Raw genomic sequence first — 53873 nt, 5'->3', positions numbered from 1 at the left:
CCGCGCGACCCTCGACTACACCGACTTCGGAAAGCCCATCGGCTCCACGACCCTGATCCTCCACACGCTCACCCTCTGAGCGCGTGCGCGGGCCGACCCTAAGCGGGCCGGCCCGCACGAGGGGGAGAACCCCCTCGACCCCCCGTCGAGAGCCCGCGTCCTGCCTGTGCTCTCACCGGTGGCTAGGCTACGGACGCGAAAACCGCAGTGATGGCAGAGGGGCACCCTTCGTGACGACCGGACCGAAAGTGTCGATCGGAGCCGGAGTCGCTGGGCTCCTGGTCTTGTTCTTCGAGCTCTACGGCCAGGTCAGAAACGGCACCGAGACCTGTTACGCCTGGTATGGCGTTCTCTTTCCCGGCGTGGAAACGGAGACCCTGGCAGGCGCTTCATTGTGGCCGCTCGGCCTCAGGTGCACTTATGAGCGATTGGGCTCCGGTGACGTACTCGCCGTAATCAACCCGAGCTGGTTCCTCACAGCGCTGCTGATCGTGTCGTTGGGGCTGATCATCGGCGGCCTCGTCTATGCCATCCGCTCTCACACCGCTCCGGCCAGATCTGACGCGTAACGCCCCGGCCCCGACCGGGCCGGCCCACAGGGGAGGGAGAATCCCCTCGACCCCAGGGCCTCGAACCACAGCAGCACAGCCAGTGTCATGGCCGGATGCGACGATGGACGCGCTCGCACCCGTCGCGACCGCCGGTCGTCGCGCCTCATCAGACAGGACACCCACGATGAAGCTCTACCCCGACGTGATCAGCACCCTCCGCGCCCAGGAAATCGACCCTGACGAATGGGCGCGCGAGCACGGCTCGCCCTCCGCCGCGGAGTGGGCCGGCGACGAATGCGGCTGCGCCGACGACCGCTGCATCGGCCACCACCACGACGAGCACGAGGACTGCGGCTGCTTCCCCGCGATGCTCGAGCAGCACTTCGCCCAGGAAGACGCTCGCGGCCACCGGACCCTCAAATGGCGCACCACTCCCGTCAGCGTCGTCGTCTCAGCAGAATCCGACCTGGAGGACTTCGGGCTCCTCGCCCTCGCCGATCAAGACCAGATCGACCTCTTCGCCAGCACCGACGTCGACACGGCGGCGATGACGCAAGAACACACCACCGCCGAAGAGACAGCCCGGATCGCAGCGTTCGCCGCCGAAATGTCCACCGCCGGCTCCCTGAGCACCGAGCAGTACGAGCAGCTCGGAGAGATCCACCACGCGGTCCTCAACCGCGCCAAGGACGCAGGCGACCCCCGGTACGACCTGTACCGCGCGACGGAACGGCTCTCCCGCGCCATCACCGAGGTTTGGGACCGCGACGTCGCCGCGTACCAAGACGCCTACCTCACCGTCGTCCGCGACACCCTCACCACCCGAGGACTCACGACCGGCATCAAGATCGTGGACTTCGCTGACCGCGACACCGGAATCTACGACGAAGACCTCGCGCACGACCTGCGCAACGTCGCCCTGCGCACCACGCCCCTGCCCGTCATCGGAGCCCCCAGGGAGGAGCGCAAGATGACGGTCGACGCGCTACGCGCCGCCGGCCTCAGCTACATCGAGCGCGCCCGCACCGTAGTGTCCGGCGAGGCTGCGACCGAGTAGCGATCAGCGGCGAGGGCGCGGCTTGTACTTCTTCCCCGCCCGGATGTTCCGATTCTCGATCACTCCGACGATGGCCAGACCGATCGCCACCGCGACGAGCAGGAACCAGCCGAGCACGTTGAACCACTCACCGGTGAACGCCGCGTAAGTCTGCTCACCGGCGATCGCGAAGAGCATGAACGACAGCCCGAACCACACCATGCCGTTGCTGATCAGCGCAGCACGCGCGAGCTTGGTCCGAGGCTTCGACATGCGCCCACCCTCCCACCGGACCCTGGACGTGTCCACGGGGCCGAGGCGGTTCTAGGGTGAGCGCATGAGCACCCCGACGCCCCGCGAGCTGCTGGCCGTTCACGTAGCCGCCGAGCCCTCCGGGATCACCGCGACCTTCACCCTGGGCGATCCGCTCGAGCTGCCACAGTCGGTGGGATGGTTCACCTACGGCATCGAGCTCACCGGCGCCGACGGCGCCACGGTGAAGCACTTCGGCGTCCGCCTCTCCGACGAGGAGACGAAGGCGTTCGTCTTCGAGTTCGAGAACGCCACCCAAACCAACTACGACGCCACCCACGTCACCGACCGCGGCGCCTCCCTCGTCGCCCGGTTCCCGGACTCCTCACTCGGCGTCGACACGATCCGCTCCGTCACGGGTTTCGCCACCATCGAGGGGGAGGACGTCGCCGCCGGTGTCCCCGTCCAGCTGCTCCGCTAGCGGGGTCGAAAAGGTAGACTGACCCCGGATGGAACAGCCATGCCTGCCGGCCCTCGTGCCGGCTTTCGCGCTTCCTAGGCCAGTTGCGATCGAACGCCTAAGCTGAGTCCGAATCGGAAGAACTCTGCCCGCGCCTGTCGCGTAAACTGAACCCGCCTTCCAGTTCTCTGCCCGCCGGCCCTCGTGCCGGCTTTTTTCATGCCCGGATTGAGCAGACCCCGCTCTCCTGGCCCCCTCCTTCCTTGCACCCCTCTTGGCGGTGCAGGGATCGTCGCGCCCCCAGCGCGACCACAACAGAGCGCGCCCGCGCGCTCGCACCCAGTGGAGGTCCTTGTGATTGACCTGAACCTGCTGCTCGGGTGGCTGAAGAAGGACAAGCCCGCCGCCGCGGCGCTCATCCGTGCCGGAGTCTTCGTGATCCTGGTCGTGACCGTGCTCTGCGCGGTCCTGATCTACATCACGCTCCTCGGCCCGAGCGATGCGCCCGCAGACCGGCTGACCTCCATCCTTCACGGCCCGGCGAAGTAGTCGCCGGCCCAGCCGCTAGCCCGAAAAAGCACAGACCTGCTGGGTGCAGGAGAGCTCTGTCCGCCATCGTCCCGTATGAGGTACCTCTTGCGGGCGTACTGCCCACAGACAGTTGCCGCGCGGCTTGGATCGACTATCCGAACAGCGGGTCGACTGTCCATACCAGAGGAATGATGTTCGCGGCTCCTCCGGCCACGACAGCAGAACCGAGAATGAGCACGTCCCGCCATGCGATCGCAGGGCCCGACGTCGCCGCTCTCTTCACGGAGTCGAGGAGGGCGTCAGCGCCGCGCAGCTCCTGAATCAGCTCGATGGGAAAAAACTCAGACACTGCAGCGGGGTCAACCGGATCGTTGGCCTCCAGATCGATCCGGCGCGCCTCCTTCTGCGCGCCTACGGCGAGTCGTATCAGCCCCCAGACGCTCGCCCCTACGGCGTACACGTTGAGTGCGATGAGCCAGCCGGTCATGACGGACGGCTCGCATTCGACAGGTCGCTGACTTGCTGAGGGAGCGGGTCGAGTAGGTGCGGTCCGTTGTTGCGGACGCTGTTCACGTCGCGGGACACCTCGTAGTGCTCGAGGTCGTGCGCGACCGCGAACGACTCCCGGTCAAGGAGCTGCATCGGCGCGTCGACGTCGAGGTGCCCGCCGAGCCAGTCGTCGTAACCGTCCGGCGTGATGCACGCCGGCATCCGGTCGTGAACCTCACCCGGCGCCACATGCGAGTCGCGGGTGATGATCGCCGTCGACAGCCGCCACTTCTCCGGATCGTCCTCCGCATTCGACGGGTCCGGCCAGGCCGAGACAATGCCCGCCATCGCGAGGGCCGCGTCGGGCTCGTAGATGAAGTGAGGCTGCTTCCCCGTCTCGGTGACCGTCCACTCGTAGTAGCCGGCCGCCGGGATCAGCACCCGCGACGTCGCGAACGCCTTCCGGAACATGGGCGAGCTCGCGACCGTCTCGATCCGCGCGTTGATCGGCTGCGGCCGCTGCTTCTGGAAGTCCTTCGCCCACACCGGCACGAACCCCCAATGCACGGTCGGTGCCGACCGCTCTCCGTCGCGCTCACGCACGACGGTCACCGGCGACGTCGGCGCCACGTTGTAGTTCGGGCGCAGACCCCCGAAGTTGGCCGAGACGAGATCCGGCAGCAGGGCCGCCGTGGAGTCCTTGACGACGAACCGACCGCACATGCGCTCAGCCTACGAAGAGGAGGGCGACGCCGTGGGGGTGACGCCGCGGCGGTCCTCCGAGAAGGTGACGCCGGCGCGCTGCTCCACTTCGCGAATCACGGCCGACGTCTCGACGTCGCCTCGAGCCCACAGCGTGAGAACGGACATGGCCTCGCCCACCATGTTCTCTATCCCGCGTCGAGGCTGCTGCACCATCGCGAAGATCGCCATGAGCACATCAAGGATCGGTTGTTCGTCTGGAGTCAGTCGCACGGTGAGCTCGTTGAGAGCGTTCGAGAACCTCGCCTGCGCGGCACCGGGAGCGCCGGGATCCGCGGCGGCTGCTGCCCGTGACCCGCTTGCCTGTCGGTATTCGACAAGCGCGGAAAGGGCAGCCATGAGCCACTGTCGGCGCTCCGCTGCGGTCCGCTCGCGCGTCGATCGACGCCTGTCCAGCTCGTCGCGGATCCACGGCACCACCACTGAGGCCACAAGGGAGGTCACGGCGCCGATGATGACGCCGGTCAGACCGATCGTTGCGCTGTTCACACCTCGACCGTAGCGACGTCTTCGAGAGCGTCGTGCAGTTCCTAGCTGTCGCCGCGTCGCGCCTCACGGCGCATGAGGACCACGAATCCGACGATGACGAAGAGGACGACGAACGCCACGGAGATGATCGGCCAGTAGGTCACGAAGAACCAGATGATGGCTAAGGGCACCAGGATGATCACGCTGGGATCAGGCATCCGGCGCTCCGTTGCGCTCCGTCGGCCGAAGGGTCGGGTCGAGTGGATGCTGCCCGTTCTTGCGGGAACTGCTTGTATCGCGGGACACCTCGTAGGGGAGCGCGACGCGTGTGCTCTCCATTCGAAGGCCGGTGCCGGTGCCTGGCGATGCCTGCCGTTCGCGGCGCTGCGGCGTCACTGTCCCGTACTGGAGGGCGAGACCCGGGCAGCTGCGAGGTTTCGGACGCCAGGATCACCGACGCCCAAGATCAGAATGCTCTCGATACTGCCGATCGTTTCGGGATCCGTGATCTGCAGTTCCTGGTCGGCATCCGCTGTCAGTGACCCGACCTCGCTTCCGACGTCCGAAGGGAACCTCAGCTCGCCGTCGTTGTCCTCGAGCGGAGCGCTCGTGAAAAGGACCCGCGGTTCCACTGCTCCGGTCAGGCTCAGTCCGCTGAGGGACAGCCACACCGTCCCGTCCTCTCGCTCCTCGATCAGCAGATCGCCGGTCGCATCGTCGGACACGCTCTCGAATGACGTGCGGATTGGCAGCTGCTCCAGAAGCGACTGGGCGGCGGGAGAGTCCGTCGCGTCAGAACCGTCCGTGGGAGTGCTCGTAGGAAGGCTGGGAGCGGCGGACGTCGCCGAGGGGCTGGCGACGGCGGTTCCATCGAGGGGTGCCGTGCACCCAGCCAGGGCCAGAACGAGCCCGGTCGCAGCGGCCACGGCCGAGAGTCGACCGATCGCGTTCGTGTCTGTCATGGTTTGTGCTGCTCCGTCCGTCGAACTGTCGCTCAGCCTACGCAGGGCGCGATTCTCAGCACCCTGCCGAGGGGTCGCTTCGGGACCAGTGGTGTAAACGCCTCCCCGATCGGATCGTCGTTCGAGCAACGACCGGGCGTCAGTCGCGCTCCGCCTCTGCCCCTCCTGGCATCGTGAGCCAGAGGATGAGGGTGAAGAGGAGGCCGAGGATGCCGCTGACGAGCAGCGCAGCGACGGCGAAGGCGGAAGCGCCGAACGAGCCCTGAGCATCGTTGCTCATATCCACGGGCATGAACCAGTAGATGACGGCTCCGCCGACGAACAGCAGGCTGACGACGAGGGCGCCGATGCAGGTGTCTCGCCGCACCTTTTCTTCGGACCCGTCGCCTGAGAGATTGACGAGCCAGAGGATCCCGATCACGGCGGGAGCGCCGGCGAGGAACGCTAGAAACACGGGTTCTCCTAGTTGGTAACGGGTCGCGACGGTATTTGCACTCGGGGCAGGCGCTGCATGAGGTGGTCGACGGTACGACGGGTGTCTATGCGCGCAGATCCCGTTCGAAGGCGAGGCGGAGCCGGCGCTCGTATTCGTCCTGCTCCATCGGCACCACCGCGGCGAGCAACTCCTCCAGTCGCTCCTGGTCCGCGCCTGCCACGGAGACCACGGCGTTGTCGATGAGTCGGGCGAGCATCGGGGAGCCGTCCACCTCGAGCACCCAGACGCCGTCGTCCCGACGGTCGCAGGTGTTCCCCGCTGTCCCCGCCAGCTCGGGATTCGTGTACAGGCTGCAGACCTGGCTCTCGAGCGAGAACTCCGGGTTGAAGCGGCTCGTGAGGATCGTGATGTCGCCCGGGTCGGAAAGGTGGTCGGTGTCCTGTCGCGCGAGAAGATCCTCCGACGCCCGGATGGAGGACTCGTACTGCCCGATGACGACGGCCGTCGTCGTGAGCCGATCGGACTCGAACGGCACGACGGACGAATCGAGCCGCGCTTCGTACTCCGCCTCCTGTGAAGCGCGCGCGGCAGCGGACCGCCCGAGCACCGTCTGCACCACGGGCGATGCCACTGTCGCGAGGAGGGCTACGGTCGCCACGGCTCCAACGATTCGGGCGCGACCCGGATGGACGACGAGCGACCCGAATGCCGCCACGGCGCCGAGCAGCAGCGGAAGGGTGGCGAGGAGGGGAGCCGGGAGCGGCGGGGCATCGGTCACGAGCGGTGTGACCACGGCGGCGAGTGTCGCAAGAGTCAGCAGCGCACCGAGCACGAGATTTGCGCCGGCATGCAGGCGACCCGTGACGGCCCGAGACACGATCAGCAGGAGCGCAGTGGCGATGAGCGGCAGGAGGACGAACGCGGCCAGACCGGCGTATCCGGCGTACAGCAACGGCACGGCGAGGAGCGATCCGGCGAAGGCGACGGCGCCGACTGCGATACCCGCCAAGCCTGCGTGCGCGATCGCCGAGGCAGGATCGGGCGCAGTTGCCATCGGGCCCCCTCCCTGCCGTTGCCCCGAGTGTAGAGAGTGACCGGTTTTCCTGCCCAGCGCGCAGGACCCGCCTTGCTCGGCTGCGCGAGCACGCAGCGTATGCCAGTGAAGCGCATAGTCACGGGAGCGGGGTGCGCCATCGCTAAACCCTGCTCTTCCGCATCGCCACCTCGGGTCGACTCCTCAGGCCGTCCCGTTAGAGGATCGGTCATCGGACACGAGAGTTGATGGATTCGATAGGACGCCCCGCCGACGACCATCGGGCCGATGGCGGAGCGCCGTCGGCCGCTTCTTGGTCACGGCGTGATCACGCGCAGCGGGCGCCGGACTGCCGCTGGTTGTGGCGCGCTACCCGTTGATGCCGACCTGCCATTCGGCGTCGAGCTGGCCGAACTCTCCGTCGTAGCAGCGCTTCTCGTCTCCTGAGTCGATGTTGTCGGTGAGGTTCGAGTAGCTGATGATCGGTCCGGACTCGTCCACGCGGAAGAGTTTCAACCCGGCGTCTTCCATGCAGGCTCGATAACGGGCGAATCCGTCGCGGTACTCGCTCTCAGTCACGACACCGTCTGCGAGTGCCTCCGTGAGGGCGGCGGAGGGCTCGGGATCCTCGGCCGGCTTGATCCACGAGGCCCAGAAGGTGTACCGAGTCCGTCCGTCCGCGACCACCGTGATCGTGTGTTCTCCGTCGCCGAAGACCGGCAGGAACGCGCCGCCGTTCGTGGTGCTGCGGGTGTCGCCGTCGCAGTTGATTCCCGGCTTGGCTTCTCCGTCGACTTCCAGATCGAAGCGGCCGCGGTCGACGCAGACGAAGGCGGTCGCGATCTTTGCGGAGGGGTCCGGTGCCGGGCCGAGCTGCACTTCGGTCCGACCCTGCCCGTTGATGACAACGGGCGTTCCGTAGAACGTGGCGTCTCCTTCGGTGAGCGCCTGGGTGACCTCTGCGATGTTCACGGTCGAATCCGGTGCATCACTCTCGAGTGCTGCTGCCGACACGGCGCCGGAAAGGATCCCGGCTGCCACGAACGCGGTGACGGAGACGGCGAGAGTGCGCCGGCTGCGAGGAGCGCGCACCGGCGTGGCGGTGGGTGTTGCGACGAGCATCCGTCGCAGCTCGTGGTCGCGGTCCGACAGACCCGGTTCAGACTTCATGGGTGATTCCTTTCGCAGAGAGAGCGGTGGTGGTGTCGAGTTGCTCGCGCAATCGACTCTTCGCGCGGGAGAGGCGCGACTTGACGGTTCCGACCCGGACGCCCAGCACGTGGGCTGCCTCCTGGTCAGTGAGGTCTTCGAGCACGCAGAGCGTCACTACCTGGCGGTCGAGGAGGGAGAGGCCGCGCAGCGCGGAGGTAGCTTCGCCCTCGTCGGACATATCAGCGGGGTCCTCGTGTGGCTCGGGCGCGGGTAGTCGGCTCAGGGCCGCCTGGTACCGCTTGGACGCCCGGGCGAGGTTGTTCAGCGCGTAGGTGCAGGTACGCAGCAGCCAGGGCAGCATCGAGCCGTCCACGAAGCGAATCGCCTCTCGCCGGCGCCACGCCTCGAAGAAGGAGACCGCCACAGCGTCATCCGCGTCGGTCCCACCTGGCGCCAAGGCGTGCGCGTGGCGGTAGAGACGTCCACGGTGACGGTCGAAGAGGATCCCGTAGGCATCACCGTCGCCCCCCACGGCTCGGGCCCAGACCTCTTCATCGCTTTGCTCACTCACACTAGGAAGTGTCCGCGACCGCGTAAAACGTTCCCTCGCCGCCGAAAGTTCCTCCGACACCTTCGCCTAGGGCTACGGATGCAGACGCAGCAACCGTCCCGTTGAGGGATCGTTGAGCGGTCACCCGAACGCGGATCCGTAGACCGATGCACGCCGCATTGCTACGGCGAGACGATAGAACCCCTGAGAGTCACCGTCTGTCACCATTCGTCGCCCAGCTTGCGGAGACCGTTGTCTTCCGGCAGGGTCTGGCGCGAGTAGTCGTGCAGAACGTCGGGCGACGCAGTTTCGCGTCCGTCACGTTCAGCTTGGCGGATGGCCGCGATGACGACGCATGTCACAGCCACGATCAACGCCGCAGCAGTCGTCAACGTTATCCATATCGGCTGAACGGTTGACCCATCCGAGCACAGCGGGTTCCAGAGGAACCCCTCTCCCGTCAGGCTGCCTCCGCCGCGGGTCCTGCACGTCTCGCTCGGGTCCCACATGTAGATGGAGGCTACGGCTCCCACGGCGGCTGCAAGCCCACCGAAAACCAAGGCGAGAACGATGGGCGTCGCTGCACTCGGTCGCGGGGGCTCTCCAACGTTCATCGGGACATCATGCACCGCGCTCCACCAGATTGATCAAGAGCCGGAACGTCAGGCCCGGTATCGAGTGGCCCGCGTGGAGGTCATCGCGCCGCGACGGTGAGGTTCAATTCTTCGCCGACGCGCAGAATTTCGTCGGAAGGGAAGCGGAACGGGTTGAGGTAGAACAGGTCATCGGCCGTCATGTCGAATCGTGCCGCGACGTCCTCTGCGAGGTCGTTGCGAGCGACCGTGTACGACGTCGGCATTCCGTCCGTCGATGTCGTTTCGCCACGCGCTGCTGCACGCGGCCCGGCGTCCTGGGCGACGAGATCACTGCGTTGAGGCTTCACGCTCCATTGGACGTCAGCGACAGCAATGATCCTCATCGAGCAGTCGGAATCGTTCTGCGGTTTGGTGGTGATGACGAGCTGATCGATCGCTGTCGGGTCGCCGTGGAACTCTGCGAGGTTCCGCCAGGCCTTGTAGGGCTTCCCTGGCTCCGCATCCGCGAGACCCATTGGGAAAGCAATGTCGAAACAGGTGGCGCCCTCATCGATCGGGTCCAGCGCTGCCATGACCGCAACGGAACCTGAGGAAGATGCGGTCGCGGCGGGAATCTCTAGCTCGTCTGATGCCAGAGCCAGCCGGCCATCAGCCGCACTCAAACGGATGCTGCCGGCCGTCCCATCGCTCCCCGTGAACGTTGCCACGCCAAGGTCACCGGTCAGTGCGGCGTCGGAGCTGCTGTCTGTGGACACCGGAGGCGGAGCCGGCGGTTCAGGCTGCGGCGTGCATCCCGTGACGACGATCAGGCATGCTGCGATCACGACCGCGCTTCGCGCCTTCGAGAATGTCCCCACCAGCTCAGGGTAAGCGACGTCCCCGCTCTTCCCTTGGCCGTGCGGTTGGGGCGACCGGATGGAGTGCTCGCGGTTCCCTCCGCTGAGGCCAGCTAGGGGCTACAGCAGCTTGCTAGTGTCCGGGCCTATGGATGAGCCCCGAAAGCGCGGACGCCCTTTCGTCATCGCGGGAACGACGATCGCGGCTGCAGCCGCCCTCTGTGCTCTCGTGCACTACGCCGGTCTGGCCGTATTCAGGACCGAGGGGGACGTGCCGGCGGCTTCGGCCGTCGACCTTCCAGACGGGAGCGAGCTCGTCAGTGAGACTGTCGAGTGCGCCTCCGGTGGGTGCTGGCGGCTGCTCTCGGTGCGCCCGCCCGACGCGATGACTCCCGAGCAGCTGTCGAGCGAGCTCGGAACGACGCCGCAAGCGCGCATCGCAGGAACACTCTGGGACCCGCGCACCATCACGGTGAGTTCCGCTATCGACGGACCCCTCCTAGAGGTCCGGGCCGATTACTGGTCACAGGAGTACGCGCCCTAGGCGCGCGAGTGACGCGTTCTCGAGTCGACAGCATTGGCGCCCCCCGACTGTTTCGCTGGGGGATCGCTTACCAGATGTCCTGCTCCTCACGCTGCGTCAGGGGCGACGGTGGCGGAGATCCGCCGCGTCCGTTCGATGATCAGGATGTCGGTGACTCGGATGCCGAGTGCGGTGAAGAAGCCAGCCACCGCATTCCAGTAGAGAGTCCAGAGGATGAGGCCGCCAACTTCGTTCTGGTCGTCCCGGGGTGGAGCCCAGTCGGCGTTCGCGGCGTGGACCTGCCAGATCACAGCGAGGGCGATGCACAGCAGGCACGCTCCGAGGCCGAAGGCGAAAAGGATCTTGCTCCCGGAGTTCGTGCAGCCGAATCTCCACAGCACGTTCCTGAGGACGATGAGCGACACGGGGATCGCTCCGAGCGAGAACGTCCATTGCTCCCACGTCACGAGAATGCCCCCGGCTCGCAGCGAGCCGGATCGTCGGCAGGTGCCGTCGTCACTCTTCGGAGAGCGGGGGAGTGGTCGCGATCATTTCAGGAGAAGGTGTCTCGTAACCGCCGATGATGAGCGTGCTGGTGTCGGTCCAGCTCGGCTCGGAGTAGGCAACCGGCTCGGGGTTTCCCGCGGCAGGCTTCTCGCTGGTGATCCCGGTAGCCACCGCACCCACAGCAAGGAAGCCGGCGACGATCCCTGCGACCGTCACGGTAAACACGGTGTTGCGAAGCGTCTGCATCGTGCTGCCCCTCGAGTAGGTCGAATGGTGGGGAGCATACCAGCGCAGGTGCTCGCGACGCCGTGCCACTGGTCCCGTATGGGGATCGTCTACCGGGCGGGTTGGTTGAAGGATTCTCTGGGATTGGATACTTGTTCTGGTCGACCCCTTCGGTGATCTGCCCTTGTTTCGGACGCTTGACACAAACCCTCGCCCCTTTGTATCGTCTACTCAACACAAAGGGGACGGTCATGGGTAACTGGGGCTTCGCGGAGATCACGTTGGTCGTGATCGGTGTGCTCGTCGTGGCGAGCGTCGTCGCGGGAGGAGTGTCGCTGCTGACTCAACGTCGACAGCCGCCTGCCGTAGTGCGCGCTCATCGCGTCGGCGTCGTGCGGATGGTCACCTCGGTCGCCGCCGCGCTCGTCGCTTTCGCGGTCGCGGTGCTGATTCACATAGCGAATCCGCGCTTGGAGTCGGTCCCGTTCCTGCTCGGGCTGCTGCTCGCAGCGGCTGTAGGGCTCGGCGTGTTCAGTGTGATGCCCGTGCCCTCCATCGATGGAGCGATGAGGCGACGCACGGCGAGCGTGATGCCGAGACGCCTTTCGGATTACTCCACGGTTCGACAACGCGCGACCTTCGCCACGATCGCCTCGATGACTGCGCTCATCGCACTCCTGAGTGGTCTGCTGTCGAAGCCGGCGGACGATGGTCGCTGGATCTGTCCGGTGATGTTCTCGGACCCCTGCCTCGCTGGAGGGCCGTTCCTGTTCCCGGGATGGCTCTTCGCAGCGCCGGCTCTTCCCCTGATCGGTCTGCTCGTCGTTGCCGTTCGGCACGCTCTGCGCCGCGTCGTCACCTCTCCCGCTACCGCTTGGCCCGAGCTCAGCGAAACAGATACCGCGTTGCGGCGCGGCGCGGTGCGGCTCGTTCTTCGTGTTGCCAACGCCTCACTCCTACTCACGAGCACGGTCTTCCTGGGCTCGGCGGCGCTTCCGCTGATGAACGCACCTGTTCTCGAGACGGGCATGACGCCCGATTCGGCACAGCTCGCGGGGATCGTTGGACTGGTGCTCTTGGGTGTGGCCGGCGTCGTGTTCCTCGTCGGCATGGTGATGGCGGTACTGGCCGCCACGTCTCTGGCGCGCCTTCCTCGGGGTGCCGCTGACGTGTCGACGGTGATGGCGTGATGAGCATCGAGGTCGACGCTGACGATCCTCGACCGCCCTACGAGCAGATCCGCGCAGCGTTGGCGGCAGAAATCACGTCTGGCCGGTTGCAGGCAGGCCAGCGCCTCCCGACCGTTCGACAGATTGCGGGTGACCTCAGAGTGGCGGTCGGTACGGCAGCGCGCGCCTATCGGGAACTGGAAGAAGCGGGCCACGTCGAAACACGACGCTCCCAGGGCACCACAGTCAGACCCGGGCGAATCATCGCCATCGACGTCACCGCAGCTGCAGAAGCATTCGTTCGGGACGTGCGGCGAGATGACGTCGAGCTAGCGGACGTGCTCGCCGCCATAGAGAAGGCGTGGTCGACGAAGCGGTAACCACCAGGGGGCGGTCGTTCACCGTTCCGTATGGGGATGGGTCAGCGGTCGCGGGCAAGCCGTTCAGCTCGAGAGAGGGCGTCCGGCGTCAGTCGTCGTCGGACCCGGCCCGAACATGGAGCCAAAACGCCGCTTCCCACGCCGCAGGATCACGGTCGTAACGCTCCGCCTCAGTGACGTACTTGTCATGTGCGCGCTGCGCGGACTCGTGGTTCCACTCCCTGATCGCGACGTCGTTGAGAAGCTGCCCACCGAAGTGCACGATCTCGTCTCGGTAGTCACCCATCGCCTCGTTCATCCACTCTCCGTGGTCGGCGGCCTGCGTGTGAGTGGCGAGATACGCGTTCCATCGCGCGTCCAGCTGAGCCCGAAACGGGTCCGGGTCGCGGTCGGGGGATGAAGACTGCTCCATGACCGGAACCCTACGACTCGGTCTTCGGCCGCATCGTTCTCGTCCCCGTGGCGAGCGAGAGGCGGAGGAGGACCGCCCAATTCCACAGGGGTGCTTCAGCAGGTGGACGAGGGCGGTCCTAAGATTCGGGGGTGGGCATCACCATTCCTCGCATGGCCGCGACGATCGAGCGGCGTCTTCTCGTCAACTTCCGGGTGGACCCCGTCGTGATTGAGTCTCTGCTGCCCGAGGGGCTCCGTCCGCAGATCGTCGACGGGAGCGCGGTGGCGGGCGTCTGCCTGATCCGGCTGGGAAGTTTCCGGCCGATGTGGGTCGCACCGAGGATCGGCCACCGGAGTGAGAGTGCGGCCCATCGAGTGGCAGTCGAGTGGGACGGGCCCGACGGGATCCGGACCGGAGTGTTCATCCCGCGCCGGCACAGCGCTTCGCGTCTCGCCCAAGTCGCGGGTGGGCGGGTGTTCCCGGGCGTCCATGAACGCGCTCGGGTGAGATCCGTCGAATCGGACGACGACCTGAGTGTGACCGTCGACGCCGCCGATCTTCGTGTCGCTGTCGACGCCCACGTTGTCCCGCCCGAGACGTTCACGAGTTCACTGTTCGCCGACCTGTCCGCGGCGTCCGATTTCTTCCGGAAGGACGCTGTCGGCTGGTCGCCGACGCGAGCGGGGCGGCTCGAGCCGCTTCGGCTGGACACCCACGCCTGGCGCGTGGAAGCGGCTCGTACGACGCGTGTCCAATCGAGCTTCTTCGACGCGCTCCCCACCGGCTCCGCTTCGTTCGACCACGTACTGGTCATGCGGGATGTCCCGGTGGTGTGGAGCAGTCTTGGAGAGGCTGCGCCTGCCGCTCGGCCTTGACCGGCGGGTGCGGAGCATGCGGTCACCCATCCTCCGCGGAACGGTCGGCGGACGGGTGCGGAGGGGTCACCGTTCGGCGCCGCGCTGTACTTGGTGCGCCTCATCACCGGCGGCCGCGCTTGGGGTGTTGCCGCGGGCGCGCTGACGGCCGCAGTCGCCTTCGCATCGAAGCTCCGGCGAGCAAGGCGGACGAGCGCGATCTGGCGTCCCGTAAGGGGATGGTTGGCCGGGCGCCTAGACGTCTGCGGGCAGCGGTATCGTCCCGCGAAGCCTGTGGCGGTGAAGCTCGCACCGTCGATCATTACTCCGACGTTCGGGCCGGAGGACATCAGCGCGGGATGTTCCTACTGCGCTCGGAACTGGCGCTGGTCGCTGCAGTAGCAGTGATGGCCGCGAGCGGCTGTCCTGCGGAACGCTGCCGCCCGCGCCCGCGCGCGGCGCATCCCGCGCGCCGGGCTGGTGCGGGGAACGGCCCTCCCGCAGACGCCAACTTGCAGCTCGCTGCCACGAACACTGTCCCACTGATGATCTTCGAAGGGCATGCGTGTCCCGCTGCCAAGCCCGGGTGCCGGCAACACCCAGGGTTGTATTGCCGAGCTATGCGGAGTAGACCTAGACGTGCACGACGACCGCTCACAAGGGGTGAGCGCGGGGACTTGGATGAAGGTCGTAATAGTCGTGCACACCTCACGAAATCGGTCCGCTGGCAAAATCGCCACGGTGTTCGTTGCGCTCGTCCTGGGTACGGTTGTCGCACCTGCCGCTCAGGCTGACGTACCAGGACTGAACACTCATTCCTGCGACGGACAGACGTACGACCACTCGCTCGGCAGCTACAGCAACGACCAGGGGGACTTGCCGCTGCGTTGCGGAAATTCCCGGTTCGGACTGAATCACATCATCGCTCGCGGCCACTTTGACGCGGACACCAACTTCGATATTCAGCAGACACTCAGCTACGGCCTCTACGCACCCGGGAGCTCAGGCTCTAAGACGCTCTACGACGCGAACTGCACACCCGTCTACTTCGTTCTCTTCGGATATAACGCCTACAACGGCTCCGATCCCCTCGCTAACCCCATCGGCATCGTCAACGCCTACAAAATCGACAGCACCATAAACACCCGATCTACCAGCAGCACCACCGCCGCACCCATCATCCAACCGCCCTACGGGACCGGATGCCCCGTCTACACCCCGATCGAGAACGATTGACCGACACCCGCGACCTCGCCGACGTCGTGGGGTGGATGCGCCGCCACTACTCCACCCCGTACGACGTCATCGCGGCTACCGCAACCCACAGCTCAAACGGATGGAGCGTTGACACAACCATTCGAGCTACACCCACCTCCACTGACGAGGTAGTGAATCTCGACCAGTGGGACCCTGCCGCAATCGATTCCCTGACCACCGGAGGCGACCTTGCAGTCGAAGCCTTCGCGCTAATCTTGCACGCCAACCTCATCGAATGGTGGGATACGGAACGACCGAAAACGTCGACGCGATACTGAACCACTAAACAATGTGACGAATCAAGCATAAGATCCGAGCAGACACCCCCTGCGAGGCGACGGACGGAAAGCAGCTGATTGCTCCGTTGAGCGGCTCTTCACCGGCACGCCGACAGCATCACGGGCCGCCGACCGACTCGACCCTTCCCTCGGCAGCTCCCAGAACCGCGCCACCCCGGGCACGCTGCTTCAACTTCGATCCCATCGCCAACACTCCGACTCACGGTGGTATTGCAACGACCGGCTGAACCCAAGTCCCCCTAACGGACACCTCCGGAGTAGATGAGGACAGCCGCTCCGGCGTCGAGGAGCCTCTCCGGCCCCTGTTCGATGCGCGAGGATTTGGACATGCGTACCGATAGGGAATCGCTCTCCGCGTCGAGCGGGAGCCTCGCGCCCGCAGCGCGAGGCTCCTCTGACCCGGCCCGGCTCGAACGGGCTGCCACCCTCACCGTGCTGCGGGCAGGACACCCCCTTACTGGATTAGGGGAGCCTTGGGCGGGCGCATTCGACGGTAGTGCGGCGCGAGCCTCGGAGGGCTAGTGCGTCGATGCGTCCGGCGTCCGATGAGGGGTCGTTCACCGCACCACTGCGGCGAGCCGGATGCGCTGTGCATGGGTGCGGGCGGCAGTGTCCCGTAAGGCCGGCCCGATGGAATGTCCAGTGAGGGGGTGGCTATCGGGACACTGGGGCGGTGATTCAGAAGGCGATGCTGCGCACTCGAGCCGAGGCGCTCGACGACCTCGAGCGGCAGATGCGTTCCGAGGCTGACTTCGCGGGGGAGCGGATCGTGCGGACGGGGGAACGGCTTCCGGTTGCAGGAGACGAAGACCTTCACGGTCCAGGTGTGGAAGATGCTGTCTAACTGGCGTCTCGTGGTGATGCTGCCGCACCTGCAAATCGAGGGACCCACGGGTACTGCTACTTCGGCGCCGGTCCTGAGAGCGTGGTGTGCGCGGTCGCCGCTGGTCTGCAGTGGGCGGATCCGATGAACACGGCTCCGGCGTGGTTCGACAAGCAGGCGTTCTGCTTGTCGGTTCGGTCCTTGCGGGGTGGACGGACAAGCGAACGGCTGCTGCAGCGCGTGCTGCAACAGCCGTTCGGACTTCTCCGCGGATCTACGGAGCGAGGATGTAGCTCATGCCGGGCACGTCCTTGACCTGGCGGGTGCCCCACTGGCCGGGGCCGGCGACACCGTTGAGCTCGGTGATGTTGATGTAGAGCCCGTCGGGGTGCTGTTCGATGGAGTCGACCCAGGCGACGTGGCCGTACGTCGCATCTGACCCTTGGACTCCGGGCTGGAAGACGACGATGCTACGCGCCTGCGCATCGAGGACGGTCGTCCAACCGGTTGCCGCTGCGGTGTCGGTCCATTCATAGGCGTTGCCCTTGAAGGCCGGGTAGAGGCCCGTCGCCTCGTGGAACTTCTCCTTAGCCCCGTAGGTGCACTGAGTGGGGTCCGGGACGGTGTTGGTCGCTTCAGTAGTGCCGACGGTGCGGCCGCTGTCGGCAGTGACGGCTGCTGTCGCGACGGTGTCGGCTTGCGCGGGGGCGGCGGCGAGCGTCGGGACGCCGAGGGCGAGGGTGACGGCGACGATGCCGCCGAGAATCTTGCTGCGCTGGAACGACCGGCCGTGCTGAGTCGTCTAGCTGGCCGTGGTCTTCGTGGTGTCCATGATGTTTCTCCTTCGATGTTTCTCCGGTTCAACTGGTTCCACCCTCCTCCTCGCCGCGAGCGGTGGCGAGGTTGCACATGGACTACGGAGAGGTTGCACATGGACTACGGAGAGGTTGCACATGGACTACGGAGAGGTTGCGCATCGACCACGGCGAGGTTGCACACCGACTACGGAGGACGTCCAAGAAGCACTCAGCTGCGCCTGCGCGTAATCCGCTACTCCAAAGACGTCATTCCGAGGTACATACAGGCGCATAGGTTGTCTCGCATCCCTATGGATTCGAGACGTCTTATTGGTCAGAGAAGCGGAGCTTCCTCACCTGCGCGCTGGTTTGGAGCAGTGAGTCTCAGAACTAGGTAACGCAACTGTTTCCCGCGACTTTTATCAACTGCACTGGTTGCGAGACGCAGCCCGGCCTTTCTTGTGGAGCGGGCGCCTGCGTTGCCGCGCTCAGGCACCGTGACTGGTGTCGCGGGCGAGTGGCTGAGGTCTTCGACGTCGATCGGACCTACACGCCGCGCGCGCAGCAGCTTGGTTGATCTTGACTGCGATCCTCGTGATGACGCCCGTGCTCCTTGTCGGCGAGCTCCTGTGTGCTTGACCGCGGACGACCGTGTCAGAGCAGCTCGAGCAGCTGCGCCTTCTTGCGGTCATACTCCTCCTGAGTGATGGCACCAGAAGTCAGCAGGCCGTGCAGGGAAGTGATCCGCCGCGCTGCGTCGTGACTCGACTCGTCAAGGGGGCCAACGGTGTCTGCATCGATAGGGTTCCTCTTAAGCGACTCGTCGTCCGTAAGCGTTTCAGGGGTTGCCTCAACGGACGAAGCGCGTCGCTCCACCATGAGCGACTCGACTGTCGCTGCGCCGGTCCTTGCTCGGTGGAGGTCCAACGCGAATACGTACTCGCTACCGTAGGCCGTGATCCTCAGTGCTCCGCCCTGAAGGGAGTCGACGGCGTCCACGGCCTCGATATCGCCGACGGGAATCGACGCCTCGACGTCTCGGTGCGTCCACTCGAGGGCGTCGTCGAAGATAGTCACCGTCGCCTTGTCGCGCTTGTCGCCGAACGGGGACGACCACAGCTTCTGATGCGAGGTCACGTTTTGGACATCGGCGTCCACGGCTGACGAAGAGGGTTCCCCTGTTGCGGTAGCCGACGCACTCCCGCTTCCTGCGAGTGACACCGCTCGCCGGATCGCCGTATCGAGCCGGCCCCGTACAAGTCCGAGCTCTCCCTGGGAAGTAGGGTCCGTCACTCCGGTGAGCGAGTTGGTCGTCGTGGCGCCGGAGATGGTAGCTACGGCGCCGGATCTTTCGCCGGTGACGGACACCGAGAGGTTGCCGTCCCAATGCCGGTACAAGCTCTTCGCCCGCAACAAGACGAAGCCGGACGTCGAATCGGCGTTCTGCACCGACAAGCGGCACTGCGCCGCTGCCGTCAGCACCGCCCGGAAGACCAACTCCTCTGACGCCCCCGGGAAAGAGATGCGTCCGTTGCTCAGCGCCGAGGAGAAGAAGCCCATTTCTCGATGGTGCCGCTGATCGGCACTCAGCGCCACTGCTCTACCTCGCATACTGCCCCGAGCCGTCGTGCAGAGACTCCTGTCGGGGACGAGGTGATCACGGGCGTCTCGTGCAGAGAGCAATCTGGGACGAGCGGCCGCTCACAACGCCTTCAAATAATGAGGAATACGCATTGATTGCGCGCGGTAAGTTTCGCTCGCTGCTGCCGCAGCCTGTCCTGCTGGGGCTGGCAACAGGCAACGCCGGAACTTCGAGGTGCCGCCAGGCTAGAAGCTGTCGCTCCTGACGAGGAGCTACAGGGGTTGGCGCCGTGGTGACCTCGGCGCACCTCATCGCGAAACATGGTGCAAGACTCACCGCCCTTAGATGCCAGGCCCTTCGGCTCTGGCGCTAGTTGGCGGCGACGGTTGCAGCAACTCGAAGGTAGGCGTACACGGTCTCCCGGCTGATGCCGTACTCCTTCGCCAGCGTCGTCTTCGGCACCCCGGCGGCGGCACGTTCCCGTAGCTCGGCAGTCTGGGCCGGCGAGAGTGAGCGGGCACGTCCGCGGTAAGCGCCGCGCTGCTTAGCGAGGGCGATACCCTCGCGTTGGCGCTCTCGGATGAGTTCGCGCTCGAACTCCGCGAACGCGCCCATCATGTTCAGAAGCAGGTTCGCCATCGCACTGTCCTCTCCCGTGAAGGTCAGCTGCTCCTTGACGAACTCGACCCGGACCCGCTTGTCCGTCAGCCGGCGCACTAGCCGACGCAGGTCCTCGAGGTTCCTCGCAAGCCGGTCCATCGAATGCACGAGCACCGTGTCCCCGTCGCGGACGAACCCAATCATCTCTTCGAGCTGCGGACGGTTCACGTCCTTCCCGGAAGCCTTGTCCTCGAACATTCGATCCAGGATCACGCCGTCGAGCTGACGGAGCGTGCTCTGATCCAGCGTGCTCACCCGCACGTACCCGACTCGCTGACCCGTCATGCCGCCTCCGACCCCTATTTGTCCAGTTGAAGTCTAAGAGTCTCAAGGACGAGTGTCAGAAAAAACCGAGAGCGACCCTAGTCGGACGTGGTTCGCGGATCTGTCTGACGTCTAGTTGAGGTGTACCCCAGCTGGACGTGGTCGCGGTCATTCGAGTGCCGTCGGTGCAGAGGCGTCGGAGGTCCTTGATCGTGGTTCAGCGGGGGTTGGATGCGGGGAGCTGAGCTACTCGCTCACTCGAGTCCATTCCCCGTTCTTTAATGTGTGGCGGAACCAGCCGGCGATCGTCTCGGCCTCGTCCGGGTCCTCGAGATCGTAAGTCGGGTATTCGTACGCCAGCACATCCGTGCCCTCGAGGCGCGGGGAGTCGGTCCCGTCGTCGTAGATCTTGGCGTAGACGTCGCCCTCGGAGGAGGAGAGACTGCCGCCGGAGAAAGGCGTCCCGATCAGAACGGGAGTCGCGCCGCTGAGGTCGAGCGCCAGCACCGTCGACATGATCGACGCGCGCCCGGCGCAGCACAGCGCGGCCGGCGTGCCCGTGCACTGGACGACAAGAACGGCGTCGTCTCTGCCGTCCCCGGTGAGATCCGTGGTGCCGACGAGCCGCGTTGCGAGGATGCCCGTCCCACTCTGGCCGTCGTCGAAGTTCTCGCCCTGACCGTCGGACAACTGGATGGGCCGGGACCCTTCCCACTGGGTGCACGCACCGGCGGGGATGAGCAGCTCGCCGACGACGTCCTCGATCGGCCCACGGCTGTCGACGTCGTCGACGACGTATCCGATCATGGCGTTCACGAGTTGCTGCGTGCGCATCAAAGACCCGTGGTAGCACGGCGAATTGCCGCCTTCCATTAGGTCACGACCGACTTCGTCGACCGTTTTCAGCTTCATGTCCCGCAGGAACTGCTCTCCGAGGCTGTGCACTGCGCTGATGGTGTAGCGGCAGCGGGCGCTGTCCCGAGTCGTCGCGCGTGCTGTGGCCGATTCGTGGCCGACGACGACGTCCCCGACGCGGACATCCTCTGTCTGGAGGGGAAGACCGAGGAAGCCCATCCGCGGCATTGTCAGCGTCGTGTCGCCGTAGAGCGCGTGCACGGGCAATTCGGTCGGCCATGGTTTCAACAGACTGAGCTCCGTCGACCCAGTTCGAAGCGCCCGCCCAGCATCTGATTCGAAGGCGCTCGCTTGCGCGGGTAGCCAATCGCACGGGGTCCCGGTGTTCAGTGAGGTGGTCGTCGCGGAACCGCAACTGCTAAGTGCGCTCCGCAGCAGCGCCGAGAAGGCGCGGCTGGCGGTGGCATTGATCGACCCGCCCGAGCCTCCCGCGGAGACGGAACGAGCGATGTCGGATCCGGTGTTCGGCGTTCCGAAGGTGATGACCTGGCTCAGGTCCTTGAGCAGGCCAGGATCCTGGGCCAGTGCTTGGCGCACAGCGAGGCCACCCATGGAGTGCGCGACGACGATCACCTTCTGGCCGGAGTTCTGAGCCAGGCACCGGATCGAGTTCGCGAGCGGTGCCGCGATCTGATCGGACGTGACCCACTGCGCCGACGCGTCGTGATAATCGAAGGTGTAGACGTCGGTATCCCCGAGGTACTGCAGGACGCCGACCACGGTCCGAGAGGATGGGGTGATCGATTCGCCGATCGTGCCGAGGTCGGCCGTGCGCGAGAAGTTGCCGAGCGGCTTTGAGAGGTGTGCTGAGTTCCCGGTCCACCCGTGGACCATCAGCACCGGGACGACTCGGCCCGATTCCGGATCTGGTCTCGCCTCGCCGTCGGCTTCGTAGTCGCTGATCCAGACGTTTGCCTGCTCGAGCCCTCGGGGCGCACAGCCGGCGGAGAGATTCGTGTACGAGTTCTCGGTCGGCGAGGCGACGGCGGGCGGCGTGGCGACGACGAACGCTGCGAGCAGCAGCATGACCAGAGCGACTCGAATGCGTCTCACTGCTGCAACTCGCTCTCGATCGTGCCGTCCAGCTTCCAGACGCCGTTCTCGACGACCATGAATGCGAGGTAGGCCCTCGGGTCCGCCTCTCCGGGCACCGTCATCGACATCGCGATCGTGCCTGCCTGATCGTCGGTCGCCACCCAGGTGGAAGAGTCAACGTCGATTGTCGCGCCCGGTGGCACGGCGACGTCCGGTGCGGCCTGAACAGCGGGGCGCAGAGCCTCGGATGCCCCCGCGACAGGATCCTCCGGCACTGCTCGCAAAGCATCCGCAACGGCTTCTGCTGTCGGGTCGGTCACATCGGGTGATTGAGTCGGCGTCGCGCTGCTCACGGGGGCGCTGGCCAACGATCCCGGGCCCGACCGCCACTGGAAGGGATCCACCACGAAAGTCGCGCCTGCGCCGATCAGCACGATCGCTCCGATCGTGACCGCGAGGGTGCGGGCCTTCACGCTCGGCACCGCATAGTCGAGACAGGTGCAGAGGTGTGGTGGATGACCTCGTCGAGCCCGAAAAGGGTCAGACGCGGTCCAGGCGTCGAGTGCGATGCGGACGCACCGGCCGTGCGTGATCGCATGCGGTCATTATGTCGACGGGATTCCCGGAGGCACAATGTCGAGTTCGTGCGGCGAGACATCACGTCCTGTGTCTGTGGTCACCAGCGCCGTGCTGTCAGAGCTCGATCTCCGCGATCCGCTGTGCAGAGGGCCCGCTCGTCCCCCCGCCCAACCGTGTCAGCACCGCGGGCCTACTCGCACAGCGATCCCGCGCGCCATGATCCGGCATCTGCGCCTGCCTACCGATGCGGATGGGGATCCGGTCGCCCAGGTCACGCGTGACTTGGGCGTGTCGCGAGCGACGTTCTACCGCCGCTCCCGCGCGCGCGTCGACGCGGGCCGAGGAGCACTCGGAGCCAGCGACTAGGGCCCGGAGGCTGCGGTCATACCGTCAGTTTCGCAAGTCGTTCTCCGATGCGGGTTCCGTCGCGGTGTTCCTTCGGGCACAGGTTGAGCCAACGCTGGAGGACAGCGATCTCTTCGTCGCGGCGTCCGAGCTTGCGGTAGATAATGGCGGCTTGCTCGGTGTACCAGGGTGCCGGTTCGCGGCCGTCGCGGGAGCCTTCTGCTCCGGCGATCGCTGCTGTGCACAGGACGAGAGCTTCGTCGAGTCGTCCTTCGCGCTTGAGCTGTTTGATCGGCTCGACCAGCTCCAGATAGTGCACTCCGTTCACCGTCCCGCGCTGGAAGTCCTTCGCTCGCGCTCCTCCGCCGGCGAGGGCCTCTTTAACCATGGTTCGGGAGGACTGGTGGTGCGCGGCGGCTTTCGCTGGTGATGACAGGGGTGGTCGGTTCGATGCGGACCACTGCCACCGCGCGGGTCCGTCGCCCAGCCATGCCCATGCCTCGGCTCGCAGGCCGGTGGGCAGAAGTTCGGTGAAGATCTGCACTTCGACGACTTCTGACCCGTCCTCGCTCAGCTCGAGCTCCTGCGCGATAAAGCTGGGGAGGTAGCCGATGCGCTCGCCCTCGACATGCACTCCTACGGCGAACGGGTCTGCTCTGTTGTCGGGCTCTCGTTGCAGGGAACCGGACGTCTCGATGTAGCCGCCTTCGGCGGCGTGATGACGTGATGCCAGCGCCGTGATCGCCTCGCGGGCGAAGGTCGTCGTTCCCGTCAGCTGCACCACGCCAAGCTCGATCGTGGTGCTGAGGTTCACGCGAAATTGAACGCGGTGCGCGAACGGGGACGCGGCGCTCGGCTCCTCCTTCGACGTGGCGTCGTTGGTGCGAGGAGCGGTCCGGCCCAGCAGCCTGTCGAGGAAACCCATACCCGGCATCATCGGGCAAAAAATCCCGAATCTGTACTGCGGCCGAGGTCCCGCTGTCCACCTGTGTGCAGGCCAGCCCCAGCGAGAGCTGGGCTGTGCACAGGTGGTCAGGGGGCGTCCGCCTCGGACGCTGACGCACGCCACGCAAAGAAGGGGAGCATCCAGTCGGATGCTCCCCTTCACTCTTGCCCTGGGCTCAGGCCGTCGCCTCCCGTGCCGCTGCCACTTCGGTGTAGAGCGGGGGCTGGTTGTCGTCCTCGAACATGCCGACCGGTGGCGGCGTGTAGGGCAGCGGATCTCCGACGTCGTTCTCGTCGCGGGAGTCAGCGAACGGCCCGTCCATCGAGAGGAGCACGTTCATGTGCGGGTCGCAGTGGTTGACCCACCAGGTGCTCGGCCCGTCCGTCTCGTCTCGCCGTGCGGCCTCCCACGCCCGCCACAGGGCCTCGATGCGCTGCACCGCCTCCTTGCTTTCCCACCAGGCCGCTTTCCAGCGCATGCCGCCCCCGGAGCCATACGCAATCACCCGGCGGCGGTAGGTGCTGATGAGCTGCTTGCGCACGAACTCATCCGCGGACCCGTAGTGCGTCGTTACTGCCTCCTCGCCTGGCGCCGGAGCGTGCTCTGCGGTGGGTGCGGAGTCCTCGCCGCCGAACGGGTCGAAGTCGTCTGCGGTCATGCTTCCTCGATAACGGCGGTAGTGACGAGGGGCGGCGTCGTCGGTGCGGGCTTGCCCGCTTTGTGGTTCGCGATGGAGGCGTTGATCGACTCCACCAGCGCCTTGGGTCCGTCGAACCAGGGGACGGTGGGCAGAATCGCGGCACGGTTACCGGAGGACATCATCACCGCGCGCCCGATCTTGCGGCCCTTCCTCGGTGTGGGGAGGTTCGCCAGCTCCGCGACGTCGAGGATCAGTTCGCGCTTCAACGCGCTCGTGGTCGAGCGCACACCCTTGTTCATGCTCGCGGAGGTCGTCTCCCGGTCGTAGGTGCCGATCAGGTCGGACACCATGCGCAGGACCCTGAACCGACCCCTTGACAGCACGGTGCTCGGAGCTGAGTGACGCGATGCGCTCACACGCACCGCTCGAGCAAAGGCTCGCTCCCTCCTCCCTCCGCCGTCACACCCAACTAGGAGGTACCACAGGGGCTCGCGGGTATGTAAACGCCCAGCCCCCATGCCCGTCGGCCACCCTTCCCGGCCACAGGGCCACGCCGCCGGGCCTGCGAAGCCCCGCGTTACCTCTTCTAGCGTTCCATAGCGGAACGCAATAAAGTCACTGCCTCGAAGGTAAGTTTCGGCTGGCTGGTATGAATTGCTTGCCCGACCCATTTGATGCCATTCTCATCAGCCTTGATAGACGCGGTTCCAACGGGTTCCGAAAGCTCTTGGGCTGTATCCATACCATGAAGTAGTGCGGCTTCCACTCCTTCGGACGTGAGAAGCTGTTCATGCCACCCGAAAACGTTGGAGGGTCCTCTTCGATATCTATAGAGGATGAAGGCGTCATTAGGTTCCTGTGCCCAGCAGTGAATAAGTTCGATATCACCAGCACGATCTTGCTTTAGGAAAACACGCACTCCTCGCAGGAAGGCGTCGGCTGTATGTTCCGCCTGTGTCATTGCCCAACTCCTCCTAATCGACAGTAGCAGAGGAGAAGAGTAGATTTCTTCTCCTCTGCTACTGACCGAACTTACTCCGTGAACATGATCTCCGGCAGGGGCGCGTAGTCGAACGCGACCTCGGTCACGTCGCTTGCGATCTCTGCCTTCAGCTCCTCGATCTCCGGCGACGCGAGGATCTCGGCCTGCTTCGCTTGTTGGTCCGCCGTGAGCCCTTCCTCCGCAGGCGTGCTCGACCGGCTAAACGGGTTGTCGACACCTGGGTAGTCAATCGAGTACGTCACCCAGTCGGCGCAGCGAGCTTCGCCGCCCTGCTTGCAGTAGAGGGTCTGCATGCCCATCTTTCCGCCGACGGGCCATCCGTAGTACAGGTCGTACGACCGGGGATTGTAGATGCCCAGCAACTCGACCTGCTCGCGGAGCACGCACCTGCCGTCGACGCAGTCGTAGTTGCCCGCGTAGGCCTTGAGATTGTAATTGCCGTTCCCCTGCAGCGTGCTGTTCGTGGAAGCCATCACCTTCTTCATTGCGTTGGTGCTCCAGATGTTGTGCTTGTGGAAAACCTTGTCGAGGCCCCACCCGCGCTCGATGTCTGCATCGTAGAAGCCGCGCCGGATCGGGAAACTCCCATGCGTACTGCTCGACACCGTCGCGAAGGTGTCTGTACTGGGGTAGCCGGCGGGCGGTTGTGCTGCCATCACCGGTCCCGTAGAGACCAGTCCGATTCCGGTGGCTGCGATGCCCGCAATAAGCAGGCTTGCAGCGAAGGAACGGAAACGCTTCATGCGATCCACCTTTAGCTTCTTGTCTCTACTCTCATTGGCACTTCTGAATTCCCTCAATGGCATATCGAACGGCCTTTCATCTGTAGCGTTTTTTCAGATGCGGATTGATCTCCGCGTTTGAAGAAGGCTTGCAGCGAAGTCAGGAACGGTCAAGAGCGGAGCTTCAAGTGGCGGGATAAGTGGCGCGTTCGTGAGCGAGGAGTCTTACTCGGATCTTCGTGAATTCGGTTCTACTTCTTTCTCTCCTCCGCTTTCGCTTGCTTCAGCGCCCTCGGTTGGCGTGGCCGGAAGGGTGGCGGCCAGCGCGCTGGTGAGATCACTTCGGGGGCCGCCCGCAATGCGACTCTCGTTGGCAGCACACTCCGATCGACCATATGAGTATGTGTCACGTTCCAGGCGTGTGGTGAGAGGATGAAAGGTATGACAGGAGCGAAAAATCGCAGCACACCAGTGAAACCACTCCAAGATCGAGCTCATCGAACGCGAGCCGCGATCGTCGCGGCGGCACGCGAAGTCGTCATCGAGGTGGGTAGAGATCGGGCGACAACCGCCAAGGTGGCGGCTCGCGCCAGCGTCGGCATCGGCACTCTCTACCGGTATTTCGTCGATTTCGCGGATGTGCTCGAGGCTGTTTATGCAGAGGATCCGATCTGCGATAGACATCAAGCGGTACTGAGAGCTGCGCACAAGGCGACCGACTCGGAGAGCGCCGAGACCGTCGCGGTGGAAGCTCTTCAAGAACTCATAAAGGAACTCAGGGCTGAGTCGCTTCTCGAAGCCGAGCTGCGTCTTTGCACCTGATCTCGGGATCGTGCGAGCAACCCGCGGTGTCCGCTCGCATCGCAGAAGGCCTTCGTTTGTTCAGCGAGCGCACGCATCGGATGCCTCGCCACGAGGGACCATCAGCGCTCGCCGCCCGACCGCTCCCCGAACTCCACGAGCTTCGCGAACAGGTCCTCGATCAGCCAGCGGGTGTCGAACGCCTCGCAGACCCGGATCGTGTGCGGCCCTGCGTCGGGCAGGAGCTCGCCGTCCGCGGAGAACCGCGGCGCGCGGCGCTCCCGCCAGCGTCCGCCGGCGGGGTTCATCACGGCGCCCATCGCCGGGCTGTCACCCAGCGACCGGAAGTCGAGCGGCCCGTACGGGATGGTGTCGTTGAACGCGATCAGCTGGTCCACGAGGTAGTCGGCGAGGGGACTCGTCCCGCGGAGCCGCGTGCGGAGCTCGGCGTGCCCGACTCCGACTCCGGAGTACACGGGCATCGGGATCTGCCAGAGGGCGATGCCCGACTCGAGGACGCGGTTCGCGGCGTCGACGTCGTTGATCAGGTTGAACTCGGGGCTGTAGGCGGGGATCTCGTCGTAGGGCGGGCCGCCGACCCAGACGACCACGACGTCGCGCGAGGCGATCGACGGCTCGAGCAGCAGGGCGGCGGCGACGTCGGTCAGCGGCCCGAGCACGGCGATCCACAGCCGGCCGTCGTCGCGCAGAGCCTCCGCGATGATCAGGCGGGCGCCGTCCGACGCCTCGGCGGGCACGGCCGACTCGGCGCCGTCGACGACGGTCACCGTCGAACCCGCCAACTCCACGATGCGGTCGATCTCGGCGCGCGACTCCGGCATGCTCCCCGGCCGGCCGAAGTGCGCCGCCACCAGACCGCGGACGTCGAGGGTGTCGGTCAGCAGCGCCTGGACGATCGCGAACTGGTCGTCGGCCTCGTTCGCGGCGTCGGTGCTGACGATCAGGCGGTGCGGGGGAGGCGGGGTCATGCGGACTCGCGCTGCACGAGGGTCGTCGCGAGGATCGGCTGCCGGTCGACCGGGCGGCCCTGCACGACGGCGACGACGGTCTCGGCGGCGACGCGGCCCATGTCCTCCAGGGGCTGCCGGATGGTCGTGAGGGTCGGATCCGAGGTGGTCGCGATGACGACGTCGTCGAAGCCGATGACGGACACGTCGGCGGGGACGCGGCGCCCGGACGCCTGCAGCACGCGGATCGCGCCGTTCGCCATCAGGTCGGAGGAGGCGAAGACGCCGTCGAGGTCGGGGTGGCGCTGCAGGAGACGCGCCATCGCGGCGGAACCGCTCTCGAGGGTGAAGGCGCCGTGCACGATCGGGCTGGAGTCGAGGCCGAGCTCGGTGAGCTCGTCGCGCCAGCCTCGGATGCGGTCGCGGGCGGGCTCCATGTCGTGCGGGCCGGCGATGATGCCCAGGCGACGACGGCCGGAGTCGGCGAGCGCGCGGGCGGCGAGGCGGCCGCCTCCGTAGTTGTCGGAGTCGATGACGATCGCGTCCTCGGGCAGGGCGACCCGCGGGCGGCCGACCCAGGCGATCGGCACGGGGGAGTCGGCCAGCGCCTGCGCGAGGTGGGTGATCTCGTGCTGGAGGATCACGATCGCGCCGTCGACGGCCCGCGAGCGGAGGAAGCGGGGGATGCGGTCGCTGTCGTCGTGGTCGGCGGGCAGCAGCACGGGCTGCACCTCGCCGGCGTAGAGGCCCTTCGCGGCGCCCTTCAGCACCGAGGTGAAGAACGTCCCGGTGAGGCTGTCGAGCTCGTTGAAGGCGACGATCAGGGCGATGGCCCCGGCCCGCCCGCCGCGGAGCATCCGGGCGGCGCTGTTCGCCTCGTAGCCGAGGGACTTCGCGGCGCGCTCGACCGCGGCGGTCATCCGGACGTCGACATTGGTGCCGCCTGCGAGCACCCGGGCGGCGGTGGCGCGCGAGACGCCCGCGGCCTGGGCGACGTCCACCAGCGTGGGTCGAGTCATGCTGCTTCCTTCTGCGAGGGGAGGTTCCGGCTTCCGCGCCTCCCCGCGGAGCACGGTGGGGAGAGCGTCGGAGTGAAGACTCGCACGGGGCGGCGGGCGGCCGTCCGGAACTGCTCGATTTGCGAAACTTCCCTTTGATACTAGGCGGAGATCGTTATCTCGCGGAGACCGGTTCTCGCTTGCATCGTGCTCGCGGGCGGGTTAGGTTGGCCGCCAAGAGATCGTTCTCTGAGGCCCGCCCTCACCGAAACCCTGCGAATCCCCAACGAAGAGGAATTGTCGTGAAAAGAAGCCTGACGGCCGTAGCCGCAGCAGCAGCAGTAGTCGCGCTCACCCTGACCGGGTGCTCGTCCGGAGGGGGAGGAGGCGCCTCGGACGACCCGAACGCCGAAGCCACCTTCTGGTCCTTCACCGGCATCAACGCCAAGGACAGCGTCGACGAGTACCTCGCGAAGATGCCCGACGCGAAGATCAAGCTCTCCGAGGTCGGCAGCACGACCGAGACCGCCACCGCCCTCACCGCGGCCCTCGCCGGCGGCAAGGTGCCCGACCTGGTCATGATCCAGAACGACGACCTGCCCCAGTTCGTCGCCAACAGCTCGAACTTCCTCGACCTGCGCACCCTCGGCGGCGACGACGTCGCCTCGACCTACCTCCCGTGGGCCGCCTCCGCCGCGACCGCCGACGACGGCTCCGTCGTGGGCGTCCCGACCGACGTCGGCGGACTGGGCTTCGCCTACCGCGCCGACCTCTTCGAGCAGGCCGGCCTGCCGACCGAGCCCGACCAGGTCGCCGAGCTCTGGAAGGACTGGCCGTCCTTCATCGAGACCGGCAAGAAGTACACCGAGGCGACCGGCAAGCCGTTCGTCGACAACATCGAGACCAGCGTCTTCTTCTCGACCGTCAATCAGGTCTCGGAGAAGTACTACTCGCCCGACGGCGAGCTGGTCTACGACACCAACCCGCAGGTGAAGGACGCGTTCCAGGTCGCCGTGGACACCAAGGACGCCGGCATCAGCGCCGGCATCGCCGCCTGGTCCTCGGGCTGGGCTCCGGGCCGCGCGAACGGCGCCTTCGCCGTGACGATCGCCCCCTCGTGGATCCTCGCCGGCATCAAGACCGACGCCCCCGACACCGCCGGCAACTGGCGCGTCACCAGCGTCCCCGGCATCGGCGGCAACTGGGGCGGCAGCGTCATCGCCATCCCCGCCCGCGCCGAGCACCCCGAGGCCGCCTGGCAGTACATCAAGACGATGATGTCGGCTGAGGGCCAGACCGACCACTTCAAGGCCTCGGGCACGCTGCCCGCCGCCACCGAGGCGGTCGCCAGCGACGAGGTCCAGTCGTACACCGACCCGTTCTTCGGCGACTCGAAGATCGGCGAGGTCATGGCGACCTCCGTCGAGCAGTTCCCGTCCTTCTACAACGGACCGGACACCACCCCGATCAACGGGGCGCTCCTCAACACCCTCGTCGAGCTGGAGGCCGGCAACGTGACCTCCGACAAGGCGTGGTCGACCGCACTCGACACGGCCAAGCAGGCCATCGGCGGCTGATCGCCCCACCCACCCGAGCGGCCCGGCGCCTCGCGCGCCGGGCCCCTCCCCCCTTTCTCGACGGAGGTACTCCCGTGTCAACGGTGACAGCAGCACCACCCCGCAAGCAGCGCAAGCAGCCCAGCGCGCCGGTCCAGAAGGCCGCGCGGATCCGCAACTCCCTCTCGGAGCGGATCGCCCCCTACGCGTACGTCGCGCCCTTCTTCATCATCTTCATCGTCTTCGGGCTCTTCCCGCTCCTGTTCACGTTCTACGTCTCGCTCTTCGACTGGAACCCGATCGGCGAGCAGACCTTCGTCGGCATCGCCAACTTCCAGCAGCTCTTCGCCGACTCCCGGTTCTGGAACGCGCTGGTCAACACCTTCGGCATCTTCATCATCTCGACGGTGCCCCAGCTGCTGTTCGCCCTCTTCCTCGCGCACCTGCTGAACCACGCCCGCCTCCGCTGGGCGAACTTCTTCCGCATGGCGCTGCTGGTGCCGTACATCACCTCCGTCGCGGCGACCGCGATCGTGTTCGCGCAGATCTTCGACAAGAACTTCGGCCTGATCAACTGGTTCCTCGGCATCTTCGGACTGCCGTCGATCAACTTCCTCGCCACGAACTACGGCTCCTGGATCGTCATCTCGACGATGGTCTTCTGGCGCTGGTTCGGCTACAACACGCTCCTCTACCTGGCGGGCCTGCAGTCGCTGCCCCGCGAGATGTTCGAGGCGGCCTCCGTCGACGGCGCGTCCAGCTGGCAGCAGTTCCGCCACCTGACGATCCCGGCGCTGCGCCCGATCATCGTCTTCACCGTGATCATGTCGACCATCGGCGGTCTGCAGATCTTCACGGAGGCGCTCCTGGTGGCCCCTGAATCGGGCCTCACCTGCGGCGCCGGCCGGCAGTGCCAGACGCTGGCGCTCTTCCTCTACGAGCAGGGCTTCGGCCAGTTCAAGTTCGGCTACGGATCCGCCATCGGCGTCGTGCTGTTCGTGATCGTGGTCCTCGTCTCCCTCCTCAACTTCTACCTCTCCACCCGCACCCGGAAGGAGGCCGTCTGATGTCGGATGTGATCGACCAGGCCGTCCCGCAGACGCTGGCCCCCACGGTCCAGAAGGCACAGCTGCCGAAGCGGCGCGGGAAGGGCGGCGGAGTCGGCTGGCCGACCTACGTCTTCCTCGTGATCGCGGTGCTCGTCTCGATCTTCCCGCTCTACTACATGTTCGTCGTCGCGTCGGTCGGAGCGACCGCCGTCACGTCGATCCCGCCGCGCCTGTACCCGGGCACGAACTTCATGGCGATCGCCGAGAAGGTGTTCGACACCGTCCCGTTCATCGCCTCGATGCTGAACAGCCTCATCGTGTCGCTGAGCATCGCCGTCATCTCGGCGATCCTCTGCGCGATGGCCGGCTTCGCCTTCGCGAAGCTGCAGTTCCCGGGTCGCAACGTGCTGTTCCTGATCGTGCTGCTGACGATGACGGTGCCGGCGCAGCTGAGCATCATCCCGCAGTACCTGATCGTCTCGGCGCTCGACTGGGTCGACACCCTCCAGGCGATCATCGTGCCGGGCCTGGCCAGCGCCTTCGGCATCTTCTGGATGCGGCAGCACATGTCCACGACGGTCAGCGACGAGCTGATCCAGGCGGCCCGCATCGACGGCGCCAACTCGTGGCAGCTGTTCTGGCGCATCGCCTTCCCGGTGGTCCGCCCCGCGGCGTTCGTCCTCGGGCTGATCACGTTCACCGCGGTCTGGAACGACTTCATGTGGCCGTTCATCGTCCTCAAGTCGCCGGAGCTGTTCACGGTGCAGATCGCGCTGAAGCAGCTGCAGGCCAACCGCTCGATCGACGTCGCCCTGGCGATGGGCGGATCGTTCATGGCCACCCTCCCGCTGCTGATCGCGTTCTTCTTCGTCGGCCGCCGGATGGTGTCCGGGATCATGGACGGGGCGTTCAAGGGCTGATGCACGACGCTTCCCCAGCACTGCCCGGGACGGACGCCGCGCGTCCTCCCGGGCGGGACTGGCGGGACCGCGCTCTGCCTCCGGCCGAGCGCGCCCGCCTCCTGACCCAGGAACTCACCCTCGAGGAGAAGGCGGCGCAGCTCGGCTCCGTCTGGCTCACCGACTCCGCCGACGACTTCGCCCCGAAGCTCGACGACGGGCCCGCCGCGGGCGACGACCTCTTCACCGGCGGCCTCGGCCAGCTGACCCGCGTGTTCGGCACCGAGCCGGTCACCGTCCCGGAGGGCGTCCGCCGGCTCCGCGAGCTGCAGGAGCGCGTGGTCGCAGGCAGCCGCCTCGGCATTCCGGCCATCGCGCACGAGGAGTGCCTCACCGGCCTGGCCGCGTACGGCGCGACCGCGTTCCCCACTCCGCTCGCCTGGGCGGCCACCTTCCACGAGGAGCTCGTGGGCGAGATGGCGGAGGCGATCGGCTCGGACATGCGCGCACTCGGCATCCACCAGGGCCTCGCCCCGGTCGTCGACGTCGTGAAGGACTACCGCTGGGGCCGCGTCGAGGAGACCCTCGGCGAGGACCCGTACCTGGTCTCGCAGCTCGGCGCCGCCTACGTGGCGGGGCTGGAGGGGACCGGCGTCGTCGCGACGCTGAAGCACTTCGCCGGGTACGCCGCCTCCCGCGGCGCCCGCAACCACGGACCCGTGAGCATGGGGCCGCGCGAGCTCGCCGACACGGTGCTGCCTCCGTTCGAGGCCGCCCTGCGGCACGGCGGCGCCCGCAGCGTGATGACCTCGTACACCGACATCGACGGCGTGCCCAGCAGCGCCAGCCGGCACCTGCTGACGACGCTGCTCCGCGACCGCTGGGGCTTCGAGGGCACGGTCGTCGCCGACTACTGGGCGGTGCCGTTCCTCCAGGCCATGCACCACGTCGCGGTCGACGCGGCCGACGCGGGGCGCCTGGCGCTGCACGCCGGGGTCGACGTCGAGCTGCCGCAGACGGCGGCGTACAGCGAGCTGCCGCGCCTGATCCGCGAGGGCGTCGTCGACGAGGCCGACCTCGACCGCTCCGTGGCCAGGCACCTCCGCCACAAGTTCGAGGCGGGCCTGCTCGACGGCGGCCCGCTGGTGCCCGAGGGAGCCGAGGACGTCGACCTCGACAGCGCCCGCAACCGCGCGATCTCGTCGCGGATCGCGGAGGAGTCGGTCGTGCTGCTGCGCGACGAGGACATCGCGGGGCTGCTGTCCTCCGGCTCGCTCGCCGTCGTGGGACCGGCCGCGGACCAGTTCCGCAGCCTGGTCGGCTGCTACGCGTTCCCCAACCACGTGCTCTCCAAGCACCCCGGCCACGACCTCGGGCTGTCGATCCCGACGGTGCTGACGGCGCTGCAGGAGGAGTTCGGAGCGTCGCGCGTGCGCTTCGCGGCGGGCGGCTCGATCACCTCCGCGTCGACCGACGGCGTGCAGGAGGCGGTAAACCTCGTCCGCGGCTCCGACGCGGCGGTCGTCGTGGTCGGCGACATCGCCGGTCTCTTCGGCGACGGCACCTCGGGCGAGGGCTGCGACGCGGCCGACCTCCGCCTCCCCGGAGCGCAGGAGCCGCTGGTGACGGCCGTGCTCGAGACCGGCGTGCCCACCGTGGTGGTCGTCCTCTCGGGCCGGCCCTACGCGCTCGGGGCGTTCGGAGCGGCGCGCGGACTCGTGCAGGCGTTCTTCCCGGGAGCGGACGGGGCGGCCGCGGTCGCCGGCGTGCTCTCGGGCCGCGTGGCTCCGACCGGGCGGCTGCCCGTGCAGATCCCGCGGCTCCCGTCCGCCTCGACCACGTACCTGCAGCCGTCGCTCGGGCTCTCGAACCCCGGGATCACGGCGCTGGACGCGACTCCGCTCTACCCGTTCGGCTACGGGCTGACCCGCGGCGCGGTGACGTACACGGAGCTGGCGACGGCGGCGGAGCTGCCGGTCGGCGGATCGCTCGACGTGGCGGTATCGCTCCGGAACGACGGCGCCGACACGGTCGAGGTGGTGCAGCTCTACGCGGGCTACCCGACCTCGGCGGTGGTGCGGCCGGTCGCGCAGCTGATCGGCTTCGCGCGCGTGCCGATCGCGGCGGGCGAGACGATGACGGTGCACTTCCACGTCGACGCGGCCCGGCTCGCGGTGACGGGGGAGGACGGCCGGCTCGCCGTGGACCCGGGGCCGCTGCGGCTGACGGCCGGCGCCTCGGCGGCGGACGCGGCGGTGACGGCGGAGGTGTCGATCACGGGGGAGCGGCGGTTCCTCGCCGAGCGGGCGCTGCGGACCCCCTGGTCGTTCGCGCGGGGCTGAGCGGTCGGCGCCTCAGGGGGGAGGCGCCGGCCGCTCGCGGGGGGGCGGGCCGGTAGTGCCGGCTCGCGAGTCCGCAGAAGTCGCGGTGCTCGAGCGCGGGACCTGCGACTTCTGCGGGGTCGGCGGCGGGGAGCGCGACGGCCGCGTAGCACCGCAGGCGCCAAGCGCAAGGGGCCCGCGCGAGCCGGGGGCCCGGCCTAGCGTGGAAGGAGCGGCGCCGCCGGTGGCGGCCCGCGGAGAAGACCGATGCAGAGGAGAGTCATGCCCGCCCTGACCGACACGTTCACGCTGTCCAACGGAGTCGCCATCCCGAAGATCGGGTTCGGCACCTGGCAGATCCCCGACGGCCCCGAGGCCTACGACGCGACGACCGCCGCGCTCGAGGCGGGCTACCGCCACATCGACACCGCCCGCGCCTACGGCAACGAGGCGAGCGTCGCCCGGGCCCTGCGCGACAGCGGCGTCCCGCGCGACGAGGTGTTCATCACCACCAAGCTCCCGGCCGAGGTGAAGGACTACGAGGGCGCGAAGGCGAGCTTCGAGACCACCATGGCGGCGCTCGAGCTCGACCACGTCGACCTGTACCTCATCCACGCCCCGTGGCCCTGGCAGGACATGGGCTCGGACCACCGCGAGGGCAACATCGCGGCGTGGAAGGCGATGGAGGAGATCCTCGAGGCCGGTCGCTCGCGCGCCATCGGCGTCTCGAACTTCCAGGTCGCCGATCTGGAGTCGCTGATCGCGGCGACCGACGTGGTGCCGCACGCCAACCAGATCCGCTGGTTCGTCGGCAACACCCAGGACGAGACGACCGCGTACTGCAAGGAGCACGGCATCCTCGTGGAGGGCTACTCGCCGCTCGCGACGGGCGGCCTGCTCGACAACTCCGACATCGGCGAGATCGCCGCGAAGTACGACAAGTCGGTGGCGCAGCTCTGCATCCGCTACCTGCTCGAGAAGGACGTGCTGCCGCTGCCGAAGTCGACGACGCCCTCGCGCATCGTCGAGAACGCCGACGTCGACTTCGAGATCTCGTCCGAGGACCTCGCACACCTCGACTCGCTCGTCGACACGGAGTCCTGACCCGCGGTCGCCCGCTCCTGACGGTCCGGAGGCCGTCGCACTCGGGCTCGAGTGCGGCGGCCTCCGTCGTCTCGGCGCGTCCTGCGCCGCCTCCGTTCGCGCGTGCGCAGAAGTCGTCGCACTCGACGTCGAGTGCGACAAGTCCTGGCTTCTCGCCGGACTCCTCCGATCGCGGTTCCGCGAGTGTGCAGGAGTTGTCGCAGTCGGTCTCGAGTGCGACGACTCCTGGAGTCTCGGGGTGCTCGGCGCAGGAGCGACGGGCGCCCGGCGTCCTGAGGCCGGTCGCGAGTGCGCAGGAGTTGTCGCAGTGGGCGTCGAGTGCGACAACTACTGGCTTCTCGTCGGGCTCATCCGGACCGCGGTTCCGCGAGTGTGCAGGAGTTGTCGCAGTCGACGTCGAGTGCGACGACTCCTGGCTTCTCGCCGAGGCGAGCCGAGGCGGGGCGGGGCGAGGCGGGCCCGCCCGCCCGCCCCGCCCGGCGCCCGCGCGTCAGGCCAGGCGCAGCAGGCGGCAGCCGTGCGGCTCGAGCTCGAGCTCGACGGCGCCGCCGACGATCGGCAGCTCGGCGCCGCTCCACACGTCGACGGCCGAGGTCGCGCCGGAGCAGCCCAGGTCGGCCAGGTGCGCCGAGTAGGTCCGTGCCGACGAGCCCAGCCAGAACACTCCGCGCCACTGCTCGTCGCCGCGCCACGCCGACCACACCACCAGGTCGCCGTCGCGGACGATCTCGCGGCTGCCGTCGCTGCCGAGGAGCGCGAGGACGTCGCCGTTCGTCAGCAGCGCGAGCGTGTCGGCGGGCGTGTCCGGGAGGTGCCCGCCCATCATCAGCGGCGAGCGGAGCAGGCACCACAGCGTCACGAGCGTCCGCTGCTCCGCGGGCGTGAACCGCGAGAGCCGGTGCTCGCCCACGTGTGCGCGCACGCCGATCCGCCCCAGCGGCAGCATGTCGGCGTCGGCCCAGGCGCCGGGGCGCTGGTGCGGCGCCCAGCGCGCGGCCCGCTGGAACTGCTCGTGCAGGTGCGCCCAGTCGTCCCAGAAGTCGTCCGAGATCCGCCACATCTGCGCGGTCGACCGCAGCAGCTCGAGGTTCTCGAGCGAGAGTTGCTTGCCGGGGGAGAGGCTCAGCACCATCGGACGGCCGGTCGCGTCGATCGCGCGGGAGAGGGCGGCGATCTCCTCCGCCTGGATCGGCGGGTAGAGCACGTCGTCGAGCTTCACGAAGTCGACGCCCCACGAAGCCAGCTGCGCCATCACGGAGTCGTAGTACTGCTGCGCGCCGGGCGCGCTCATGTCGACGCCGTAGTTGTCGGGGTTCCACGGGCAGACGTTCCCGCGGTCGGCGATGTCGGCGCAGGTCGCCTCCGACCCGAGCACCGGCAGGCCGAGCTCGGCCGCTCGGCGGGGGACGCCGCGCATCAGGTGCACGCCGAAGCGGAGGCCGAGGGCGTGCACGCGCGCGGCCAGCGCCGTGAACCCGCCCGTCGCCGCGGAGGGGAAGCGTCCGGCGGCGGGCTGCGGGCGGCCCCAGCCGTCGAGCACCGGCTCCGACACCTCCTGGTAGTCGCTCGTACCGGGATCGGGCTCGTACCACTGGATGTCGACGACGACCGTGTCCCAGCCGTGCGGCAGGAGGTGCTCGGCGAGGTACTCGGCGTTCGCGAGCACCTCCTCCTCCGTCACCGAGGCGCCGAAGCAGTCCCAGCTGTTCCAGCCCATCGGCGGGCGGCGGGCGGCCTCCGTGCGCGCGGCGATCACGACAGCTCCAGCGTCACGGTCGCGAAGGAGTGCGGGGGCAGCGTGACCCGCAGGCCTGTGGCCGTGGTCTCGATGCCCTCGAGGGCGACGGGGCTCACCTCGTCGGCGGCGCCGGGCCGGTTGTGCGCGTCGGGGCGGTCGGCGGTGAGGAGGCGGCCGGTCGCGCCGGTCACGGTCCCACCGCGGAAGTCGAGGGAGACCTCGAGCGGCTCCTCCAGGTCGACGTTGGTCAGCGAGACCAGGACGCGGCCGTCCTTCGTGGAGGCGGAGGCGGAGGCGACGGGGATCTCGCGGCCGTCGACCGCGTGCGTCGGGCCGGCGACCGTGGTCGGCAGAACCGTCGCGTCGTGATGCCCCTTGTTCATCTCGAACACGTGGTACGTCGGCGTGCGGACCATCTCGCCGCCGTCCGGGTCGGTCAGCAGCATCGCCTGCAGCACGTTCACCGTCTGCGCGATGTTCGCCATCGTCAGGCGGTCGGCGAAGCCGTGGAAGACGTCGAAGTGCCAGGCCGCGACCATCGCGTCGCGGATCGTGTTCTGCTGGAAGAGGAAGCCCGGGTGGGTCCCCGGCTCCACGTCCCACCAGGTGCCCCACTCGTCGAGCACCATCCCGTACTTCTTCTCGGGGTCGTGGACGTCCATCACCGCGGCGTGCGAGCGGAGCAGCTCCTCGATCCCCTGCGCGGCCACGATCGTGCTCCAGTAGGTGTCCGCGTCGAAGTCGGTCGCGCTGCCCTTCGCGTGCCAGCTGCCGCCGATCGTGTAGTAGTGCACCGAGACCGACTCCCACGGCACGGAGGAGAAGGGGTGTCCCTCGATCTCGGGGATCACCTCCATCAGCGTCTGCGTCCAGTGGGTGTCGGCGCCGTCGGCTCCGGCCGCCACGCGGTAGAGCGGAGTGTCGTTGCCGCTCTGCACGAAGGTCCCGAACTGCCGCGCCAGGTCGGCGTAGGCGCCGGCGCGCATGTTGCCGCCGCAGCCCCAGGTCTCGTTGCCGAGCCCCCAGAAGCGGACGGTCCACGGCTCCTCCCGGCCGTGGGAGCGGCGCAGATCGGCCATCGGCGACTTGCCCGCGCCGGTGAGGTACTCGGCCCAGTCCGCCATCTCCTGCACGGTGCCGGATCCGATGTTGCCCGAGATGTAGGCGTCGGCGCCGAGCAGCTCGCAGAGCGCCATGAACTCGTGGGTGCCGAAGGAGTTGTCCTCCGCGACTCCGCCCCACTGGGTGTTGATCAGGCCGGGACGCTCCTCGCGCGGGCCGATGCCGTTGGTCCAGTGGTAGCGGTCGGCGAAGCAGCCGCCGGGCCAGCGGAGGTTGGGGATGTCGAGGGCGCGGAGGGCCTCGACGACGTCCAGGCGGATCCCGCCCTCGTTCGGGACGGGCGAGTCCTCGCCGACCCAGAAGCCGTCGTAGATGCACCGGCCGAGGTGCTCGGCGAAGTGGCCGTAGAGGTGGCGGCTGATGGTGGCGCCGGGGCGGTCGAGGTCGACGGTGACGGTGCTGTTCACGGAGTGCTCCAGGGTGGTGGCGGACGGGTCGGCGGCGGCGGTGCTCACGCGGTCTCGCGGACGAGCCGCAGGACGATCGCGCGGTCGGCGTGGAAGGTCGGCAGGTCCAGGCCCGCCTCGCCCAGCAGGCTCCCCGAGTAGGCGGGGGCCGGGGCGTCGGAGTCCAGCGGCACCGTCGACTCCAGCCAGTGCGGGCTCTGCCAGGGCGGGCCGAGCGAGCCGGGGCGCGCGGTCTCGATCCGGTAGCGCGCCCGCGGATCCAGGCCCGGGAGGCGGACGCGGCGGCGCGAGTCCGCGGTCAGCGCAGGCGTGACCAGCGTGTACAGCGCCTCCGAGCCGTCCGGCGCGACGACGCCGCGCAGCGACGGCGCGTCGGGGTCGGAGTCGTCGCCCCCGACGACCCGGCCGGTCGCGATCAGGCCGCGGTGCTCGCGGTACGCCGCGATCCAGCCCGCCAGCACGGGCTCCTCCTCCGCGTCCAGCTCGCGGAGGTCCCACTCGATCCCGAAGTGGCCGAGGAAGGCGATCGCGCAGCGGGTGTGCAGGTCGCTGGTGCGACCGGTGACGGAGTTGACCGGCGAGGCGACGTGCGAGCCGAGCATCTCCGGCGGCACGAGCAGCCCGGTCCAGCGCAGCATCCGCGAGCGGTCCAGCGGGTCCTGGTTGTCGGAGGTGTGCACGCGGTCGGTGCGCTCGAGGATCCCCAGGTCGACCCGGCCGCCGCCGGAGGCGCAGCTCTCGATCTCGAGCTCCGGGTGCCGGGCGCGCAGCTCGTCGATCAGCCGGTACAGCGCGAGCGTCTGCTCGTGCACCGCCGCCGTCCCAGTGGCGGGGTGGCCCGCGTCGATCAGGTCGCGGTTGTGGTCCCACTTGAGGTACGCGACGCCGAGGTCGGCGACCAGGCCGTCGAGCACGGCGAGGATGTGCGCGAACGCGTCGGGGTTCGTCATGTCGAGCACCTGCTGGAAGCGGAACCGCGGCGGCAGCTCCTCGCGGGCCCGCAGGATCCAGTCGGGGTGCGCGCGGGCGAGGTCGGAGTCCTCGTTGATCATCTCGGGCTCGACCCAGAGGCCGAACTCCATGCCCAGGCCGCGGACGTGCTCGGCGAGGGGGAGGAGGCCGTCGGGCCAGGCGACGGGGTCGGGCGTCCAGTCGCCGAGGCCCGCGCGGTCGTCGCTGCGGCCGAGGAACCAGCCGTCGTCGAGCACGTAGCGCTCGACCCCGAGGGCGGCGGCTCGGTCGGCCAGCTCGGCGAGGACGGCGAGGTCCTGGTCGAAGTAGACCGCCTCCCAGACGTTGAGCGTCACCGGGCGCGGCCGGCGCGAGGAGCGGGAGACCCCGCGGAGGTGGGCGTGGAAGCGGGCGGCCGCAGCGTCGAGGCCGTGGCCGAAGCTGCCGGAGATCCAGGGGGAGGAGTAGCTCTCGCCGCTCGCGAGGCGCACCTCGCCGGGCAGGAGCAGCTCGCCGCCGCGGAAGGCGAGCCAGCCGTCGCCGCGCTCCACCGCGTGCTCGTGGTTGCCGCCGATGCCGACGTGGCAGAGCCAGACCCGCCCGTCGGCGGAGTCGAAGCCGGGGGTGCCGACCGCGACGACCGTCGTCGCGTCCAGGCCGGTGCGGCCGCGCCGCGAGGAGCGGGAGTGGGTGCCGGTGACGACGGGGTGGCGCTGGGGGATCTTCTCGGTGCCCCAGCGGCCGGAGAAGTCCAGGATCTCGCGGGCCTCGGTCGGGATCCGGAGGGCGGGGTCGACGCCGATCACCTCGAGGTGCCCGGCGCCGTCGTTGCGGACCGAGACGCGGGTCCTGAGCAGTCCGGCGGGAGAGAGAACGATCTCTAGGACGACCCCGATCCGGGCCTGCGCGTCGTGCGCCTCGACGGTCACGGCGGCGCTGCCGGCCTGCGCGACCGCGCCCTCCGCGAGGGCCTCCCCGTCCACCGAGACGGTGTCCACGGTCAGCCTCGGCGACCAGCCGGCGCCCTCCCGGTGCACCCGGAGACCCGGCAGGCCGGCCCAGCCGAAGGTGTGCTCGGGCAGGATCCCGGGCTCGTAGGGGACGTCGGAGGAGCCCTCGATCCCCGTCCGCACGGGAGTTCTTGCGAAAGCTGCGAGATCGTCGTCGCTCGCGTCGAGTCGCGGACCCCAGTGCAGCAGCACGGGCAGGTCGCCTCCCGACTGAGTGAGGAGGGCGGACACGTCATCGGCGACGAGATGGATCACTCTCGGGGATTGCATGTCCCCATTCCTATCGTCGATCCTGGTCTGAGTACAGCGAGAGATCGATCTCGACCCTCGGTCGGAGGGACCACCGCGCGGATCGACCCGCGCCGATCGACCACCGCTCGCACCGCTCACCCCCACCACCCACCGCCTCGACGAGGAGCACCCATGCCGCTGACCCACCCGGCCCCGCACGAGACCCGCCTGGAGCGCGGGGTGCTCGACGCGCGGCGGCGGCTCAACCGCGACTACCTCCTCTCGCTCACCGACGAGGGACTGCTGCAGAACTTCCTGATCGAGGCCGGGATCGGCGACCAGGGCTGGCACCTGCACCCCTCGCAGGACTCGCGCGAGGCCCGCGGTCTCGACCGGTACTGGGGCTGGGAGACGCCGGGCTCGCAGCTGCGCGGGCACTTCCTCGGCCACTGGCTCTCCGCCGCGGCCCGTGAGGTCGCGGTCACCGGCGACCCGCTGCTCCGCGTCCGGATCGACTCCGTGCTCGACGGTCTCGAGCGCTGCCAGGAGGAGAACGGCGGCGGCTGGATCTGGGCGATCCCGCGCGGCTACCTCGACCGCCTGGCGACCGGCCGCCCCGTCTGGGCGCCGCAGTACGCGATGCACAAGCTGCTGATGGGCCTCGTCGACGTGCACCTCGACCTCGGCGACGAGCGGGCGCTGCGGATGGCGCGGGCCGCCACGGTCCCGCTGCTGGAGTGGGTCCGCGGATTCGACGACGCCGCGTTCCAGGAGATCCTCGAGGTCGAGACCGGCGGCATGCTCGAGGTCTGGGCCGACCTCCTCGCGATCACCGGCGACCCCGTCTACACCGAGCTGCTCGGCCGCTACGACCGCCGCTCCCTCTTCGAGGGCCTGCTCGAGGGCCGCGACGTGCTGACCAACATGCACGCCAACACCACGATCCCCGAGGTCCTCGGCGCCGCCCGCGCCTACGAGGTCACCGGCGACGAGCGCTGGCGGACGATCGTCGAGGCCTACTGGGAGCAGGCGGTCACCCTCCGCGGCACCTTCTGCACGGGCGGTCAGACCTCCGGCGAGATCTGGACGCCGCCCTTCGCGTTCGCCGCTCGCCGCGGCGAGAAGACGCAGGAGCACTGCGTCGTCTACAACATGATCCGGCTGGCCGACGTGCTGCTGCGCTGGACCGGCGACCTCGCCTACGCCGACTACATCGAGCGGAACCTCTGGAACGGCCTCCTCGCCCAGCAGAACCCGCGGACCGGGATGGTCGCCTACTTCCTGCCGCTCGAGGGCGGCGCCCGCAAGGACTGGGGCAGCCCGACCGAGGACTTCTGGTGCTGCCACGGCACGCTGGTGCAGGCGCACACGCGCCACTCCGGGCTCGTCTTCTACCGCGGCGGCGACGCCGAGCTGACGATCGCGCAGCACGTCGACGCGAGCCTGCGCCTGCCGACCGCCGCCGGCGACGCGGCGGTGCGGGTCGAGGTGCTCGACACCGCCGGCTACGTCGGCCCGGACGCCAACGCGGGTGCCGCGGGCGACGTGCACCGCCCCACCGCCTCGCGGATCCGGGTCGAGATCGTCTCGGAGGAGGGGGTCGCGCTGCACGTGCGGCTGCGGGTGCCGGAGTGGACCGTCGGCGAGCCGGGGGTCGCGGGCGACGCCGAGCGCGTCCGGGCGGGCGACGGCGCGCTCCTGATCGAGCACCCCGGCGGCCGCACGAGCGTCGACCTCGCCTTCGGCACCGAGATCCGCGCCGTGCCGATCCCGGACGAGCCGGGCACGGTCGCCTTCGTCGAGGGCCCGATCGTGCTGGCCGGCCTCGTCGACCGCGAGATCGCGCTGCGGGGGCGCCTCGAGGACGCCCCCGCCCTGCTCGCCCCCGACAACGAGCGGCAGTGGACCCAGTGGCTGCGCGGCTACCGCGCCGTCGGCCAGCCCGCCGCCGTCCGCTTCCGGCCTCTGCACGAGGTCGTCGACGAACCCTTCTCGCTCTACTTCCCGGTCTCGGCCGGGAGCTGATGGACAGGATCCCCTCCGTGACCTGCGCTCCGCGCTCATGACCGCCTCCACCGCCTCCCCCGCCGTCCAAGCGATGCCCCGCGGCCGCCTCCTGCTGCCGATCTTCGCGATGCTCGTCGGCTTCGGGCCGCTCACCATCGACCTGGTGCTGCCGTTCCTGCCGACGCTGCAGGACGATCTCGGCGTCTCGGTGGCGACCGCCCAGCTGGTCGTCACCGGCGCCACCTTCGGCTTCGCGGCCGGCCAGCTCGTCTCAGGACCGCTCAGCGACGCGGTCGGCCGCAAGTGGCCGCTCGGCGTCTCGGCGGCGCTGCACATCGCGGCGAGCCTCGTCGCGGCGATGACCTCCGACACCGCCGTGCTGCTCTCGGCCCGCTTCGTCCAGGGCGCCGCCTGCACCGCCGCGGGCGTCGTCGTCACCGCCATCGTCCGCGACCTCTACAGCGGCAAGCGGCTCGTCACGATGCTCGCGAACCTCGCCGTGATCGTCTCGGTCTTCCCGATCCTGGTGCCCTCCGTCGGCGCGCAGCTGACCAAGGTGATCGACTGGCGCGGCTCCTTCCTCGCGGTCGCCGCCTGGGGAGCGCTCGCGACCGTGATCGCGCTCCTGGTGCTGCCCGAGACGCTGCCCCGCGAGCGGCGGCACCAGGGCGGGCTCGGCCCGTCGCTGCGCAACTCCTTCGGGATGCTCCGCCGGCCGCGCGTGCTGGCGCTCGCCGCCGCCTCGGCCGCGGGCTGGTCGGTCGGCTTCGCGTATCTCGCGACCGCTCCCTTCCTCTACACGAACGTCTACGCGGTCGGGCCCGACCTGTACGGGCTGCTGTTCCTGGTCACCTCGCTCGTGACGATCGCGGTCGGGCAGACGACGGGACGGGTGATCGTGCCGCGGTTCGGACCCCGGTTCGCGATGTTCGCCTCGGCGATCGTCACGGCGCTCGGCGCCGTCGTGGTCGCGGTGCTCGCGCTCACCGGCACGCAGCCGCTGCTCGTCGTCGTCGGCGCGCTGACGTTCGCGCTGGCCGGCCGCTCGCTCGGCTTCGCCCCGGTGCAGTACCTCTCGCTGCAGGGCCCGTCGAGCGAGGCGGGCAGCGTCACGGCGATCCTCGGCACGGTCAGCTTCACGGCGGCCGGACTGGTGATGCCGGTGATGGGCGCGTGGGCCGAGATCTCGCTGATCCCGTTCGCGATCCTGCTGCTGCTCGCGGGCCTGGTCGAGGGCGGCGTGGCGCTGCTGTTCCGGCCGGGCTCGCGGCGCTTCGATCCCGGGGCGCAGCGGCTCGAGGACGAGCGGGCGGGGGCCGCCCGACCGGCCGGCCCCCGCGCGCACGACGAGAAGAGCTGAGATGACCCTCCGGGAAGGAACCACCGTGGAACTGCGCTCCGGCGACTACACCCTCCGCGTCGAGGCGGGCGGCCTCGAGGTGCTCGCGGGCGAGCGCGTCCTCTACGCGAACGACCGGCCGCTGCGCGTCACGGTCAAGACCGTCGCCGCGATCAGCGAGTACTCCGGCGCGCCCTACGACGACGTCTCGCTGTCGGAGGGGGCGATCACCGCGAGCGGGACGATCACCGTCCGCTCCGGGTCGGCCTTCGCCGTCACCGACGTCTGGCGCGTCGCGGGCGACGGCTTCTCCGTGCACCGCGACGTCGAGGTGCTGGCGGCCGGCGGCGACCTCGGCTTCTCCACCGCCGTCTCGCTCGGGCTGACCGGGTCCGACGACCTCCGCGACTACGAGTGCTTCGCCCCCGGCGCCTGGTACCGCGACAACGCCTTCGGGCCCGCGGACGCGATGGGCCGCGACCCCGGCGGCGAGTACTTCTGGCGCACCGAGACGCACTACGCGCTGCCGCTGTTCGCCGCGCAGAGCCTCGCGACCGGCGAGACCGTGGCGCTCTCGCGCTGGGCGGCCGACGCGACGCTGCCGCGCCTGGACGTGGTCCGCTCGGAGAACTTCACCGACCCGGAGTGCACCGTCGGCTCGATCGGCCTGAGCCGCCCGCAGGGCACGACGCTGAACTACCTCTACTACGGCTTCGGCGTGCGGACCCCGCTCGACGTGCCGCCCGCGGGCCTGTCGATCGACTACGTCCACCCGGGCGCCGACGGCGAGCGCCCGATCGACAACCCCTACTCCGGCCTCGACTACGACGCCGCCCCGAAGGCCCTGCAGCGGGTGAACCACCCGGTCGAGGTCGGCTTCCGCCAGCGCTACGCCGTCGCGGTCGACCTCGGCCGGTACGACGACTTCGCGACGATGATGCGCGCCACCTGGCGCAGCACCTACGCCCGGCTCCGCGACGACCTGTTCGAGGTCGACAACGAGCGGCACTTCCACCACGGCATGGCGATCCTCCAGCGCCTCACCCGCCGCTACGGCGACTCCTGGGGCCTGCCGTTCGCCTGCCAGCTGCCGGACCTCGACGTCTCGAGCGTCTCCTTCCAGTTCGGCTTCGTCGGGCAGCAGCCCGGCATCGGCTACCAGCTGCTGCGCTACGGCGACCGCGAGGGCGTGCCGGAGGCGTTCGAGCAGGGCGTCGGCATCGTCGACTTCTGGGCGCGGACCGCGCTGCCCGAGTCGGGCCCGCCGCGGATGTGCTTCAACCCCTCGCTCGGCGGCTTCGAGCCGTACCCGCACTACCTGCGGATGCTCGCCGACGGCGTCGAGGCGATCCTCGACGCCTACCTGCACCTGCGCGACCTCGGCGACGAGCGCCCGCTCTGGCTCGAGTTCTGCCGGCGAACCGCCGACTGGCTGCTCGTCGTGCAGGACGCCGACGGCAGCTTCCACCGCGCCTACAACGCCGACGGCTCGGTGCGGATGGACTCGCGCTCGAACACCCCGAGCGTGATCCGCTTCCTCGTGCAGCTGCACCTCGTGACGGGGGAGGGGCGCTACCGCGCGTCCGCCGTGCGCGCCGGCGAGTGGTCGTTCGCGAACATCCACCGCACGCTGGAGTACCGCGGCGGCACCTGCGACAACGCCGACATCCAGGACAAGGAGGCGGGCATCTACGGGCTGTTCGGCTTCCTCGCGCTGTACGACCTGACGGAGGAGCCGCGCTGGCTGGAGGGCGCCGTCCGCGCCGCCGACTACACGGAGACCTGGACCTACGCGTGGTCCTTCCCGGTCCGCGCGCCCTGGGCGCATCCCTTCAACCGGTACTCGATCAGCGGACAGAGCATCATCACCCTCGGCGGCGGCGCCGACGTCTACATGGCGGCCTGCTCGTACAGCTACTACCGACTGCACCTGATCACGGGCGACGAGCACTACCTCGATTTCGCCGAGTTCCTGCACCGCAACACCCGCCAGTCGACCGACGTCGACGGCAGCATCGGCTACGCGATGCCCGGCCTCGGCCACGAGAGCGGCGACTTCGCGACCCAGACCCTGCGCAGTCACCACCACTGGCTGCCCTGGTGCACCTTCGTCGAGGTCGACCCGGCCTCGCGCCTGCGCGACACCTTCGGCGTCTACGAGATCGCCGACGCGCAGCGCCTGCCCACCGCCGAGCGGGCGGCCCGCAACCGCGTCTACGACCGCTACGGGCACTCGCGGAGCTGACCCGACCCACCGCATCCGGCGCGCGTCTCGTTCTCACGTCGACGCGGCCACACGGCGGGTCCGGCGGCCAGCGGGGACGACACCCGTTGCGCTGCTCCGCCTCCGTCGGCGGAGCGGAGCTCGTTCCGCGTGCCGCAGCCGTACCCTCCGCAGCGCCCTCAGCCGCGCCACTCCACGTCCACGCGCACCGCCTCCGCACCGAGCTCCAGCCCGCTCGACACCTCGCGCCCGTCGACGCGCAGCACCGCGTCGCGCAGCGTGCGCACCCGCGTCCCGCCCGCCGGTGCCAGCCACTCCGCGCTCGGCACCCGCCGCACCCACAGCGACGCCCGTCCCGGCGACCACTCCAGCCGGTCCACGACCACCCCGCCGCGCGCGCGCAGCCCCGTCACGGCACCCCGCGCCCACGCGGACGGCAGTGCCGGCAGCACCGTCAGCGTCTCGTCATCCGATCCCAGCAGCATCGCCGCCACGAGCCCCGGCAGTCCGCCGCTGGCGTCGAGGTTGAAGATCCGCCCCGCGTCGTGCCGGGTCGTCAGCGTCGGTGACCAGTGCTCGACCGCGAGCCACTCCGCGCAGGTCAGCGCCGCGTCCCCGTCACCCAGCGCCGCCGCCGCGACGCCCACCTGCACCAGCCCGAACGCCATCTCCATCCGCCCGGGAGGAGCGGTCGGCGCCTCGGCCCGCCACGCGATCTTCGCCGCCACCGTCGCCGCCGCGGCGGCCCGCAGCCGCACCGCGGAGGCGCCGGGGCCCTCGAAGGCCGCGTCGCCCGCGTACCAGAGCGGGTACAGCTGCGACGCGTGCCGGTGCGCGATCTCCTCCGCGAACCGCGGGTCGATCCACTCCGCCAGCGTGCCGTCCTCGGCGACCCGGTACTCCGGCAGCTCCGCGACCACCCGCGCCCAGCGCTCGTCGAGCGAGTCGTCGCCGCGGGCCCGGCCGAGCAGCGCCGTCGCCCGCGCGGCGTCCCGCAGCACGGCGACGTCGATCGTCGCATCGACCGCTATCGGCGAGCGCGCACCACCCGGTGTGTTCTCGGGGGAGTAGGAGGGGACGATCCGGCGCACCCCGTCGACCACGGTCGTCCCGGTCTCGGCGAAGCGCAGCACGCCCTCGGCCAGCTCCCACAGCCGGTCGTCGACGATGCCGCGGTCTCCCGTGGCCGCGACGGCGTCGGCGGCCAGGCGCAGCACCCAGCCGCCGCAGCCCGTCCAGAAGAGGTGCGGGTAGCTCGCCGCGAAGTGGTCGGCGCGGCCGTGGGTCGACATCCGCGACGGCAGGAGCATCCCCTCGGACCCGTAGACGAGGCGCGCGTTGTCGCGGTAGTCGTCGAGGTGCGGCAGCACCAGCTCCAGGATCGACAGCGCCAGCTCGGGCGTGCCGGTCGGGATCATGCCCGCCATCGCTCCGTTCTGGACGTTGCCGTTCAGCGTGTAGTCGGCCGACCACGCCGGCCGCCAGGTGCCCTGCCAGACGCCCTGCAGCGTCGGCGGCAGCTCGCCGGTCGACGCGACGATGTTGGCCCGGCCGCTCAGCCAGGCCAGCTCGACCACGCGGCGGCGCGCGCCCTTGTCGCCGGCGCGGGCGGCGTCCCACAGGTCCTCGGTCAGCTCGGCGTCGGAGGCGCCGTCGAGATCCAGCACGGAGGCGCCGACCAGCCGGCCGTGCCCCTGGCGCTGGGCGTCGCGCAGCTCCTCCCAGGAGAGGTCGGCGGAGGCGTCGGGAGCCGCGCCGATCGCGACGTCCAGCCGGAGCACGCGGGCGACCCCCGCGGAGATCTCCACGTCCGAGACGGCGGCGCCCCCGGCCACGCGCCACGTCGCTCCGCTCGTCGCCCGCGTCACGGCGCGGATCGCGGTCGGGCCCTCGCCCGCCTCGGCCGTGAGCACCGCGGAGGCGCCGCCCTCGACGTGCGACGAGACCACGACCGAGGCGTCGGGCACGCCGGTGTCGAAGGAGGTCGCCTCGCCGGCCCCGAGCGCGAGCTCGACGGTGACGACGGTGTCCGCGGAGGACTCCAGAGCCAGCCGGACGCCCTCGCCGCCGTGCGGGGCGAGCAGGCGCACGGCGTGGCGGCCGCCGTCCTCGTCGGTCCACTCCACCGCGGCCTCGCCGCCGAGCGGATCGATCAGGCGGACCGCGGAGGCGACGCCGCCGGGGGTGCGCAGCGTGACGGTCGCGCAGAGGCCGAGCGGGTCGGTCCAGATCAGGCCGCCGTCGTAGCCGCTGTCGCGGGCGGCGCGGGCGAGCAGGGCGGTGGCGGTGTCGGAGTCGCCGGCCAGCAGGGCGCCGCGCAGCTCGTCGCGGACGCCGGCGAGGTCGGGCGCGTCCGGGCGCGGATTGACGGGGAGGAACCAGCGCTCGTGGGCGAGCGGGACGGTCAGGGAGTCGGCCGGGCCGTGCACCACGGCGCCGACGCGGCCGCTGCCGACGATCAGGCCCTCCTCCCAGGTCGGGGCCGCAGTGGCGGTGACGAGGGTGGGCGTGCGCGACAGTGCGCCGGCGATCGGGGCGATGATCGGTTCCTTTCGGGCTCGCGGGAGTGCCTGATATGTTGCGTGAACCCTCAAATTACCTCTCCCGGTGCGACGGCGCGCGGGAGTCGAGAGTTAGGAATCCGCGATGACGCGACCGATCACCCTCTTCACCGGCCAGTGGGCCGACCTCCCGTTCGAGGAGGTGGCGCGCCTCGCGGGGGAGTGGGGCTACGACGGCCTCGAGATCGCCTGCTGGGGCGACCACATCGACGTGGCGCGCTGGGACGACACGGAGTACGTGCAGAGCCGGAAGGACATCCTCGAGCGCAACGGCCTCCAGGTCTTCGCGATCTCGAACCACCTCACCGGCCAGGCGGTCTGCGACGACCCGATCGACGAGCGCCACCGCGACATCCTCAGCGACCGCGTCTGGGGCGACGGCGACCCCGAGGGCGTCCGGCAGCGCGCCGCCCAGGACCTCAAGGACACCGCCCGCTTCGCCGCCGCGCTCGGCGTGACGCAGGTCAACGGCTTCTCCGGCTCGTCGATCTGGAAGGGCGTGGCCATGTTCCCGCCCGCCTCCGACGAGTGGATCGCCGCCGGCTACCAGGACTTCGCCGACCGCTGGAACCCGATCCTCGACGTCTTCGAGGAGGTCGGCGTCCGCTACGCGCTCGAGGTGCACCCGAGCGAGATCGCCTACGACTACTGGACCGCCAAGCGCACCCTCGAGGCGATCGGCCACCGCGCCTCGTTCGGCTTCAACTTCGACCCGTCGCACTTCGTCTGGCAGCAGCTCGACAGCGTCGCGTTCGTGCTCGACTTCGCCGACCACATCTTCCACGTGCACGTGAAGGAGTCGGTCACCAACCTCGACGGCCGCAACGGCGTCCTCGGCTCGCACCTGCCGTGGGCGAACCCGCGCCGAGGGTGGACCTTCGTCTCGACCGGGCACGGCGCCGTCCCGTGGGAGCCGGTGTTCCGCGCGCTCAACGCGATCGGCTACACCGGCCCGACCAGCGTCGAGTGGGAGGACGCCGGCATGGACCGCCTCGACGGCGCCCCCGAGGCCCTGGCCTTCGTGAGGAAGCTCAACGCGATCAGGCCGCCGGCCGACGCCTTCGACGCGGCGTTCTCGACCTCGCGCGACTGACCGCACGCCTGCATCCCGGAGGCCGGAAGGACCGACTGCCCGCGAGGGCCGTCCGGGCCTCCCGGCCTCCGTCGTGCTGCGAGCGCGTCCGCAACCGGGGCCGGGACGCTGCAGCGGGCGCCGAACGGGCCGGAGAGGGCGATCCGCCCTCGATCGCGGACGTGATCCAGGTCGGTCTCGGCGGCGGGCCCCCGCCCCGACCCGGCGGCGTGCCGGGAACGACGGACGGCCGACCCCCCGCAGGGAGCCGGCCGTCCGGCCTCGCAGGATCTACAGGCCCTGGGAGAGGCGGTAGTACGCCGCGTTCGAGCGGATGTCGGACTCGAAGCCGCGGAGGGTGGTCGACTCGTCGATCACCAGGAGCTCGACGCCGGCGATGCGGGCGAAGTCCTCCCACGCCTCCAGGCCGATCTGCGTCGTCATGACCGTGTGGTGCGCGGCACCGGCGGTGATCCAGGCGGCGGCGCTGGTGCCGAAGTCCGGGGCGGGCTGCCAGACGGCGCGGCCGACGGGCAGGTGCGGGAGCGTCTGGGGCGGCTCGACGTTCTGGACCTTGTTCGCGACCAGGCGGAAGCGCTCGCGGACGTCGCTCAGGGCGACCACCACGGCGGGGCCGGCGTCGGCGGTGAAGACCAGGCGCACCGGGTCCTCGCGGCCGCCGATGCCCAGCGGGTGGATCTCGAGCGAGGCGCGCTTCGACGACAGGGACGGCGAGACCTCGAGCATGTGCGCGCCGAGGATGAGCTCCTCGCCGGGCGTCATGTCGTAGGTGTAGTCCTCCATCAGGCTGGTGCCGCCGGGGAGGCCGGCGCCCATGACGGCGGCGATCCGGATGAGGACGGCCGTCTTCCAGTCGCCCTCTCCGCCGAAGCCGTAGCCGTCGGCCATGAGGCGCTGCACGGCGAGTCCGGGGAGCTGGCGGAGCCCGCCGAGGTCCTCGAAGCTGTCGGTGAACGCCTCGAAGCCGCCCTCCTCCAGGAACGAGCGCAGGCCGATCTCGACCGCGGCGCCGTAGCGGAGCGACTCGTGGCGCTCGCCGCCGGGGAGCAGCTCGGGGACCACGTCGTAGCTCTCGAGGTACTCCGCGACGAGGGCGTCGATCTGCTCGGAGGTGGCGGCGTCGACGCGCTCGACGAGCTCGTTCACGCCCCAGGTGTTGACGCTGACGCCGAGGCGGATCTCGGCTTCGGTCTTGTCGCCCTCGGTGACGGCGACGTTGCGCATGTTGTCGCCGAAGCGGGCGACCTTCATGCTCCGCGAGGCGGACCAGCCGGCGGCCGCGCGCGACCAGGTGCCGATGGCCTCGGTGACGCGGGCGTCGCTCGCGTGGCCGACGACCGTCTTCCGGGGCACGCTCATCCGGCTGAGGATGTAGCCGTGCTCGCGGTCGCCGTGCGCGGCCTGGTTGAGGTTCATGAAGTCGAAGTCGATGTCCTGCCACGGCAGGGCGACGTTCGCCTGGGTGTGGAAGTGCAGCAGCGGCTTGGCGAGCGCGTCGAAGCCGTGGATCCACATCTTCGAGGGGCTGAAGGTGTGCATCCAGGTGATGACGCCCACCACGGAGTCGTCGGAGTTCGCCTCGATCATGGTGCGGCGGATGGCGTCGGAGCTCTTCAGCACCGGCTTCCACTCGACGGTCACGGGGATCGCGCCCGCCTCGTTCAGCTGCGCGACGACGGCCTGCGACTGCTCGGCGACCTGGCGGAGGGTGTCCTCGCCGTAGAGGTCCTGGCTGCCGGTCAGGAACCAGACGGTGCGGGTGGCGAGGTCGGGGATGATGCTCTGGTACACGCTCATGCGATGGCTCCGGTGGGGTTCTGTCCGTAGACGTTCTGGTAGCGGTCGAACAGGGCGTCGATCGACTCCTGCGGGATGGGGACGAGCTCGCCGCCCTGGCGCGCGAGGTGCACGGTGCGGGCGACGTCCTCGGCCATGACGGCCGCCTTGACGGCGTCCTTCGCGTCCTTGCCGATGGTGAAGACGCCGTGGTTCTGCATCAGGACCGCGCGCGAGCGGTGGCCGCTGAGGGTCGCGACGATGCCGCGGCCGATGGAGTCGTCGCCGATGATCGCGAACGGGCCGATGGGGATCTCCCCGCCGAACTCGTCGGCCATCGCGGTGATGACGCAGGGGATCGACTCGGCGCGGGCCGCCCACGCGGTCGCGTAGGTGGAGTGCGTGTGCACGACTCCGCCGACCTCGGGCATCTCGCGGTACACGTAGGCGTGCGCCGCGGTGTCGCTGGAGGGGCTGCGGTCGCTGCCGGGGGTGCCGGGGACGACGTTCCCGTCGAGGTCGCAGAGGATCATGTTCTCGGGCGCGAGGTCGTCGTAGGAGACGCCGCTGGGCTTGATCACGAAGAGGTCGGCGCCGGGCACGCGGCCCGAGATGTTGCCGCCGGTCCAGATGACGAGGCCGTAGCGGACGAGCTCGGAGTGCAGCCGCGCGACGTCCTCGCGGACGCGGGCGATCGCCTCCTCGACGGCGGGGGTCTGGGTGGTCATGCGGTAGCTCCCTGGTTCTGCGGGTCGGTGAGGGTCTCGACGGCGGTCTGCTCGACGGCGAGGCCGGCGCGGTAGCGCTTGAGGTAGGCGGAGAAGCCGGCGACGTCGTCCGCGTCGGGGGCGACGGTCTCGAAGCCGGAGTCGCCGAAGACCTGATCGGTGAGGTACGCGTCGAGCGCGACTCCGCTCTGCAGACGGTAGGCGGCGAGCACCGCCATGCCCCACGGGCCGCCCTCGGAGGCGGTCGCGGCGACCGAGACCGGGGCGTCGAGCGCGCCGGCGAGGAAGCGCTGGGCGACCCCGGCGGTGCGGAACATGCCTCCGTGCGCGAACATCTCGTCGATCCGGACGCCCTCGCCCGCGAGGACGCGCATGCCCAGCGCCAGGGTGCCGAACACGCCGTAGAGCTGCGCGCGCATGAAGTTGGCGAGCGTGAGGCGCGAGTCGGGAGTGCGCACGACGAGCGGGCGGCCCTCGACCAGCCCGGCGATCGGCTCGCCCGCGAGGTGGTTGTAGGCGAGCAGTCCGCCCGCGTCCGCCTCGCCCTCGAGCGCCTCGGCGAAGAGGGTGCCGTAGACGGCGTCGCTGTCGGAGGGTCCGCCGGACGCGGCGGCGAACCGCGAGAACAGGCCGACCCAGCCGGCGAGCTCGCTGGCTCCGTTGTTGCAGTGGACCATCGCGACGAGGTCGCCGGCGGGGGTCGCGACGAGGTCGAGCTCGTGGTGCACGCTCTCCAGCGGGCCCTCGAGGACGACCATGGCGAAGATGCTGGTGCCGGCGCTGACGTTGCCGGTGCGCGGGGCGACGGAGTTGGTCGCCACCATGCCGGTGCCGGCGTCGCCCTCGGGCGGGCAGGCGGGGGCGCCGACGCCGGCTCGCTCACCGCCGAGGGCGCGCTCCTGCTCGACCCCACCGGCTCCCTCCGACCCGGCGCCCGCGGGGAGCACGGCGGGCAGC

At 69.0% G+C, this 53873-nt stretch carries 52 protein-coding genes; 18 read left to right on the top strand and 34 right to left on the bottom strand.

Annotated elements, in window-relative coordinates:
• Positions 1-230 precede the first annotated feature (230 nt).
• Positions 231-569: a hypothetical protein gene (locus C5C50_RS11140; RefSeq protein ID WP_146078890.1), complete on the top strand. Its 339-nt coding sequence runs from the start codon at positions 231-233 to the stop codon at positions 567-569.
• Between the two features lie 166 nt (positions 570-735).
• Positions 736-1608, top strand: a complete 873-nt coding sequence (locus tag C5C50_RS11135) for a hypothetical protein (RefSeq protein ID WP_104273462.1) — start codon at positions 736-738, stop codon at positions 1606-1608.
• A gap of 3 nt (positions 1609-1611) precedes the next feature.
• On the opposite strand, the gene C5C50_RS11130 is transcribed toward C5C50_RS11135, so the two are convergent.
• Positions 1612-1860: a hypothetical protein gene (locus C5C50_RS11130; protein WP_104273461.1), complete on the bottom strand. Its 249-nt coding sequence runs from the start codon at positions 1858-1860 to the stop codon at positions 1612-1614.
• A gap of 64 nt (positions 1861-1924) precedes the next feature.
• Here C5C50_RS11130 and C5C50_RS11125 point away from each other — a divergent pair, with 64 nt between their 5' ends.
• Together C5C50_RS11125 and C5C50_RS11120 are read left to right on the top strand one after the other, a co-directional pair.
• Positions 1925-2320, top strand: a complete 396-nt coding sequence (locus C5C50_RS11125; RefSeq protein WP_104273460.1) for a hypothetical protein — start codon at positions 1925-1927, stop codon at positions 2318-2320.
• Positions 2321-2653: 333 nt separating this feature from the next.
• On the top strand, positions 2654-2848 hold the full coding sequence (locus C5C50_RS11120) for a hypothetical protein (protein ID WP_104273459.1): 195 nt from the start codon (positions 2654-2656) through the stop codon (positions 2846-2848).
• 133 nt (positions 2849-2981) lie between these two features.
• Here the strand turns inward: C5C50_RS11120 and C5C50_RS11115 are convergent, their stop codons facing one another.
• From C5C50_RS11115 to C5C50_RS11050, 13 genes are all read right to left on the bottom strand, one after another.
• On the bottom strand, positions 2982-3317 hold the full coding sequence (locus C5C50_RS11115) for a hypothetical protein (protein ID WP_104273458.1): 336 nt from the start codon (positions 3315-3317) through the stop codon (positions 2982-2984).
• Complete coding sequence (locus C5C50_RS11110) at positions 3314-4042, bottom strand: SOS response-associated peptidase (RefSeq protein ID WP_104273457.1); 729 nt, start codon at positions 4040-4042, stop codon at positions 3314-3316. Before C5C50_RS11110 ends, C5C50_RS11115 begins: the two co-directional genes overlap by 4 nt.
• Before the next feature lie 9 nt (positions 4043-4051).
• Complete coding sequence (locus C5C50_RS11105) at positions 4052-4570, bottom strand: hypothetical protein (RefSeq protein ID WP_104273456.1); 519 nt, start codon at positions 4568-4570, stop codon at positions 4052-4054.
• Between the two features lie 41 nt (positions 4571-4611).
• Positions 4612-4767, bottom strand: a complete 156-nt coding sequence (locus tag C5C50_RS17005; RefSeq protein ID WP_181069059.1) for a hypothetical protein — start codon at positions 4765-4767, stop codon at positions 4612-4614.
• Positions 4768-4941: 174 nt separating this feature from the next.
• A complete protein-coding gene (locus tag C5C50_RS11100; RefSeq protein WP_104273455.1) occupies positions 4942-5511 on the bottom strand; it encodes a hypothetical protein in 570 nt (189 codons plus the stop codon).
• A 139-nt stretch (positions 5512-5650) separates the two neighbouring features.
• A complete protein-coding gene (locus C5C50_RS11095) occupies positions 5651-5965 on the bottom strand; it encodes a hypothetical protein (RefSeq protein WP_104250073.1) in 315 nt (104 codons plus the stop codon).
• A gap of 85 nt (positions 5966-6050) precedes the next feature.
• Positions 6051-7001 (bottom strand): hypothetical protein, encoded by a 951-nt coding sequence (locus tag C5C50_RS11090; protein ID WP_181133924.1) that lies wholly within the window; start codon positions 6999-7001, stop codon positions 6051-6053.
• A 348-nt stretch (positions 7002-7349) separates the two neighbouring features.
• The gene (locus tag C5C50_RS11080; RefSeq protein WP_104317915.1) at positions 7350-8102 is read right to left on the bottom strand and encodes a hypothetical protein; all 753 of its coding nucleotides are present in this window, start codon (positions 8100-8102) and stop codon (positions 7350-7352) included.
• A gap of 37 nt (positions 8103-8139) precedes the next feature.
• A complete protein-coding gene (locus tag C5C50_RS11075; protein ID WP_258063341.1) occupies positions 8140-8703 on the bottom strand; it encodes an RNA polymerase sigma factor in 564 nt (187 codons plus the stop codon).
• Positions 8704-8903: 200 nt separating this feature from the next.
• Positions 8904-9074 (bottom strand): hypothetical protein, encoded by a 171-nt coding sequence (locus tag C5C50_RS17000; RefSeq protein ID WP_181074560.1) that lies wholly within the window; start codon positions 9072-9074, stop codon positions 8904-8906.
• A gap of 302 nt (positions 9075-9376) precedes the next feature.
• Positions 9377-10135 (bottom strand): LysM domain-containing protein, encoded by a 759-nt coding sequence (locus C5C50_RS16710; RefSeq protein WP_146085890.1) that lies wholly within the window; start codon positions 10133-10135, stop codon positions 9377-9379.
• Positions 10136-10744: 609 nt separating this feature from the next.
• Positions 10745-11062, bottom strand: a complete 318-nt coding sequence (locus C5C50_RS11055; RefSeq protein ID WP_146078857.1) for a hypothetical protein — start codon at positions 11060-11062, stop codon at positions 10745-10747.
• Positions 11063-11153: 91 nt separating this feature from the next.
• Positions 11154-11390, bottom strand: coding sequence for a hypothetical protein (locus C5C50_RS11050; RefSeq protein ID WP_104234417.1), 237 nt, complete (start codon positions 11388-11390; stop codon positions 11154-11156).
• A 230-nt stretch (positions 11391-11620) separates the two neighbouring features.
• On the opposite strand from C5C50_RS11050, the gene C5C50_RS11045 reads away from it, so the two are divergent.
• Positions 11621-12559: a hypothetical protein gene (locus C5C50_RS11045; RefSeq protein WP_104263144.1), complete on the top strand. Its 939-nt coding sequence runs from the start codon at positions 11621-11623 to the stop codon at positions 12557-12559.
• The gene (locus C5C50_RS11040; RefSeq protein ID WP_104263145.1) at positions 12559-12918 is read left to right on the top strand and encodes a GntR family transcriptional regulator; all 360 of its coding nucleotides are present in this window, start codon (positions 12559-12561) and stop codon (positions 12916-12918) included. Before C5C50_RS11045 ends, C5C50_RS11040 begins: the two co-directional genes overlap by 1 nt.
• 88 nt (positions 12919-13006) lie before the next feature.
• Here C5C50_RS11040 and C5C50_RS11035 read toward each other — a convergent pair whose 3' ends face one another.
• A complete protein-coding gene (locus C5C50_RS11035) occupies positions 13007-13330 on the bottom strand; it encodes a hypothetical protein (RefSeq protein ID WP_104263146.1) in 324 nt (107 codons plus the stop codon).
• 131 nt (positions 13331-13461) lie between these two features.
• Between C5C50_RS11035 and C5C50_RS11030 the strand changes: the two genes are divergently transcribed.
• Together C5C50_RS11030 and C5C50_RS11025 are read left to right on the top strand one after the other, a co-directional pair.
• A complete protein-coding gene (locus tag C5C50_RS11030) occupies positions 13462-14187 on the top strand; it encodes a DUF2071 domain-containing protein (RefSeq protein WP_219812209.1) in 726 nt (241 codons plus the stop codon).
• A 618-nt stretch (positions 14188-14805) separates the two neighbouring features.
• Positions 14806-15402: a hypothetical protein gene (locus C5C50_RS11025; RefSeq protein WP_146085889.1), complete on the top strand. Its 597-nt coding sequence runs from the start codon at positions 14806-14808 to the stop codon at positions 15400-15402.
• Positions 15403-16819: 1417 nt separating this feature from the next.
• On the opposite strand, the gene C5C50_RS17485 is transcribed toward C5C50_RS11025, so the two are convergent.
• From C5C50_RS17485 to C5C50_RS10975, 10 genes are all read right to left on the bottom strand, one after another.
• Positions 16820-17299: a CHAP domain-containing protein gene (locus tag C5C50_RS17485; RefSeq protein ID WP_374953739.1), complete on the bottom strand. Its 480-nt coding sequence runs from the start codon at positions 17297-17299 to the stop codon at positions 16820-16822.
• 697 nt (positions 17300-17996) lie between these two features.
• Positions 17997-18902: an SHOCT domain-containing protein gene (locus C5C50_RS16705; RefSeq protein ID WP_104338375.1), complete on the bottom strand. Its 906-nt coding sequence runs from the start codon at positions 18900-18902 to the stop codon at positions 17997-17999.
• 391 nt (positions 18903-19293) lie between these two features.
• The gene (locus tag C5C50_RS11005; protein ID WP_104256138.1) at positions 19294-19869 is read right to left on the bottom strand and encodes a recombinase family protein; all 576 of its coding nucleotides are present in this window, start codon (positions 19867-19869) and stop codon (positions 19294-19296) included.
• A 225-nt stretch (positions 19870-20094) separates the two neighbouring features.
• Positions 20095-21789 carry a triacylglycerol lipase gene (locus C5C50_RS11000; protein WP_104273449.1) on the bottom strand — a complete coding sequence of 565 codons (1695 nt, stop codon included), beginning with the start codon at positions 21787-21789 and terminating at the stop codon, positions 20095-20097.
• 23 nt (positions 21790-21812) lie between these two features.
• Positions 21813-22271, bottom strand: a complete 459-nt coding sequence (locus C5C50_RS10995; protein WP_146085888.1) for a hypothetical protein — start codon at positions 22269-22271, stop codon at positions 21813-21815.
• A gap of 488 nt (positions 22272-22759) precedes the next feature.
• Positions 22760-23647, bottom strand: a complete 888-nt coding sequence (locus tag C5C50_RS10990) for an HIRAN domain-containing protein (protein WP_146085887.1) — start codon at positions 23645-23647, stop codon at positions 22760-22762.
• 196 nt (positions 23648-23843) lie between these two features.
• The gene (locus tag C5C50_RS10985) at positions 23844-24326 is read right to left on the bottom strand and encodes a DUF4913 domain-containing protein (protein WP_104273446.1); all 483 of its coding nucleotides are present in this window, start codon (positions 24324-24326) and stop codon (positions 23844-23846) included.
• Positions 24323-24658 carry a hypothetical protein gene (locus C5C50_RS10980; protein ID WP_104273445.1) on the bottom strand — a complete coding sequence of 112 codons (336 nt, stop codon included), beginning with the start codon at positions 24656-24658 and terminating at the stop codon, positions 24323-24325. Before C5C50_RS10980 ends, C5C50_RS10985 begins: the two co-directional genes overlap by 4 nt.
• 236 nt (positions 24659-24894) lie before the next feature.
• A complete protein-coding gene (locus tag C5C50_RS16700) occupies positions 24895-25269 on the bottom strand; it encodes a hypothetical protein (protein ID WP_146076867.1) in 375 nt (124 codons plus the stop codon).
• 71 nt (positions 25270-25340) lie between these two features.
• On the bottom strand, positions 25341-26063 hold the full coding sequence (locus tag C5C50_RS10975; RefSeq protein ID WP_104262297.1) for a hypothetical protein: 723 nt from the start codon (positions 26061-26063) through the stop codon (positions 25341-25343).
• Positions 26064-26474: 411 nt separating this feature from the next.
• Between C5C50_RS10975 and C5C50_RS10970 the strand changes: the two genes are divergently transcribed.
• A complete protein-coding gene (locus tag C5C50_RS10970; RefSeq protein ID WP_181127354.1) occupies positions 26475-26855 on the top strand; it encodes a TetR/AcrR family transcriptional regulator in 381 nt (126 codons plus the stop codon).
• 101 nt (positions 26856-26956) lie between these two features.
• Here the strand turns inward: C5C50_RS10970 and C5C50_RS10965 are convergent, their stop codons facing one another.
• Both C5C50_RS10965 and C5C50_RS10960 read right to left on the bottom strand, forming a co-directional pair.
• The gene (locus C5C50_RS10965) at positions 26957-27823 is read right to left on the bottom strand and encodes a nucleoside hydrolase (RefSeq protein WP_104273443.1); all 867 of its coding nucleotides are present in this window, start codon (positions 27821-27823) and stop codon (positions 26957-26959) included.
• A complete protein-coding gene (locus C5C50_RS10960) occupies positions 27820-28821 on the bottom strand; it encodes a LacI family DNA-binding transcriptional regulator (RefSeq protein ID WP_104224675.1) in 1002 nt (333 codons plus the stop codon). Before C5C50_RS10960 ends, C5C50_RS10965 begins: the two co-directional genes overlap by 4 nt.
• Before the next feature lie 281 nt (positions 28822-29102).
• On the opposite strand from C5C50_RS10960, the gene C5C50_RS10955 reads away from it, so the two are divergent.
• The 5 genes from C5C50_RS10955 (at position 29103) to C5C50_RS10935 (ending at position 35729) form a co-directional block, all read left to right on the top strand.
• Positions 29103-30377 carry an extracellular solute-binding protein gene (locus C5C50_RS10955; RefSeq protein WP_104224676.1) on the top strand — a complete coding sequence of 425 codons (1275 nt, stop codon included), beginning with the start codon at positions 29103-29105 and terminating at the stop codon, positions 30375-30377.
• A gap of 83 nt (positions 30378-30460) precedes the next feature.
• Positions 30461-31423: a carbohydrate ABC transporter permease gene (locus C5C50_RS10950; RefSeq protein WP_104224677.1), complete on the top strand. Its 963-nt coding sequence runs from the start codon at positions 30461-30463 to the stop codon at positions 31421-31423.
• Positions 31423-32325: a carbohydrate ABC transporter permease gene (locus tag C5C50_RS10945; protein ID WP_104224678.1), complete on the top strand. Its 903-nt coding sequence runs from the start codon at positions 31423-31425 to the stop codon at positions 32323-32325. Before C5C50_RS10950 ends, C5C50_RS10945 begins: the two co-directional genes overlap by 1 nt.
• Complete coding sequence (locus tag C5C50_RS10940; protein WP_104273442.1) at positions 32325-34646, top strand: glycoside hydrolase family 3 N-terminal domain-containing protein; 2322 nt, start codon at positions 32325-32327, stop codon at positions 34644-34646. The genes C5C50_RS10945 and C5C50_RS10940 overlap by 1 nt, the downstream gene beginning before the upstream one ends.
• A gap of 261 nt (positions 34647-34907) precedes the next feature.
• Positions 34908-35729: an aldo/keto reductase gene (locus tag C5C50_RS10935; RefSeq protein ID WP_104226493.1), complete on the top strand. Its 822-nt coding sequence runs from the start codon at positions 34908-34910 to the stop codon at positions 35727-35729.
• 490 nt (positions 35730-36219) lie between these two features.
• On the opposite strand, the gene C5C50_RS10930 is transcribed toward C5C50_RS10935, so the two are convergent.
• The 3 genes from C5C50_RS10930 to C5C50_RS10920 are packed head-to-tail and all read right to left on the bottom strand — an operon-like array spanning position 36220 to position 41227.
• Positions 36220-37485 (bottom strand): glycoside hydrolase family 27 protein, encoded by a 1266-nt coding sequence (locus C5C50_RS10930; RefSeq protein ID WP_258067740.1) that lies wholly within the window; start codon positions 37483-37485, stop codon positions 36220-36222.
• Positions 37482-39044, bottom strand: a complete 1563-nt coding sequence (locus tag C5C50_RS10925) for an alpha-L-arabinofuranosidase C-terminal domain-containing protein (RefSeq protein ID WP_308471832.1) — start codon at positions 39042-39044, stop codon at positions 37482-37484. The genes C5C50_RS10930 and C5C50_RS10925 overlap by 4 nt, the downstream gene beginning before the upstream one ends.
• Positions 39041-41227: an alpha-galactosidase gene (locus C5C50_RS10920; protein WP_104273465.1), complete on the bottom strand. Its 2187-nt coding sequence runs from the start codon at positions 41225-41227 to the stop codon at positions 39041-39043. Before C5C50_RS10920 ends, C5C50_RS10925 begins: the two co-directional genes overlap by 4 nt.
• 153 nt (positions 41228-41380) lie before the next feature.
• Between C5C50_RS10920 and C5C50_RS10915 the strand changes: the two genes are divergently transcribed.
• The 3 genes from C5C50_RS10915 to C5C50_RS10905 are packed head-to-tail and all read left to right on the top strand — an operon-like array spanning position 41381 to position 46779.
• Entirely contained in the window at positions 41381-43213 is a 1833-nt protein-coding gene (locus tag C5C50_RS10915; RefSeq protein WP_181133923.1) for a beta-L-arabinofuranosidase domain-containing protein, read from the top strand.
• Positions 43214-43250: 37 nt separating this feature from the next.
• Complete coding sequence (locus tag C5C50_RS10910) at positions 43251-44555, top strand: multidrug effflux MFS transporter (RefSeq protein ID WP_104273440.1); 1305 nt, start codon at positions 43251-43253, stop codon at positions 44553-44555.
• A gap of 25 nt (positions 44556-44580) precedes the next feature.
• On the top strand, positions 44581-46779 hold the full coding sequence (locus C5C50_RS10905; RefSeq protein ID WP_104273464.1) for a hypothetical protein: 2199 nt from the start codon (positions 44581-44583) through the stop codon (positions 46777-46779).
• Between the two features lie 158 nt (positions 46780-46937).
• Here the strand turns inward: C5C50_RS10905 and C5C50_RS10900 are convergent, their stop codons facing one another.
• A complete protein-coding gene (locus tag C5C50_RS10900) occupies positions 46938-49352 on the bottom strand; it encodes a glycoside hydrolase family 95-like protein (protein ID WP_146085885.1) in 2415 nt (804 codons plus the stop codon).
• 52 nt (positions 49353-49404) lie between these two features.
• On the opposite strand from C5C50_RS10900, the gene C5C50_RS10895 reads away from it, so the two are divergent.
• Positions 49405-50412 (top strand): sugar phosphate isomerase/epimerase, encoded by a 1008-nt coding sequence (locus C5C50_RS10895; RefSeq protein ID WP_104273438.1) that lies wholly within the window; start codon positions 49405-49407, stop codon positions 50410-50412.
• A 270-nt stretch (positions 50413-50682) separates the two neighbouring features.
• On the opposite strand, the gene araA is transcribed toward C5C50_RS10895, so the two are convergent.
• The 3 genes from araA to C5C50_RS10880 form a co-directional block, all read right to left on the bottom strand.
• Positions 50683-52209 carry an L-arabinose isomerase gene (gene araA, locus C5C50_RS10890; protein ID WP_104273437.1) on the bottom strand — a complete coding sequence of 509 codons (1527 nt, stop codon included), beginning with the start codon at positions 52207-52209 and terminating at the stop codon, positions 50683-50685.
• Positions 52206-52916, bottom strand: a complete 711-nt coding sequence (locus C5C50_RS10885) for an L-ribulose-5-phosphate 4-epimerase (RefSeq protein ID WP_104224687.1) — start codon at positions 52914-52916, stop codon at positions 52206-52208. Before C5C50_RS10885 ends, araA begins: the two co-directional genes overlap by 4 nt.
• A partial coding sequence (locus C5C50_RS10880) for an FGGY-family carbohydrate kinase (protein WP_258067739.1) occupies positions 52913-53873 on the bottom strand: 961 nt, incomplete at its 5' end. The genes C5C50_RS10885 and C5C50_RS10880, both read right to left, overlap by 4 nt.

The sequence above is a fragment of the Rathayibacter sp. AY1D9 genome (assembly GCF_002932395.1).
Lineage (GTDB): Bacteria > Actinomycetota > Actinomycetes > Actinomycetales > Microbacteriaceae > Rathayibacter.
Note: the sequence above shows the minus strand (reverse complement) of the source record. Positions and strands in the feature narration are given on the sequence as shown.

Coding starts and splice junctions, on each gene's coding strand:
- C5C50_RS10970 (WP_181127354.1), top strand. CDS start 26,475: ATGACAGGAGCGAAAAATCGCAGCACACCAGTGAAACCACTCCAAGAT.
- C5C50_RS11045 (WP_104263144.1), top strand. CDS start 11,621: ATGGGTAACTGGGGCTTCGCGGAGATCACGTTGGTCGTGATCGGTGTG.
- C5C50_RS10910 (WP_104273440.1), top strand. CDS start 43,251: ATGACCGCCTCCACCGCCTCCCCCGCCGTCCAAGCGATGCCCCGCGGC.
- C5C50_RS11000 (WP_104273449.1), bottom strand. CDS start 21,789: ATGCTGCTGCTCGCAGCGTTCGTCGTCGCCACGCCGCCCGCCGTCGCC.
- C5C50_RS16700 (WP_146076867.1), bottom strand. CDS start 25,269: ATGACACAGGCGGAACATACAGCCGACGCCTTCCTGCGAGGAGTGCGT.
- C5C50_RS11125 (WP_104273460.1), top strand. CDS start 1,925: ATGAGCACCCCGACGCCCCGCGAGCTGCTGGCCGTTCACGTAGCCGCC.
- C5C50_RS10965 (WP_104273443.1), bottom strand. CDS start 27,823: ATGACCCCGCCTCCCCCGCACCGCCTGATCGTCAGCACCGACGCCGCG.
- C5C50_RS11040 (WP_104263145.1), top strand. CDS start 12,559: ATGAGCATCGAGGTCGACGCTGACGATCCTCGACCGCCCTACGAGCAG.
- C5C50_RS10885 (WP_104224687.1), bottom strand. CDS start 52,916: ATGACCACCCAGACCCCCGCCGTCGAGGAGGCGATCGCCCGCGTCCGC.
- C5C50_RS11090 (WP_181133924.1), bottom strand. CDS start 7,001: ATGGCAACTGCGCCCGATCCTGCCTCGGCGATCGCGCACGCAGGCTTG.
- C5C50_RS10985 (WP_104273446.1), bottom strand. CDS start 24,326: ATGACCGCAGACGACTTCGACCCGTTCGGCGGCGAGGACTCCGCACCC.
- C5C50_RS10945 (WP_104224678.1), top strand. CDS start 31,423: ATGTCGGATGTGATCGACCAGGCCGTCCCGCAGACGCTGGCCCCCACG.
- C5C50_RS10940 (WP_104273442.1), top strand. CDS start 32,325: ATGCACGACGCTTCCCCAGCACTGCCCGGGACGGACGCCGCGCGTCCT.
- C5C50_RS10915 (WP_181133923.1), top strand. CDS start 41,381: ATGCCGCTGACCCACCCGGCCCCGCACGAGACCCGCCTGGAGCGCGGG.
- C5C50_RS11110 (WP_104273457.1), bottom strand. CDS start 4,042: ATGTGCGGTCGGTTCGTCGTCAAGGACTCCACGGCGGCCCTGCTGCCG.
- C5C50_RS11100 (WP_104273455.1), bottom strand. CDS start 5,511: ATGACAGACACGAACGCGATCGGTCGACTCTCGGCCGTGGCCGCTGCG.
- araA (WP_104273437.1), bottom strand. CDS start 52,209: ATGAGCGTGTACCAGAGCATCATCCCCGACCTCGCCACCCGCACCGTC.
- C5C50_RS10895 (WP_104273438.1), top strand. CDS start 49,405: ATGACGCGACCGATCACCCTCTTCACCGGCCAGTGGGCCGACCTCCCG.
- C5C50_RS11135 (WP_104273462.1), top strand. CDS start 736: ATGAAGCTCTACCCCGACGTGATCAGCACCCTCCGCGCCCAGGAAATC.
- C5C50_RS11130 (WP_104273461.1), bottom strand. CDS start 1,860: ATGTCGAAGCCTCGGACCAAGCTCGCGCGTGCTGCGCTGATCAGCAAC.
- C5C50_RS10990 (WP_146085887.1), bottom strand. CDS start 23,647: ATGGGTTTCCTCGACAGGCTGCTGGGCCGGACCGCTCCTCGCACCAAC.
- C5C50_RS17005 (WP_181069059.1), bottom strand. CDS start 4,767: ATGCCTGATCCCAGCGTGATCATCCTGGTGCCCTTAGCCATCATCTGG.
- C5C50_RS10980 (WP_104273445.1), bottom strand. CDS start 24,658: ATGGTGTCCGACCTGATCGGCACCTACGACCGGGAGACGACCTCCGCG.
- C5C50_RS11050 (WP_104234417.1), bottom strand. CDS start 11,390: ATGCAGACGCTTCGCAACACCGTGTTTACCGTGACGGTCGCAGGGATC.
- C5C50_RS16705 (WP_104338375.1), bottom strand. CDS start 18,902: ATGGGCTTCTTCTCCTCGGCGCTGAGCAACGGACGCATCTCTTTCCCG.
- C5C50_RS11115 (WP_104273458.1), bottom strand. CDS start 3,317: ATGACCGGCTGGCTCATCGCACTCAACGTGTACGCCGTAGGGGCGAGC.
- C5C50_RS10960 (WP_104224675.1), bottom strand. CDS start 28,821: ATGACTCGACCCACGCTGGTGGACGTCGCCCAGGCCGCGGGCGTCTCG.
- C5C50_RS11005 (WP_104256138.1), bottom strand. CDS start 19,869: ATGACGGGTCAGCGAGTCGGGTACGTGCGGGTGAGCACGCTGGATCAG.
- C5C50_RS11080 (WP_104317915.1), bottom strand. CDS start 8,102: ATGCTCGTCGCAACACCCACCGCCACGCCGGTGCGCGCTCCTCGCAGC.
- C5C50_RS11035 (WP_104263146.1), bottom strand. CDS start 13,330: ATGGAGCAGTCTTCATCCCCCGACCGCGACCCGGACCCGTTTCGGGCT.
- C5C50_RS10920 (WP_104273465.1), bottom strand. CDS start 41,227: ATGCAATCCCCGAGAGTGATCCATCTCGTCGCCGATGACGTGTCCGCC.
- C5C50_RS10935 (WP_104226493.1), top strand. CDS start 34,908: ATGCCCGCCCTGACCGACACGTTCACGCTGTCCAACGGAGTCGCCATC.